Genomic DNA, 57,671 nt, shown 5'->3' with positions numbered 1-57,671 from the left:
CCAATCAAGTGGAATTAGTTGTTAAGTCAAAATCCATGGCTTCAGAAGAAATACATTTAAACCACTATCTTGCAGAACACGGCATAACAGCAGCGGAAACAGACCTGGGGGAATGGATTATTCAATTGGCCGGCCAGCGTCCCTCTCATATGGTCATGCCAGCAATCCACATGACCAGGCAAGAAGTTTCTGAATATTTCTCTAAAGAAACCAACCAAAATTTAAGTGACGACATTCCCCTGCTGGTACAGGTGGCCAGGCAAGAACTGCGTGAAAAGTTCTTAAAGGCCGGTATGGGTATCTCCGGCGCCAACGCAGCTGTGGCTGAAACCGGCACCATTGTAATTGTTACCAATGAAGGTAATGCCCGCTTAACAACCACCCTGCCTCCGGTACACGTGGCACTGGTAGGTATGGAAAAACTGGTGGAAAAATTCACTGATGTAGGTGCCGTACTGGAGTGCCTGCCCCGCAGTGCCACCGGTCAGCATTTAACCAGTTATGTAACAATGATCACCGGTCCCACCCCGTCAAACCTGCCGGACGGTACCATCGGGCCGAAAGAAATGCATATTGTACTGATGGATAACGGCCGTACCAAAATGAAAGAAGATCCGCTGTTTAGTCAGGCGCTGCAGTGTATACGCTGTGCTTCCTGCTTAAACGTGTGCCCCATTTTCGCACTGGTTGGCGGCCACGTGTACGGCAGTGTTTACACCGGTGGCATTGGAACTATTTTAACAGCATTCTTTAATGATTTTGACGATGCCGGAGAACTGCAAAACCTGTGCCTCGGCTGCGAACGCTGTAAAGAAGTCTGCCCCGGTAAAATTGATATTCCAAAACTGATACTGGAACTGCGCAACAGAGTGACAGCTAAAAAGGGCATGCCCGCCAGTCAGAAATTCCTGTTGAACACAGTGCTGCCCAACCGCAAGCTGTTCCACAGTATGCTGAAGATTGGCAGCAAAACCCAAAAGCCCTTTGTCAGTGATAACAAGATCAGGCACCTGCCTTTATTCTTAGCCGGGCTGACCGAAGGCCGCAGTTTACCCGCCCTGGCTGACCAGCCCTTCCGGGATCAACTTTACAGGCTGTCTAAACCCAAGCAGCCTAAGGCTAAAGTTGGCTTCTTCGGTGGGTGCTTAGTTGACTTTGTTTACCCGGAACTGGGCAAGGCGGCAAATAAGGTGCTGAATAACATGAATATGGAAATGGTATACCCGCTGGAGCAGGCATGCTGCGGTGTCCCTGCCGGTCACCTGGGAGCCACGGAAGCCCACAGGCGTATGGCCAAGCAAAACATTGAAGCTTTCGAAAAAGCAGGCGTAGATTATATTGTTACCGTATGCCCAACCTGTACCGCATCACTGAAAAAAGAATTTGTTGAGCTGTTAAAGGATGATCCGGCATGGGCAAAACGGGCTGAAGATTTTGCCGCTAAAGTATACGACTTTATCCACTTTGTGGCCAAGCAAACAGACAATGGTAAACAATTGGGATTAAAACCGCTGGGTAAGGAAAGCGTAACTTACCATGATTCTTGTCATATGCGCCGCAACTTGGGTATATACGAAGAGCCCCGTAAACTTATCTCTGAAGCCGGGCTGGAATTAAAAGAAATGCAGTGGCCGGATCGCTGCTGTGGATTCGGGGGATCATACTCCATCCGCTACCCGGAACTTTCACAGCCGATATTGGAGGCCAAACTGGATGACATCAGCAGCACAGGTGCCGATATTTTATGCACCGCCTGCCCAGGCTGCATGATGCAAATTGGCGGCGGCTTAGACAAGAGAAACTCAAACATTAAAACTAAACATGTTGTTGAACTGCTGGCAGAACGATTACCTGACTAATCAGTAAGTTACCTTGAGTTTTTTGTTAAATTATTATAAAATATTAATGTTGTAATAAAAGAGAGACAGAGGGTGTTTTCATGGATTTTAAACCCATTCGCACCAAAAAAATATACGAAGAAATTGTGGAACAAATAAAAGCTTTAATTGCAGACGGCAAGTTAAAACCCGGAGATAAATTAATGTCCGAGCGTGAACTGGCCGAAAAGATGCAGGTTGGTCGTTCCGCAGTGCGTGAGGCTTTTAGAGCTTTGGAAGCTATGAAAATCATCGAGATCAGGCCCGGTGAGGGCACCTACATCCGGGAAGCCAGTGCTGATTTCATTATTGATGCTTTAACCTTAGTGCTCAATGCCGGTAAGGAAACTGCCCGGGAGTTAATGGAGTTAAGAAAGATTTTAGAGGTGGAATGTGCCGGCTTAGCTGCCAAGCGGCGCACGGAAAAGGATCTTTACTCTATGAAACGGGCACTGCAGCAGATGGAACGGGATATAGAAGAAGGCAATCTCGGTGAACAAGCAGACCTGCTGTTTCACTATTTAGTTGCTAAGGCTTCCGGTAATGCCATGGTATTGAGGTTGATGACTACAATTTCCGATGCCATGAATCATATAATGCGTAAAGCGCGTTCTAAACTTTACCGTGATCCGGCACTGCCCAGCAAACTTTTGGAACAGCACTGGGTAATATATAAAGCCATTAAAGAAAAAGACTTTGCCAAAGCTCAAAAAGCCATGTATGAGCACTTGGACAATATAGAAAAAGGTGCGTTTGGCCCAAATGGTGAAAAAGAACCGGTTATTTAACCGGTTCTTTTTTACTTAATGTTAATGTTTTTTATTTATCACCATTTCAGCCGGTGGTGTAACAACCGGTTCTCGTTCCGCTGTACCCACCGCAATAATTTTATCCACCGGATTGTAACGGCTGGCAGGAAGTTCATCCCGCCTTATCACCCGTCCGTTTTCTATCACCAATCTCTCGGTACGGGCAATATACCCTTTACTGCCCTCTTGTTTTACCACCTCTTGGCCCTTTTTCAAATTTTCATCTTCTTCATAGGTAACCCTTGGCTCTAATTCTTTTTCAATCCAGCTATTAACTACCACTTTCTTTTTCCTGCTTACATCGCCAAATATTTTTACTGTTATCTGCCCGCTGCTCACCTCAGTCTTGAAGTATAAACAGCGCCCGGTGTTGTTTTGAAATTTAAGGTCCACCGCTCCATAAACCACTGTGGCGTCCCGCCCAATGGGTACATAAGAAACCGGTAAGGAGTGGTTCTTCCGTTCCACCACTTCAATATCAGCCAGCAAAACCGCATTGTAAAGGGTAGTGGATACCTGGCAGACACCGCCCCCTAAACCTTTAACCATTTCATTATCAACAATTACCCCCGCTTCTTTATACCCGGCTTCGGAACTGCGGGGCCCCACCACTTCATTGAAAGACACTTCTTCCCCCGGTACCACTAACAGGCCATCCAAAGCATTTGCCGCCACCCGGATATTATAGGCACGGTTAACAAGCGCCGGGTCAAAAGCGGTGGTGTAGCTGGAGAGCAGTCCTGTGATGCCCATTTCCTGAATGTCTTCAGTGGTATATTCCGGTGCAACCTCCCTTATAGTAAGGGGCAGGTTGATCTGCTCTTTCACCAGCAGTTCCTGTTCTAACTTCAACTTTAACTGTTTCATGTCAATGCACTGCCCGTTTTGAGAAGGAGTTATTATTACCCGGTCATTATCATCTATTGCAAAGGCAGCACTTTTAGCCGGTACATTTAAATGACCGGCCAACCGTTCTACCACAGCAGTCAAGGATTTTAAGTCCACCGTCAGCACAGGGGCCAAAACATAACCTTCTTTTCTGATACGATGTCTCAGCCGCATACATTCAATAAATGAGCCCCGGTGACCTATATTCATGGCCCGGCGTAATGTTTCTTCGGTATCTATTTTAAGCCCCACCTCTCTTAGGGGCAGCGGCCAGCATTGATCTTTGTATGTAATGGTCACCGGTATGGTCATCATCTTATTTTGTAGTGCAATTAGTTTTTCCCGGGCCTGCTGTTTATTCATACCTCCTATGCTTACATCCTTAACCCTTATCCCGGCTGCTATATCACCGGGAGCCCAGACATATTTTACTCCGGCCCGGTAACCTGCAGCGGCGATGAGCAGCAGTAAAAGCAGCCACGGGGCAGTTTTTTTAACAGCCATTAACGTAACTCCTTCCCCGCAGGAGTAATTATATTTTATTTATAAGTGAAAATGGCCCCTAATATGTCAGCACTGCAGATTAAAGCCGGTATCTTTTTCTAAACATAAAAAGGGGCGCTTACCAGCGCCCCGATATGAAATCCATTATTTAACGCTATACTGCTAGCTTTCTTCTCCTTCCTTCATCACTAACTCTTCCCAGGCATCAGCCACTTTTTCCCATTCTTCGTCTTCCTCAATATCTACTAAGAGATCATTGCCGTCTTCATCTTTAGCAAATTTTAAAATAATTGCCTCGTCAGTATCTTCTTGGACGGGAAGTAAAATGGCATACTCGGAACCTTCTACTTCCAGCACGTCTACTACGGTAAAATCATGTTCCTGATTTTCTTCATCTACTAATGTAATTACTTCATCATGTTCTGGCAAAACGTATCACCTCATTGTTTAAATTAATTGCATTTTATACCAAATATAACCAATTGTCAAGTAATTTAATCATAATTTGACATTTTTAAACACTATCTAAATATCCCTGCAGTATCAAAACAGCGGCCATTTTATCTATTACTTTTTTTCTCTTACTTCTGCTGACATCTGCTTCTATCAGCATTCTTTCCGCCGCCACAGTGGTTAAACGCTCATCCCAAAACTCCACCGGCAGCTTCAGTACATTCTTGATTTTTTCAGAAAACCGCTGTACCTTTTCTCCCTGGGGGCCTATGGTGCCATTCATATTTTTGGGTAATCCCACCACTATTTTCTCTACCTGGTACTGCTCTACAATCTGCGCCAATCTATTTATATCCTTTTCCTCATTGGAGCGGCGTATAACCTCTAAACCCTGGGCCGTCCAGCCCATTAAATCGCTGACAGCCACTCCTATAGTTTTGTCCCCCACGTCAAGTCCCATTACTCGCAAGTTTATCCCCCTAAATAATCTTTATGCAAAATTCCGGGCACACCGCCCCACAGTACCCGCATACCCGGCAAAGTTTTTTATCAACAACGGCTTTGTTATTAACCACTTTCAGCGCGCCTGCCTGACAGCGTTCAACACAGGCGCCGCATCCCCGGCACCATTCTTCAATGTGTAATTGGCGCGGCTTACGCCTTACCCTGGACTGCAGGGCGGCGGGTATTTCTTCACCATTAAAAACCCGCACGTTGTATTCCACTTCTTCTATTGTCTGCATCCCAACGGCCACTGCAGACAGCTCATCTATGCCCAGTACATACTGTATCGCCCGGTCATAACTGGCCAACAGGTTACCGCCTCCCAGGGCTTTCATGCCGTACAGTCCTTTACCCGCCCTGGCGGCAGATTTAATGGCTTCTAACATGTCCGCAGCCGTTCCATCCTGAATGCCAATACCATCAATATTAATTAACGGGTGAATGACGTCTATTTCCGGTATGCTTGCTGCTGCGGTTACCCCAGCCACACAGTGGGTGGAAATACCTACAGCCCTTACTTTACCGGCCTGCTTGGCCTGCAGCAGGTATTCCATTGCCTCCCAGTGGCCCTTTATTGTTAATATTGACTCCTGTTCATGCAGCAAAAAAATATCTATATAGTCCCGGTTTAGTTCCTGCAGGGCACGGTGCAAACTTTTTTGCATCCCCTCACGGGTGTAAGCATAACTTTTGGTAGTTATGTATACACCGGATGTCCAGCCCTTTAGTGCTTCTTTGATATACGGGTAAGTTTGATAGTATTCCGCGGTGTCAATAAAGTTTACGCCATATTCCAGCGCCCTGCGCAGTACCCGGGCCCCCTGTGCAACGGGCAGGTTAGCCTGCAGCGGCCCGATGGTTAAGGCACCAAAACATAACCGGGAAACTTTAAAGCCTGTGTTACCCAGATGACGATATTGCATAAAAAAATAAACTCCCTTTCGCAAAGGAAGGCATTGCTATGTTATTATTATTATTTATCTAGATAATGACGCAGCAGTTCTTCCAGTAATTCGTCTCTTTCCAAGCGTCTAATCAAGCTACGGGCATTGCCGTGGCTGGTGATATAAGCGGGATCGCCGGATAACAGATACCCCACAAGCTGGTTAATAGGGTTATAACCCTTTTCCTTCAAGGCAGCATATACTGTCATCAGGATGTCCTGAGCCTGATTCTCTTCAGCCTGTACTTTAAACATAACGGTATCTTCAGAATAGTCCCTGGCCATGGCAAAACCTCCCTTTTGTAATATTGCCCATTTTAATTTCTATATTCGCCAATCAATGCTATTTTCCTTTAATATTAAAAACTTTACACCCAAATAACAGCGGAGGCCGGCTCCGGAAAAGAGCCGACCCCCAATCCTTTTATTATTGTTTTAGTTGGTCCTCAATTACGGCGTAGGCTTTTTCCATCGCCTGCTGCAGCTTAGAGGGGTCTTTACCCCCGGCTTGGGCCATATCCGGGCGTCCGCCGCCGCCGCCACCTACAACCTGAGCCACTTCCTTAATTACCTTTCCGGCGTGCAGGCCCTGTTTTACTACATCCTTAGTGGCTGCCGCCACCAGGCTGGCTTTGCCCCCGGTATCGGCACCCAGCACTACCATGCCGGACCCAAGCTTGTCCCGCAGCATATCCACCATACTGCGCAGCCCGTCCATATTCTGAGCATCAACCACTGCTGCCAGCACTTTAATATTATTAATCTCCCTTGCCTGTTCCACAATGCCGGCAGCCTCCTGCTTGGACAGTTTATTTCTTAACGTTTCCAATTCATGTTCCAGTTCTTTTATTCTATTCTGCAGTGACTGTACTTTCTTTACCGCCTCATGGGGTGATGCTTTAACTATCCCCGCAATTTGATTTAACTGCTCTTCTTTAGCTTCCAGGTAGTTTAATACTCCCTGGCCGGTAACCGCTTCAATACGGCGTATTCCTGAACCGATGCTGCTTTCGGATATTATTTTAAACAGCCCTATTTCTGAGGTTGAGGTAACGTGGGTACCTCCACACAGTTCCAAACTAAAATCACCCATTTTTACCACTCTTACAGTCTGGCCGTATTTCTCGCCAAACAGTGCCATTGCACCCATTGATTTTGCTTTTGACAGCGATGTTTCAAAACTTTCCACCGGTAAATTAGCCAGCACCATATCGTTAACTATTTTTTCAATCCGCTGCAGTTCTCCCGCTGTTAAAGCGGCATAATGGGTAAAGTCAAAGCGCAAACGATCCGGTTCCACCAGGGAACCCGCCTGGTTAACGTGGTCACCCAGGACCTCCTTCAGCGCTTGATGTACCAGGTGGGTGGCCGAGTGATTGCGAGCGGTTTTCATACGCCGCCCACCGTCAACTTCCACCTGCACCCTATGGTGACGGCGCAGCACACCGGACTGTACTTTACCCCGGTGTACGATAAAGTTCTCCACCGGTTTATATACCGAGTACACCTCTACTTTACAATCTTTGGCAGTTATATAACCATGGTCGGCAACCTGACCGCCGCTTTCGGCATAACAGGGGGTGACATCTAAAATTATTTCCACCTCTTCACCTGCCTGGGCAGAAAGTTCCTGCAGGTCATCCTTAATAATTGCCAGTACGTTGGCTTCGGCATTAAGTTGGCCGTAACCCACAAAAGTTGTTTCGCCATATTCTTCTTTCAGTGCCTTGTACATTGCCCCCCGTTCAGAAAGGTATTCTGTTTCCCGGCGGGCTTCCCTTGCCCTTTGACGCTGTTCTTCCAGTGCTTTTTTAAACCCGTCTTCGTCAACGGTTAGCCCCTCTTCTCCGGCTATTTCTTTGGTTAACTCCAGCGGGAAGCCGTAAGTGTCATATAGTTTGAAAGCATCTTCACCGGTAATCTCTGTCTTACCGGTGGATTTTGCTTCCTTCATTAACTGGTTTAATATTTCCGTACCCTGGGCCAGTGTTTCCAAAAAGCGCTCCTCTTCAATGCGAATCAGGCGCAAAATATGGTCTTTCTTTTGTTCCAGTTCCGGATAGGCATCGGACATTTTTTTGATTACCGCGCCGGCCACCTGGTATAAGAATGTACCTTCCATACCCAATACCCGGCCGTAGCGCACTGCCCGGCGCAGCAGACGGCGAATTACATAGCCCCGCCCTTCGTTAGACGGCAGTGCACCGTCACTGATGGCAAAGGTAATAGCCCTGGCATGGTCTGCAATTACCTTCAGCGCCAAATCCGTTTCTTTACTTTCACCGTATTTTACCTGCACCAGGGTGGAAGCAAAATCCATAATATCCCGCAGTAAATCTGTATCAAAGTTGGTAGGTACTTTTTGCAGCACAGAAGCCACCCGCTCCAGCCCCATGCCGGTATCAATACCCTTGTTCTTTAATGGCGAATAGCTGCCTTCTTCATCCCGGAAAAACTGTATAAATACCAGATTCCATATTTCTAAATAACGGTCGCAGTCGCATCCCACTTTACAATCAGCCCTGCCGCAGCCCCGTTCTTCGCCCAAATCTATGTATATTTCAGAACAGGGCCCGCAGGGGCCGACACCGATTTCCCAAAAGTTGGTGTCTTTCCCCATCCGAACTATTCTGTCCTCCGGCACGCCCACTTTTTTATGCCATATTTCAAAGGCTTCATCATCATCTTTGTAAATAGTTATCCAAAGTTTGTCCTTCGGCAGCTTGAGAACCTCCGTTACAAACTCCCAGGCCCAGGGAATGGCATCATCCTTAAAGTAGTCGCCAAAGGAAAAGTTACCAAGCATTTCAAAAAAAGTATGGTGACGGGCGGTTTTACCCACTTCTTCAATATCAGGTGTGCGCAGGCATTTTTGACAGGTGGTAACCCGCTTGTTTTCAGGTGTTGCCTGCCCGGTAAAAAATGGCTTAAAGGGCACCATGCCCGCCGCGGTCCATAATATACTGGGGTCATTGTGCGGAATTAATGACGCGCTGGGTTGTATTTGATGGCCGCGCTCTTCAAAAAACTTTAGAAAACTTTCCCTAATTTCACTACCGGTCAAGGTTCTTACCTCCACTCCTTCTTGTATAATAGAAAAACCTTCCCTCCCAAAAACCGTTGCGGGGCGGAAAGGCCTTTTAGCAGGTCATTTGGGCTTATTATATAGAAAATTCCCTTATCCTGTCAAGATTAGCAGCTGTCAAGAAAATATACCATTTTTTTATATCCAAAAATTAATAAAATGCGTAAAATCGCTGCCACCGGCACTGCCAGCAGCATTCCCGCCACTCCGAAAAGTTTTGCCCCTGCTACCAGCACCAGTATAATAATCAGGGGATGCAGGCCAACACTCTCACCCAGTACCTTGGGAGCAATAACATTGCCCTCCAGCTGCTGTACAATCAATATGGCCAGTATAACCTTTAAAGCCAGCCATTTGGACTGCAGTAAGGCCACCGTTACCGCCGGTACCGCTCCTATTATCGGGCCGAAATAGGGTATCAGTTCGGCTATCCCGGCGGCAATTCCCAGCATCACACCATACTCAACCTTTAACAGCATCATCGCTAAACCGGTCATTAAGCCCACCACAAACATTAGAATTAAGTGACCTCTGATAAAATTGATTAATACCTCGTTAATCTGCCTTCCCAGCACCCAAAAATCAGCATACTTTTTTTCCGGTAACCACCTTTTGACCTGTGCTTTAATATGCTCCAGGTCTTTTAGAATATAAAATGCCAGCACAGGGGCCAGCAAGATATTAAAAGCGTATCCCACCAAACTCAGTATGGCCTGCACCGTTTGCTCCAAAATACCCTGCAGCATAAGTTCCACTTCAGCAATCTGCCGGTTTATAGCCTGGCGCATGCCGGCCGGAAGTTCAGTCCGGTAATAACTGCTTTGAACCTCCCGCACCAAATCCTCCACCCGGGCAGTATAGATGGGCAGCATGTCCACAAGGGCGTGCAGCTGACTGACCAACCTGGGCACGCCGTACATAAAAACTGCGGCAGCAACAATCATTAAGGCCAGGTAAGCCATTAATATCGACATTACCCTGGAAGTACCCCTGGCTTCCATTGAACTTACCAGGGGATATAATAAGTACACCAGTACAATGGTTAATAAAAATGTGACAAATAACTCGCGCAGCAGGTAGATAAAAACTGCACCGGCAGTGAATATTAAAATATAAAATATATAGCAGTATGTTTCTTTCCGCCAAGCCCTCATGAACTCACCACCATTAGAAAAAGTGAGGCCTGTTACCTCACTTTTTCCCAATCACCTGTAGTTCATCATTTCTTGAACTGTTTTCGAAACTCCCCTGATCATACGACCAGCTTGTTTACGTCTACGGGGCCCTATCAAACTGCGGCGGCTTTTTTTATTTGGAGTCATATACATACTCATTGTGGCACCAATAATGCTTCCGGTTACAAGTCCACGCCAAAATCCACGCATAACCCCCACTCACCCCCTCTGCTGCAGCTGTACTACATCAACATATCTTGATTCGTGGGATCAAAAGCTACCAGGCTACCATCTTCGTCAACTTCAAAAATTTGTACGCCTTCTTTACTTTTCCGATATTCCAAACAGCAGTCCCAGCAGTAATACTGTTCGACCCCAATTTTCCCAGTGGCTTTACCTCCACATACAGGGCAATTCAATTTAGGGTCCTCCTTTCAAAAACTACTACCAGCGAGTGTTCGAAAAGGAGCACGATAGGATTTTTCGAACATCCTCTACCAGTATTTTTGCCAGGAAAGCTGTAATTAATGCACAGCAGGGCGAAATCATTTATTAAAGCATCAGCTTGGCCCCTTTCTTTCTATTGTTCCGCCGCCCACCAGGTAGTCTCCCCGGTAAAACACCACCGCCTGTCCCGGGGTAACAGCCCTTTGTGGTTGATGGAAAGATACGTGCACTCTCCCATCCGGCATCGGGCTGATGGTGGCGGGGGATGGTTTGGAGTTATATCTTATCTGAGCCTCTACTTCAACCGGTTCTGTCAGTTCGGCAAATAAAATAAAGTTATTATCAGAAGATATTAGTTCTTTGGTAAAAATAGCCTCTTCCGGCCCCAAAATTACCGCATTGCGCCCGGCATCAATATCTACCACATACATTCTTTCACCGGTGGCAATACCTAATCCCCGGCGCTGCCCAATGGTATAATATGGTATGCCCCGGTGCTCACCAAGAACATTTCCTTCTAAATCCAAAAACGGTCCTTTTTTAAAGCCGCCCCCGGTGCGCTCTTCTAAAAAGCGGCGGTAGTTATTGTCCGGCACAAAACATATTTCCTGGCTCTCCGGTTTGGATGCCGTGGCCAACCCCAGTTTTGCCGCCATTTTCCGCACTTCATCTTTAGTGTATTCAGCCAGGGGCATCAGCGTATGGGCAATCTGCTGTTGTGTCATGCCGTATAATACATAGGTTTGATCTTTTCTCTTATCCTCCGCTTTTCTGATTACCCAACGATTATGTTCTTCGGAATAATCCAGCCGGGCATAATGACCGGTGGCCACATATTCCGCCCCCAGGGCGGCGGCTTTATTTAAAAGAGCTTCGAATTTTACATAACGGTTGCAGGCAATGCAGGGGTTGGGAGTACGTCCTCTTAAATATTCAGCGGTAAAATAATCTATCACTGTTTTTTCAAAAATATCCCGGAAGTTGAGAACATAATAGGGAATTCCCAGCTTGTCCGCCACCCGCCTGGCATCATCCACCGCCGTCAGCGAACAGCAGCCAACGAAATCATCATCTACCGCAGTGACCTCCGGATCCCATATCTGCATGGTTACGCCAATACATTCATAACCCTGCTGCTGTAATAAAGCGGCGGTGACAGAACTGTCTACGCCGCCGCTCATGGCTACAACGACCTTTTTTTTGTTACCCAAAATCTTTCACCTACGCACCTTTCTGTTTTTGGCGATAATTCTCTATGGCTGCGTGCAGTGCATCGGCAGCCAGGTTGGAACAGTGCATCTTTTGGGGAGGCAGCCCGTCCAACTCTTCTGCCACCGCTTTATTGGTTATTTTTAATGCTTCATCCAGTGTTTTATTCTTGGCCATTTCTGTAACCATACTGCTGGTGGCAATAGCCGCTCCGCAGCCAAAGGTTTGAAACTTTATATCTTCAATGCGATCATCTTTAATTTTGAGAAAAATCTTCATAATATCTCCACAGCTGGGGTTGCCCACCTGCCCCACTGCATCAGCGTCGGGTATTTCCCCTACGTTGCGAGGATTGGTGAAATGATCCATCACTTTTTCACTATACATATTATTATCCTCTCCTCCCCCAACTTAATTTATAATTTATAGCTTATAATTTTATAATTTATTTTTTACTTTGGTCGCAGCCAGCACAGGCACAGGGCGTACATGCTCCACCACCGGTGAGGGGCGACATTTTTCTGAGCCGTTCAACAATAGGTATTAGGTTGTCTACAAAGTAATCTACTTCTTCTTCTGTGTTATATTTACCTAAAGTCACCCGCAGGCTGCCGTGGGCGATTTCTTTGGGTATGCCCATGGCCAGCAGTACATGGGACGGTTCCAACGAACCGGATGTACAGGCAGAACCGCTGGAAATAGCTATGCCCTGCATATCTAAAGACAACAGCATTGATTCCCCTTCTACAAATTCAAAGCAAAAACTGGCATGACCCGGTAAGCGCTCGGTGGGATGACCGTTCAGCCGCGAATTTGGTATGCTGCTCAGCACCCGGTCCACTAGTTTGTCCCGCAGTTTCGTTAATTTTTCCGCCTCTTCTTCCCTGTTAGCAACGGCCATTTCCACCGCCCTGCCCAGCCCGATAATGGCCGGAGCATTCTCCGTTCCCGGGCGGCGGCGCCGTTCCTGTCCACCACCGTACATTATCGGCTGCCACCATGTACCCCGGCGCAGGTACATGACACCGATCCCCTTGGGCCCGTAAATTTTGTGGCCGGAAAAAGTAAGCATATCCACATTCAGCTGGTCCACATCCACAGGCAGTTTACCAATACTCTGCACCGCATCGGTATGGAAAATAATCCTGCGTTCCTGACTTTTTAACATTTTGCCGATTTCAGCAATGGGCATAATGGTACCCACTTCATTGTTGGCGTGCATAATAGAAACTAAAATAGTTTGATCGGTTAAAGCATTGGCCACATCTTCAACGCTAATTCTGCCGTACTGGTCCACCGGCAGCACCGTAACCTCAAAGCCTTCTTTAGCCAACTGCTCACAGGTGGTTAACACACAGTGGTGTTCCACCGCCGTGGTTATAATATGGTTGCCCTTCTGCCTGTTGGCATAAGCTGCCCCGCGCAGTGCCATATTGGCCGCTTCGGTACCGCCGCTGCAAAAGGCAATTTCCCCCACATGAGCGGCGCCAATAGCTTTTCTAACCTGCTCCCGGGCGTATTCCAATGGTTTTTTTACTTCCCTGCCAAAACTGTGTACGCTGGATGGATTGCCGTAACTTTCAGTCATGTACTTCATTACCAGCTCTGCCACCTCGGGATCCACCGGCGTAGTGGCAGCATGATCAAAGTAAACTCTGCGCATAAATAACAGGCCTCCTCTTTTGCTAACGCTATTTCCGTGATTGTTTTATTTCTTCTGCTTCACGGCACATATCCGCCAGGCTTATGGAATCCAATACCTCTACAATACTGTCCCTTACTTTAGTCCAAACATTGCGGGAAATACAATAATGAAATTGATCACAATCCCCTAAATATTCTTCACTGACACATTCCAGCGGTGCTATCGGTCCTTCCAAAACCCTTATTACGTCGCCCACTGTAATATCCTCCGGGCTCCTAGCTAAAATATAACCGCCTTGAGCCCCGCGTACACTCTTTACCAGCCCCGCCCTGCGCAAAGTGGCAATTAGCTGTTCCAAATAGTTTTCAGACAGCCGCTGGCGTTCAGCTACTGTTTTTAAAGGAATGGGATCATTCCCGTAATGAAGGGCTAAATCATACATAGCCTTTAACCCGTAATGTCCCTTGGTGGACAACTTCAAACAACCACCCCCGGATTTAATCCCTAGTTTTTTACTAGGGATTTTTCCTGACCATATCTTAGCACAGCGCCATAACAGTGTCAATGAAAATTCCTAGTGCAGCGGTTGGTTTTTTCCCTTTAGATAAAATCAGAACATGCTTATATAATTACTATGGTTATATCTTTATAGGTTTCAGCCTTTAGCCTTTTTGCTTTTTAGTAAGTTCAGCTTTTCTTTTAACTTCAGTTCCACACCGTAACCCTTCGGCCGGTAATATTCCGTTCCCACCAGCTTGTCCGGCAGGTACTGCTGATCCACCCAGCCCCCGGGATAGTCATGGGCGTATTTGTAGTTTGTCCCGTGCCCAAATTTTGCCGCCCCTTTATAGTGGGCATCCCGCAGGTGCAGCGGTACAGAACCGCAGTCCTTATTTCTTACATCCCACAGCGCCCGGTCTATGGCCTGGTAGGCTGAGTTGCTTTTGGGACACAGCGCCAGGTATATGACCACTTCCCCCAGTATGATCCGGGCCTCGGGCATCCCCACAAACTGCACCGCCTGGGCCCCGGCGATGGCTATCTGCAGTGCCTGGGGTTGAGCCAGCCCCACATCTTCGGCAGCACTTATTACCAGCCTGCGGGCAATAAATTTGACATCTTCACCTCCCGCCAGCATCCTGGCCAGATAATGCAGCGCCGCATGGGGATCACTGCCCCTAATTGATTTAATCAGTGCCGATGCCACGTCATAATGGCTGTCACCGGCTTTGTCATATTTTAACCTGCTCTGCTGCAAACATTCTTCTGCCACCGCCAGGTCGTATTGTATTACACCGTTTTCATCCGGTTCAGTGGTCAGCACCCCCAGTTCCAGCGCGTTAAGGGCAGAACGGGCATCTCCTCCACTGGCATCCACCAGGTGTTCCAAAGCATCGGCGGTTAAATTTACTTTATAATTACCCAGCCCGCGCTCTTTATCAGCCAAAGCGTTTTTAATTATTTTTTCTATATCTTCCGGCTGCAGCGGTTTAAACTGAAATATGGTGGAACGGGAGCGCAGGGCGTCATTTACTTCAAAGTAAGGATTCTCGGTGGTGGAGCCGATAAGGGTCACCAGACCCTGCTCCACAAAGGGCAGCAGGGCATCCTGCTGGCTTTTATTTAAGTGGTGAATTTCATCCATAAACATTATTACCGGCCCGCTGCGGCGGGCCTTTTCCGCTATTGCCCGCATATCCTTTACACCGCAGGTTACTGCATTTAAGCGCTCAAAGGGGCGCTCTGCGGTGCAGGCAATAATTTCTGCCAGCGCGGTTTTGCCGGTACCCGGCGGGCCGTAAAATATGGCCGAACCCAGCCGTCCGGCTTTAATTGCCCGGTACAGCAGCTTATTTTTAGCTAAAATGTGCTGCTGACCAACAAATTCATCAAGGCTGCGCGGGCGCATTCTCGCTGCCAGCGGTAAATGTTCCGGGTAAAAAAGCACAGTATGTCCCTCCATAAACTAGAATATTTTTACATTTCAGGGCAGACACTCATGCCGCTTTGCAGAACCATCAGAGGATAAAAAAGTGAACGTTACAAAAGCCACCGGCTCAGCAAGATAACGTTTTTCAAGGTAGACGTTAATAAAAAGAGCACGCGCCGGGCACGTGCTCCTTATCTCCTGCATAATAACTTATGTAATAAAAATTATAAGTGCTTCTCAATCATCTTTTTCAGCTCGTCTGCCTTACGGAAACCAATGATGCGCTCAACTTCCCGACCATCTTTAAACAAAACCATGGTGGGAATGCTCATTACCTGGTACTCACCGGGAGTTCCGCGGTTGTCATCAACATTAATTTTAGCAACCTGTACTTTACCTGTCAATTCACCGGCCAACTTCTCCAATTCCGGTGCAATCATTTTACAAGGACCGCACCATTCAGCCCAGAAATCAACCAGTACCGGTACTTCGCTGCCGCTGATCTTTTCCTTGAAATCTGCATCGCTGAGAGTGATAATGTTTTCGCTTGCCAACAGACTCGCCCCTTTCACTGGATATAATTTATTAGCAAACTACGTTCTGCCAAATTCACACTGCTTCTACAGGTTTACATTATAATGCCTATTAAAACCCCTTGTCAAATTTCTAAATATTCCAATTATAAAGTCAAATCCCTGACCACTATACTGGCTAAAATCAGCCCCGCCGCTGCCGGCACAAAGGAAATGCTGCCCGGCGGCAGTTTAGCAGTATGTTCTTCCGCCAACCTGGGCTTTACAGGTGGTTCGGTGGAATAAACCACTTTCACCCCCCGGCAGATGCCTGCTTTTTTAAGCCCTTTCCTTACCACCTTGGCCAGCGGGCAGACAGAGGTTTCCGATATATCCGCCACCTGAAATGCTGTGGGATCCAGTTTATTCCCTGCTCCCATACTTGAAGCCACCGGTATTCCTTTTTCCACACATCGTTTAATTAAATCAAGCTTACCGGTGACATTGTCTATGGCATCAACCACGTAATGAAGATCACCGGCCAGCAGTTGTTCACCGTTTTCCGGGGTGTAGAATTCTTTCACCGCCTGCACTTTAATTTCCGGGTTAATCAACTTAACCCTGCCGGCCATCAGTTCCACTTTCGCCCGGCCAACGGTGTTATCCAAAGCATGAAGCTGGCGGTTAATATTGGTAATGTCCACATCGTCAAAATCAACCAGCACCAGGTGCCCCACGCCCGCCCTGGCCAGTGCCTCCACCGTGTAAGAACCCACCCCGCCGACACCAAACACAGCCACTTTACTGTTTTTTAACTTTTCCAGCCCGCCGGGGCCAATTAACATTTCCGTACGGGAAAATCTATGCACAGCCACTGCAAACAACTCCTAAACAACCGGAAATTTATACCCACTGCCCGCGGCACCACAAAGCAGGCTGACCTTTTGTACAGGTAAGCGTTTATGGATGAGAGGGCAGAATCATAAATAAAAAGCTTGGCCTCTGCCAAGCGCTATTTATCACAACACATAGATACACCCCACCAATGCCGTACCCATCCGGAGTTTATTGAACCTGCGCTCAACAGGTGGGTGCCCTCCTGGCTGCTTTCATGCTTCCTTACTAATTTAAGGCCTGCAATCATCACAACCAAAGTCAGGCTCCCTTTATTATAGTGTTGGCTCAAAACATCAGGATGAATACGCGCACAGCAGGGTTGCTAATTTTTGTTAATTTTGTAAACTTATTGCTTATATATAATATGTTAGCACAATATCGAATCGTTGGCAAGAACCAAAAAATAGATATTTTTATACTGTATTTTATAAAAAACCGTCGATTATTATACACCGGCAGCCGTTTTTAGCTGTTTTATTCCCCCGGTTTTTCCTTTTCTTTATTTACAACGGTACTCTTAATGTGCAGTTCTTTTAACTGCTTCTTATCAACTGTATCCGGTGCACCGGTCATCATACAGGTGGCACTGGCAGTTTTGGGGAAGGCAATGACATCTCTAATACTGTTTTTACCCGCCAGCAGCATTACCAGGCGGTCAAAGCCGAAGGCAATACCGCCATGGGGCGGAGCACCGTATTCAAAGGCTTCCAGCATAAAGCCAAATTTTTCACCGGCTTCCTCTTCAGTTAATCCAATGGCTTTAAACATTTTCTCCTGAATATCCCGGCGATATATTCTTATACTGCCCCCACCGATTTCCACGCCGTTTAATACCATGTCATAGGCTTTAGCCCGCACCTTTTCCGGCTGCTCTTCCAGCAGTTCCACATCTTCATCCAACGGGGCGGTAAAGGGGTGATGCATGGCCACGTAACGTCCTTCTTCTTCATCATACTCCAACAGCGGGAAGTCAACCACCCACAAGAAGTTGTAAGTATTCTCGGGAATAAGGTTTAAACGATGGGCCAGGTTAAGCCGCAGTGCACCCAGGGATGCCGCCACCACGGAGGGTTTGTCAGCAACAAATAACAGTAAATCCCCCGGTTCTGCCTCTAATTTATCTAAAATGGCATTAATTTCTTCCGGTTTAAAGAACTTGGCAATGGGAGACTTCACCCCATCTTCGGTAACTATAAAGTAAGCCAACCCTTTCGCCTGGTAGATAGATACAAAGGCGGTCAGATCATCAATTTCCTTACGGCTGAAACTGCCGCACCCCTTGGCATTAATTCCTCTAACCTGCCCCCCGCTGTTCACCGCAGAATTAAAAACCTTAAACCCGCATTGAGCGGCCACCGGTGAGATGTCTTTAATTTCCATGCCGAAGCGCAGGTCCGGTTTATCTGTTCCAAACCGGTCCACAGCCTCGCGATAAGACATTCTGGGGAAGGGCACCGGCACATCTATACCAATGGTTTCTTTACACAGGTGCGCTATCATTTCTTCCATCAGCGTCATAACATCCTCTTTATCTACAAAGGACATTTCCACATCTATTTGTGTAAATTCCGGCTGCCGGTCGGCCCGTAAATCTTCATCCCGGAAACAGCGCACAATTTGGAAGTACCGTTCCATCCCGGATAACATTAATATCTGCTTAAATATCTGCGGTGACTGAGGCAGGGCATAAAATTTCCCCGGGTTTACCCGGCTGGGTACCAGGTAATCCCTGGCTCCCTCAGGGGTGCTTTTAGTCAGCATCGGGGTTTCAATTTCTAAAAAATGATGACGATCCAGGAAATCCCGTACCGCTTTGCCGGCCCGGTGACGCAGAATCATGGCCTGCTGCATTTCCGGCCGGCGCAAATCCAGGTAACGGTATTTCAAGCGGATGTTTTCATCTACATCTACCCCGTCTTCGATATAAAAGGGCGGTGTCTGCGCTTTATTTAACACCACCAGGGTATCGGCATAAACTTCCACGGTGCCGGTGGCCATCTTGGGATTTTCAGTACCCTCCGGCCTTTTATGCACCTTACCCTTAACTGCCAGTACCCACTCGCTGCGTACCGTTTCTGCCTTATGAAAGGCTTCTTCATTCACCTCGGAGTTAAATACCACCTGGACTATTCCAAAACGATCCCGCAAATCAACGAAAATCAAGCCGCCGTGGTCACGCCGACGCTGTACCCAGCCCATTAATGTTACTTCTTGGCCGATGTCATCATTTCCAACCTTACCGCAGTAGTGAGTGCGTTTTAAACCCTGCATAAACTCCATTTTATTTACCTCCCAATTATTTCGGGTATTTTTTCCCGGGTAATTTCCCGTTGTTCCCCGGTAATCATATCTTTAACCACCGCTGTACCGTTTTCCAACTCATTTTCACCGATAATAACCGTATAACGGGCATTAAGCTTACCGGCGTACTTCATTTGTGCTTTCAAACTGCGCCCGTTGTAGTCCTTATCTGCCCTGTAGCCTAAATTTCGTAATTCTGCCAGCAGTTTAAAAGCGGCATACTCCGCCTGGGGGCTGGCAGTAACAACAAAAACATCCGGACGCCACGGCGGGGGAAACTCCACCCCCTGCTGTTCCATGGCCAGCAGTATCCGCTCTAAACCCAGGGCATAACCGATACCGGGGGTATCCTTACCACCGCAGGCTTCCACCAGGCCGTTGTACCGTCCGCCGCCGCCCACAGAGCTCTGGGCCCCAATGCCTTTAGCCATCACTTCAAAGGCGGTGTGGGTATAGTAATCCAACCCCCGCACCAGGTTTTTGTCCACAATATAATCAATGCCCAGCTCCTCCAGGTGCCGTTTAACTTCCTCAAAAAACGCCGCGCACCGGTCACACAGGCAGTCCAGTATGGCGGGAGCCCCCGCGGCCAGCTGCCTGCATTTCTTGTTTTTACAGTCCAGTATGCGCAGCGGGTTGCGCTCAAAACGGTCCTGGCAGGTGGGACAAAATTCCTCCAGCCGGGGCCGGAAAAATTCCTGTAAACTGCTTCTAAACTTGGGCCGGCATTCCGGGCATCCCAAACTGTTGATATGAAGCTCCAGGTCCTTCAATCCCAAGCGCCGGTATACTTCCATGGCCATGGCCATTACTTCTGCATCAATACCGGCACTGTGCGCCCCCAGCACTTCCACACCGAACTGGTGGAACTGGCGATACCGGCCGGCCTGGGGCCGGTCATAGCGAAACATGGGGCCGATGTAATAAAGTTTTACCGGCTGCGGACCGGCGTGCAGGTTGTTTTCTAAATATGCCCGCACCACAGAAGCGGTTCCTTCGGGACGCAGGGTAATACTGCGATCTCCACGGTCCTTAAAGGTGTACATTTCCTTTTCCACTATATCAGTGGTTTCACCCACCCCGCGTTTAAACAACTCGGTATGTTCAAATACCGGGGTGCGGATTTCCCTGTAGCCATAAATACGGCAAACGTCCCTGATAACATCTTCTATATACTGCCATTTCTCCACTTCACCGGGGATGATATCGTTAGTACCCCGGGGTTTGGTAGTAAGCATTTTGACACCCCCTATAAAATTTACAGTACAAGCCGACTATTAAAAAACCGTCCCCGGCTATGCCAAAGCATACCCAGGGACGGGATAGTTCCCGTGGTGCCACCCTGCTTGAACGCAAGCGTTCCACTTTAAGGCCGTAACGGGGCCTACCGGGCCAGTCTACTGGATGCCGTGCATCGTTCGGTGGCCACTCCCAGGTGTCTTTCAACGTCCTTACCTGCAGACGGGCTTCCAGTCACGGCCCATCCTCCCTGGCCAGGTGTGTACGCCTACTTTTCCCGGTCATAGAATTGACGTATATAAACACACTATGGAAATTGTAATAAAACAGCGTTTATTTGTCAATATTCAGCAGTACATCAATGCGGTATGGGGTCTGTCCTAAAAATGTTACAAATCCTAATGCTGCAGCTCTGCAACTGCCCTGGCAAAACCGGCGCCGGGATAAATCAACTTCCCGTTAAAAAAGACCGCATTGTTTTCCAGGTCATAATTTAAAATACAGCTAGTGCCGTCGGTAAGCTGAATGTTAATTACATGAGTTATGATGTGTTCCCCCGCTTCGTTTTCCGCGGCGGGCACTGCTTCACTAATACCTTCAAGCATCATGCTGATTAGTTCCCGGCGGTTATCCTGTAATGTATAACTGCGCTCATTATTATCCTTTATCTCAATCTGCCGCACTTTATCAGGGGTAATTTCAGCCAGGCTTATAACCGCCGCTCTTCTCACCGCTGCTCTCAACCCTTTGGTCTTTATTTCCCCGGCGTATTCCTGTTCCTTCCCCCCCGCCGGTGGGGGCGCCATTGGAGCCGCCTGCTCTAAAAACTTCTCTGCTTCCGGCGGCCGCGGCGCACTTTTTATTTCATCATTTACCATATTACTGCCAGCCGCCTCTTTTGTTTTCTGCCGGGGCACGTCCGGGGGGTTCACAGCTAACTTTTCCAGGGCATCTTCTTTCACCACCGCTTTTTTCCCGTCTAAAAACGTTGTCATCCCCGCTTCACCCCACAACCCCACAGCCAATACCAGCGTCAGTGCCGCCGCTGCCAGGTATGGCAGTATTCTTTTTAACGGCGGTTTTATCTCTGACCGCAGAGCTTTTTCCAACCGTTTCTCCATCAGGGCCGGCACTTCAATACCATCTGACCAGTTCCGCAGGCCGGTGGTAACCTGTTTTAACAACTGGTATTCCCGCCGGCAGCGCTCACAATGCTCTAGGTGATTTTCAACCATTTCTCGCCGGTCCGGGGGCAGCTCACCCAGCACCAAATCCATTATTAACCCGGAAAAATCAGCACAAGTCAACCGGCTCACCCCCCAACCCGCTGTCTTTAGTCAGTAACAGCTTCAATTTTTTCAGTGCCCGGTACAACCTGGACTTTACCGTACCCACCGGGCAGTTGAGAACCAGCGCAATATCATCAATCTTCATATCTTGAAAAAAACGCAGCACCACCACCGCCCGGTGCTGTTCATCCAATTCCGCCACCGCCTGGGAAATATCCACCCTGCTTTCGATGTTGTTTTCCACCGGGTCAGATAACCAAACCCGCTCCACCGGTGTGGTACGCCGGCGCTGGCGTAAAATGTCAATACAGCGGTTAATTAAGATGCGATAAAGCCAACTTCTAAACTGCCTGGGATCGCGCAGTTTACCAATGTCCCGGTAGGCCTTTAAAAAGGCATCCTGCACCGCGTCGGCAGCATCATGTTCGTTACCCAGCATACCCATGGCAGTGCGGTACAAAGGCTGTTGGTACTGCTTGCTCAGTTTCAGAAATGCTGCTGCATCCCCGTTTACTGCTTTTTTCACTAATAATTCATCGATCATAAAATCAACTCTCTTTAAGTAACATGAAAATACTCCCTGATAACAGGCGTAATAAGCAGCCAAAAAGTTCCCTTTCAGGATCATTTCTTTAAATGTTTTTATCTTTTGGGTATAATGGGTGATGAGGTGATTATTGATGACGATAACAAAAGAATTAATCGATAAAATTAACGCCCTGGCCCGCAAGCAGCGCAGTGAGGGATTAACTGAAGAAGAAAAAAAAGAACAACAAAAACTGCGTAAAATTTACCTGCAGGGTATCCGCAAGCAGGTAATAGACCAGCTGGAAAAAGTAAGGTTTGTGGATAACGGGCACGGAAGCGGTTGTTCCTGTGGGTGCAGCCATCATCACCGGCGCAAGTAAATACTTAAGCCGGCGGCCTTTCGCAATAGGGGCCGGAATTCTTTCATCAACCAGCCCCAGCGCTTCAGCCCGCCGGCTTAAGCACCTTTTCCCGGCATGTTCACCTGCCGGGATTTTCAGTTTCTTACTGAATAAAGGGGTTATGCCTTTTTTCCTGCTCTATTAATGTATCCGGCCCGTGCCCGGGATAAACCCTGGTTTCACCGGGTAAGACAAGCAGCTTTTCTTTAATTCCTTTAATCAACTGCCGGTGATCTCCCCCGGGGAAATCAGACCTGCCCACGGAACCGGCAAACAGGGTGTCCCCGGTAAATACCGCGTTTTCTACTTTAATACAAATACCACCCTCGGTGTGCCCGGGAACACTTATCACTTCCAGCTCCAAGCTGCCCAGCTTAATTATCTCCCCCCCGCACAGCAGTTGATCCGCCGGCTGCAGGGTAACATTTTGGCCCAAAAAAACAGATAAGTTTTTTTGCGGGTTACCGAACATTTCGGCATCGGCACTGTGAACCAGCACTTTCGCCCCCGTTGCTGCTTTTACCCGGTCCACCGCGGCAATATGGTCCGCATGGCCGTGGGTGCAGATGATGTATTTAGGTTTTACCGCCAACAGGTTCAGCAGATTCAAAATGTCTTCCGCATCCCCACCCGGGTCGATAACAGCCGCTTCTTTGGTTTCCTCACAGGCCAGGATGTAGCAGTTGGCATCCAACTGTCCCACAGGTAATACTTCAACAATCAACGGTATTCCTCCAGACAATTTTTTAGTTATTATCTTCTAATCTCCAGTTAAATCTTTCTAAAATTCTTTTTTACTGTCCAGCAGCAGGGTCACCGGACCGTCGTTTACTATATTCACCACCATGTGGGTTTGAAAGCGGCCGGTGGCCACTTTCAGGCCCAGCTGCTGCAGCTTATGCACAAACTGCTGATAAAGTTCGTTGGCTGCTTCAGGCGCTGCCGCACCGGAAAAACTGGGACGGCGCCCCCGGCGGCAGTCCCCGTAAAGTGTAAACTGGGAAACCGCCAGCACTTCCCCGCCAACATCCAGCACAGATAAATTTAACTTGCCGTTCTCATCTTCAAATATTCTCAACCGGGCTATTTTTTCTGCCAGGTAATCCACATCTGCATCGGTATCATTTTTACCCACTCCCAGCAGTACCACCAGCCCTTTTTTTACGGCCCCCACTTCCCGGTTTTCAACGGTGACAGAGCCGCTGGTAACCCTTTGTACCACTGCACGCAAAATTCAATACCCCCAATGTCAGTGTACCACAGTTTGACCTCCTGCAATCCTGCGCACACCGTAAACATCTTTAACTCTTTTTATTTTGTTTATCACATACTCCAGCTGTTCCAAGCTCCTTAAGTGAAGAGCCAGCTCAATTGTGGCCATTCTATCCTTTCTGGTACGGGCGGTAACCCAGTTGGTATTAATTTTCATCTCCACCAGTACATTGAGCACATCACTTAACAAGCCGGCCCGGTCGATACCGGAAACTTCTAATTTAACGTGAAAGGTGGAGCTGAAGTCTTTGTCCCATGCCACTTCCACCATCCGGTCAGGTTCATTCCGCTGCAGTTCCAACAGGTTTCTGCAATCCGCCCGGTGAATTGATACACCCCGACCCCGGGTAATATAGCCTACAATTTCATCCCCCGGCACGGGGTTGCAGCAGTGGGCCAATCTGATTAACAGGTTATCAATCCCCTTTACCCTGATACCCTGGGTGGGCTTGCCCCATTCCCCTTTAGTGCTCTGTTTGGATAAAACATCCTCTGTGGTAATAATCTTTTTGGTATCAATATCCAGTTCTTCTTTCAACCGCCCCAAAATATTCAAGGCTGTAATTTGACCGCTGCCCACAGCGGCAAAAATATCATCCAAGCTCAACAGGCCGAACTTCTGTCCCACCTCCAGCAGTTTTTCATTTCTTAAAATCGATAATTCCAGGTCCTGCTTTCTAATCTCCCGTTCTATCAGTTCCCTACCTTTGACAATATTTTCTTCCTTTTCTTCCCGCTTAAACCACTGGCGGATACGGGCTTTAGCCTGGGATGTTTTTACAATATTCAGCCAGTCCCGGCTGGGTCCACTGTTTTTGTTGGTAACAATTTCTACAATATTGCCGTTTTTAAGTTTATAATCCAGGGGTACAATGCGCCCGTTTACTTTAGCACCAATGCAGCGGTGACCGATATCGGTGTGAATGCGGTAGGCAAAATCTATGGGCACCGATCCTGCCGGCAGTTCCACCACATCCCCCTTGGGTGTAAATACAAACACCGCGTTAGAAAATATATCTATTTTCAGGCCTTCCATAAACTCCCGGGCATCCCGTAAATCCTTCTGCCATTCCATCAGCTGGCGCAGCCAAGCCAGTTTTTGGTCAGCTTCATCAATTTTGGCCGCCGGTTTACCTTCCTTGTACCGCCAGTGAGCAGCAATACCATACTCCGCGGTACGGTGCATGTCAAAGGTACGAATTTGTATTTCAAAGGGTTCTCCCTTGGGACCAATCACTGTGGTGTGCAGCGATTGGTACATGTTGGTTTTGGGCATGGCAATATAATCTTTAAACCGCCCGGGAATGGGTTTCCACATGGTATGGGCAATTCCCAGGGCCGCGTAGCAGTCCTTCACCGTGTCCACTAAAATACGCACTGCCAGAACATCAAAAATTTCGGTAAAATCCTTTTTCTGGTCTTTCATTTTTTTATAAATGGAGTAAAAATTCTTCGGACGACCGGTTATTTCCGCTTTAATGCCCATTTCCCGCAAACGCTGGTTTAAATCATTAATAACCTGCTGGATATAATCCTCCCGTTTTTTTCTGGTAGCCGCCACCAGTTCCTTCAGCTTGTAGTATTCATCCGGGTGACGGTATCTAAAGGAAATATCCTCCAGTTCCCACTTGATGCGGTATATTCCCAGGCGGTGAGCCAACGGGGCAAAAATATCCAGTGTTTCTTCCGCTTTTTCCCGCTGTTTAACTTCTGACTGGTATTTCAATGTACGCATGTTGTGCAGCCGGTCAGCCAATTTGATCAGTACCACCCTGATATCTTTGGCCATGGCCAGAAACATTTTGCGCAAATTTTCCGCCTGCCGCTCTTCCTTGGTTTTAAACTCCAGTTTTTTTAGTTTTGTTACCCCGTCAACCAATAAAGCAACATCTTCTCCAAATTCTGCCTTTATATCTTCCAGTGTTACACCGGTATCTTCAACCACATCATGCAGCAGCCCGCCCACCAGTGTTCTGGTATCCAAATGCAGGTCAGCTAAAATTTTAGCTACTTCAACGGGATGAATAAAAAAATCTTCACCGGAGTTTCGCTTTTGACCGAAATGTGCCCATTCAGCATAACGGTACGCTTTGCGGAGGAAGGCGATGTCCGCTGTGGGATTATAACTTTTAACTTTGTCAACAATTTCCGTTAAGGACACCGTTATCCCTCCCGTTTACCTAAGATGATAAATAACAGTTCCTTAATTTCTAAATGTCATATTTAATAAGGGATATTATATCATAACTGCCCAATTTGTCTCTACCGTTTAAGTCAGTCAACTCCACTATAAAGGCCGCCCCTACAACTATGCCGCCCAGCTGTCTTACCAGGTTTTCCGCCGCTGCCACCGTTCCCCCGGTGGCCAGCAGATCATCAACCAGCAAAACCCTCTGCTCTTCATTTATCGAATCTTTGTGTACTTCTAATGCATCTTCTCCATATTCCAGGGCATATCTGCTCTGCAGCACTTCACCGGGCAGCTTCCCGGGCTTGCGTATTAACACCACACCGGTACCCAGTTCATAGGCCAGCGCTGCTCCTAGAGCAAAACCCCGGGCTTCGGGGCAGGCCACCAGGTCCGCATTTAAATGACGGCACTTTTCGGCCAGCTGCTTTATCGTCCACCTAAAGGCTTCCTGGTTTTTAAATAAAGTAGTAATGTCCTTAAAACTAATGCCCGGCTTGGGAAAATCAGGTATCACTCTTATTACAGATTTTAAATCCAACGTAATAACTCCTTCCCTATCGTTTATAAGTATGGCAGTTTAGTAATAGATTTTAAATTTCCACTAACTATTATAGTTACAAACTGCAGTCCTTCCAATGCTATGTTGTTAGTCCAGCGGAAGGTTTTTGATATCTCCAAATCCAGTTTATGACTGGGCCGGGGCAGCATTTTAACCTGGTAAATACCGTTCTTATAAGCAAACTTAAGCAGTCCCAGTTCGGCAAAAATCCTCATGGATAAAGCCAGGGTATAGTCCTCAACCATGGCACCGCCATCTTCCGTCAGCGGCTCCATTAATTCATTTACCGGCAATTCAACCACTTTACTCATGCCCACGCGCCGAATTAAATACCGGTAAAGGGCCACCAGGCAGTCCCTTTCCGGGGCTAAAGTTGACAGCGCCTTGGTGGCAGCAGCAATATCCGCCGTGCCAAACATAAAGTATAAATCACCGTTAAGTCCTGTTACCTGGGCTGCAGTTTGCAGATCTTTAGCACTAAAAGGCGGGTAATAAAGAATTACCCTGCCCATATCTTTAATGTTTAAATTCTTAATTAATCTCGGGGTGGTTACCAGCACCAAGCCGGACTCCGGGGTGGCCAAGCTGCGGATACATTTGGCCGCTTCTTCAGGCATTCCCCGGCAGAAATAGCCTATGCGATGAGCCAGTTCCGGGTTCCTCAAAGCAATGGTATGGGCCAGCTCAATCACCTGGTAACCGCTGTTTACCAGTATCACCACCGATCGGTGGCCGATAATGTTCACTAAAGTCCCCAGGCGATCGGGGCATTCCCGGTGGTCGTGCAGCGTAATTTGATGCCAAAATTCTGTGGACATTTCTTTAACCGGCTCATCCACCGGACCATTTTGTTTATAAAATTCCAATTTTTCCAATAAATAATCCGGGCTGGAAAGCCGTAATCTTTTATTCTGCAGCAGCCCCTGGGCGCAGCGGGCCAAATCCTCAGAAAAATACCGGCAGCTTATCCCCTCGCTGCGAACGGCTGCCCGCCGGCAGATATCTTTAACCTTTAACTGCACTGAACGGCGGCCGTTCCACTCGTTAATTTCCGGCACAAAAGCCAAATCAACCGTTTCACAGGCAGCCAGCATCTCCCCGTAGGCAGCCAAATTAAAGCCTATCCCGTCCAGCACCGCCCGGTCATCACGCACTTTTATCTTTAAGTGATTTTGATTCTCTCCCACTAAACGCCAGTTAAGCATTTGAACTTCCCGGCTTCCCAACACCGGTCCCGGGTTGCAGTGCCCAAAGGGAGCCAGCAGTGCCATCTCCTGCACAACATCTTCGGTTAACTCATCCAGGGATATCACTTTATCCACCGTGATGCTGGGTAAAAGGGATTCTTCATCCAATACCCGGTCTGCATATTCATTAATTTTCTGCCGCAGGCAGTCCACATTTTCAGCCGGAATAGAAAAACCGGCCGCCTTTTCGTGACCACCAAAGTTAGTTAGAAGATCTTTACAATATTCCAGCGCATTGTACAGGTGAAGGCCATCTATACTGCGGGCAGAACCTTTACCTTCCTCCCCTGCCAGTGAAATTAACAATACCGGGCGGTGATAACGCTCCAGCAGCCGGGAGGCCACAATGCCTATTACGCCGGGGTGCCAGTTTTCCGCAGCCAGCACCAGCACCTTATGGTCTAAAAATTCCGGCCGCTGCTCTATCATTGCCAGGGCTTCCTCTAATACCTGCATTTCAATGTTCTGCCGTTCTTTATTACTTTTATCCAAATTTCGGGCAATTTCCCTGGCCCGTTCCGGTTCCGGGCATAAAAGCAGTTCCACCCCCAACCGGGGGTCGGCCACCCGCCCCGCGGCATTCAGCCGGGGGGCCAGGGCAAAACCAACGTCCGCGGTATTAATGTGCCTGTTGCCCACACCGCTTACTTCTTTTAAAGCGGCCAGGCCCAGGTTGGGACTAATTCTTAACTGCTCCAAACCGTGCTTTACAATAATACGATTTTCCCCCAACAGGGGCACAATATCGGCCACCGTACCCAGGCAGGCCACATCCAACAGGTCATACCAGGCGTGGTTAGGCAGCTCCACCTCGTTATAAACAGCCTGTACCAGTTTCATGGCCACTCCCACACCGGCCAGTTCCTGAAAAGGGTAACGGCAGTCAGGCCTTTTGGGGTTTACCACCGCCTCCGCCCGGGGTAACTGTTCACCCGGTTCATGGTGATCGGTAATTACCAGGGTTAACCCCAACTCCCCGGCCAGTTCCGCCTCTTCCAGGGCGGTTATTCCACAGTCGACGGTGATTACCAAACGGTAACCTTCCTCCGCTGCCCAGCGCAGTGTATCACCGTGCAGCCCGTATCCCTGCTCACGCTGGGGAATGTAATAATCCACCACGCCGCCCAAACGATGCAGGGCATTTACCAGCAGAGCGGTGGCAGAAATACCGTCCACATCATAATCCCCATGTACTAAAATGGGCTGGCCATCTCTCAGGCATTTCATCACCGCCGCCAGGGCTTTATCCATATCCTTCATCAGCATGGGATCGTGCAGATAATTCAGCCCGCTGTTTAAAAAAGCCCGGGCTTCTTCCACTGTATGAATCCCCCGGTTAATCAGCATCTGGGCCAATATTTCCGATATATTTAACTGGTTAGCAAGTATAATTCTAAGGGGCGAACTGGTTGATTTAACTTTCCATATTTTCTTACCATTGGTTTTATTAACTGCAGGTAATTTTTTCATAGACAACTCCCACTAATTTATTCTATATTTAATTATAAACCAGCATAATCGGGTATTTCAATGCAGGTTGTTCATGTCCGGGAGGTTTTTGTGAAATTAGTAACTATAATATGCTATAATACAATCATGGGAGGTAGAAAATTGCGTTATTTATACGTGGGAATGGGCGGGGTGCTGGGAGCCATTTCCCGTTATCTTGTCAGCCTGATGATCACCCCGGCCAACAGCAGCACAATCCCCTGGCAGACATTAACGGTTAATTTTTTGGGCTGTTATATACTGGGCTTAATTGCATTTTTAAACCTGTGGCCGATAAATAAAAATTTACGCTTGGCCCTTTCCACGGGGTTTGTTGGCTCTTTGACCACCTTTTCCACTTTTTCCGTTGAAGTTATGTACCTGGTAAATCAGGGCTGTTATATACCGGCGCTGGCATATATAATCATCAGCCTGCTGGGAGGAATAATGCTGGCCACCCTGGGCATGCTGACAGCAAATGCTGTTAATCACAGGAAAAAAGCACTGGAGGCAGAGTAATGTCATCGATATTTTGGGTTGGAATGGGAGGTTTTATCGGCGCCACCGGCCGCTATGCAGTTAGCCGCCTTCAATTCACCAAAAAAAATAATTTTCCCTGGGCTACTTTTATTGTTAATGCACTGGGTTCTCTCATTTTAGGGTTTTTGTACGGTTTAAACCATAATTTTAACCTCATTGATAATAACGTAATGTATTTTTTGGGCGGCGGTATAATGGGATCTTTCACCACCTTCTCTACTTTTTCACTGGAGTCTTTACAGCTGTACAAAAGCGGCAGAATGATGTTATTTACGCTGTACGTACTGTCCTCTGTGGTATTATGTTTGTTCTGCGCCACCACCGGTTTTCTGCTGGCCCCATTTTTTGCTTCAACGGGTAACTAACGAATAGAACCGCACTGCCGGGGAAATAATATGGCTAGCAAAATAACTAATATGCCAAAGGAGTGATTATTTCCCCATGACAGAAATACCAATCACCGAATATTTTCAAAGTGTAAAGACCAGGTTACCCGATGAGGCCTACAATGTTTTAAGGGCGCTGATGGACGACGGAAAAATGAATAAAGAAGAACTGTCGCTAACTGCCAGAGTAAAACGGGCGGTGCTTGATCATATAATTATGCAGTTATATGCATTGGGCTTGGTTGATGTTACTTCCGAGGGAAAGAGCAAAATTTGTTCTTTAACCAAGCTGGGGGAAGAGTACCTGCAGCTGTTTAAATCCGCAAGCTGACACGGCGTGACCCCCATACCCCATCAGAGGATGAAAAAGCAGGTGATCTTTTGTACTGCAGAACAAAATAAAAGGCGCGTGTAAGCATTATCATGCTGCACGCGCCTTTTATTTTCCATTTTTCATCTTTTTTATCATTCCTATAAAATTTTACTTAAAAACAGCTGGGTTCTGGGATTTTGGGCGTTGTTAAATATCTGTTCCGGTGTACCTTCTTCCACCATCCGCCCTTCGTCCATGAAAATCACCCGGTCACCCACTTCCCGGGCAAAGCCCATCTCGTGGGTCACCACCACCATGGTCATTCCCTCCCGGGCCAGCTGTTTCATTACCGCCAGTACCTCCCCAACCATTTCCGGGTCCAGCGCGCTGGTGGGTTCATCAAACAGCATAATCTTGGGACGCATGGCCAAAGCCCTGGCAATGGCCACCCTCTGCTGCTGGCCGCCGGACAGCTGACTGGGATAGGCTTCAGCTTTGTCCGACAAGCCTACCTTCTGCAGCAGTTCCCTGGCGGTTTTCTCAGCCTCTTCCTGGGAAACATTGCGCACTTTAACAGGTGCTAACGTAATGTTTTCCAGCACCGTTTTATGCGGGAAGAGGTTAAAACGCTGGAAAACCATCCCCACTTCCTGTCTTACATAATTAATATCAGTTCGGGGGTCGGTAATATCATAACCGTCAATAATTATGGTACCGGAAGTAGGTTCTTCCAATTTGTTGATGCAGCGCAAAAAGGTACTCTTACCCGACCCCGAAGGTCCAATAACCACCACCACTTCCTTCTCTTTAATGGAGCAGTTAATACCCTTTAAAACTTCGAGATCGCCAAAATTTTTATATAAATCTTTAATCTTAATGATCACCGGTCTTCAACCTCTTTTCCGTCCAGTTAACCCACTGGGAAATTATCAGCACCATTATCCAGTACATTATACCAACCAAAGCCCAAATTTCAAAAGAAGCAAAGGTTGTGGCAATTTTAATTAGTCCCTTTCTGGTCAGTTCTTCCACCGTTATAACTGACAGCAGCGATGAATCCTTCAGGGTAATAATAAACTGGTTTCCTAACGGGGGTACAATTCTTTTAAAGGCCTGGGGCCAAATAACATACCGCATGGCCTGGAAGTGGTTCATCCCCAATGATCTTGCCGCTTCCATCTGCCCCTTTTCTATGGATTGTATTCCGGCCCGCACAATCTCTGCTATATAGGCACCGGCATTCACCCCCAGGGTACCGGTGGCAGCAAAAAAAGGATCAATGCTGATACCGATGGCTTTGGGTAAGCCAAAGTAAACAAAGAAAATCTGCACCAGCAGCGGGGTGCCGCGGATCAGTGAAATATACAGCCTGGCAATGGAATTAATTATTCTACTGCGGGATAAACGCATTAAGCCAAAAACCAATCCGATGGCAAAACCAAGCAGCACTGCCAAAAACGTAATCTTTACCGTTACAACAGCACCTACCGCTAAAAACGGTAATATCTGCGTTATCAAAGTTGATATATCCACACCATCATTCCCTTCTCACGCCCAGTTAAAGAGCGTAACACTGTGTGTTACGCTCTCTTATAATTTTTAACATCTTTAACTTCTGTTAGTCACGAAATTTACTGGCCGGAACCAAACCACTTCTCAAAAATTTGATCATAGGTACCGTTTTCTTTCAGGGTGGCCAGAGCATCGTTCAGCTCTTTCAGCAGTTTTTCATTACCCTTGGGTACGGCAATACCAAACTTCTCACCGGTTAATAATTCACCCACCGTTTTAATTTTGCCTTTGCCCTTGGTGGCAATGTACCTGTCAACAACCGGCTTATCCACTATTACCGCGTCAACATTGCCGCTTTCCAAATCCAGGTAAGACTCAGGATTGTTGTCATACAGCTTAATTTCCTTCAGCTTACCGTCCTGCTTCAGTTCCTCTGCCATTTTTGCACCGGTGGTGCCGATCTTAGCTCCCAAAACCTTACCCTTCAGGTCATCAACACTTTTAATTTCTTCTTCATCAGCCCGCACAGCAATAATTTGCCCGGCATCGATATAAGGCTCGGTAAAGTTCACCTGTTCTTTACGCTCATCTGTAATGGTAATACCGGCAATACCAACATCCACGTTGCCGGCCTGCAGAGCAGGAATTAACCCGCTAAACTGCATGGGCTGCAAATCCACTTTATAACCGGCTTCTTCAGCAATGGCGTGAATTAAATCAATATCAAAGCCGGTGTATTTACCGTTTTCTTCAAACTCAAAGGGCGGAAAAGCAACATCAGTACCAACCTTTAATACATTTGCTTCATTGGCGCTGTCGCTCTTCGCCTTGTCAGTACCGCTTCCACAGCCCGCTAGGGCTATTAAAGCCAATACTAACAATGTAACTAAACCAAAACGCACAATTTTTTTCATTACTTCCTTCTGCCTCCTTTTTTGACCTTATCTGTTACACTAAACCAAATAAGATTATATTATAAATCGGTTAACCCGTCAATAAATTAAACAATCGCTTATAAAAATTGTTCAAAATTTGTATTTATTAATCACATAACAACAGCGTTTTATCAATCCGTCTTCAGCCTTTCCTCTAACCTGTCCACCAGGCGGGAAAAGGTAAAGGTCATAATCAAGTAAATAAAGGCCGCAGTCAGCCACAGCTCAAAGGTGGCATATGTACGGGCTACCTCCAATTGGGTTTTTCTGGCCAGTTCTTCAAAACCAATTACAGATAACAGCGAAGTTTCTTTTAACAGCATGATAAATTCATTGCCCATGGGCGGAATAACCCGTTTAAATGCCTGGGGCAGAATAACATAGCGCATGGCCTGGAAATGGTTCATTCCCAAAGACCGTGCCGCTTCTATTTGTCCCTTTTCGATGGATTGTACCCCGGCACGAAAAATTTCCGCAATATAAGCACCGCTGTTTAAACTGATGGATAATATGGCTGCAAACCAAATATTTAATGAAAAATTGGTCATAAAGGGCTCTCCGCCGGTGGAAACCCAGTACTCATGCAGCGATTTCAGCAGCCCCGGTATACCGAAATAAATGAGCATAATCTGCACAAACAACGGGCTGCCGCGAAAGAAATCCACATATGCGGTTCCCCCCAGCCTCACCAATTTATTCCTGGATAACCTGGCCAAACCGGCAGCTAAACCGATAATACTACCTAAAATTATTCCTACGGCTGTAATAATTAAGGATATTCCTGCCCCTTCCAGCATCAGCGGCAGTGCATGTAGTATATTTTCCATAATCCACCTCTTCAATCTGTACATGAAATATGCGTAACACACCGCGTGCTACGCATATTTTTTACCGCAATCTAATTTTTTAATAAATTAAAATTAAGAACGTTCGCCCGGGAGATAGTCCGGAGCAGAAGTATGGAACCATTTTTCATACAGCTGGTTAAACTTGCCGTTTTCCTTCAGCTTTTTCAATCCTTCGTTAATGCTTTCCAAAAGCTCGGTGTTTTCTTTGGCCACCGCAATACCGTAATAATCACCAACCAGGGTATCACCAACTATTTTCACTTTCCCCTGGCCTTTTTTCTCAATAAATTCTTCAGTTACCGGCTCATCATTGATAACCGCATCCACCCCGCCGTTTATCAGCTCGTTAAACACCAGGTCAACGGTGTTATAGGTTTTAACTTCCGCACCGTATTTTTCCTTAAACTCGTTGGCTTTATCCGCCCCGGTGGTACCGATCTGAACGGCAATCCTCTTGCCGGCCAAATCCTCAGGCTTGGTAATTTCATTGTTATCCTCACGCACAGCTATAACTAAAGGTGCTTCGTAGTAAGGAATGGAAAAATTAACCTGTTCTTCCCGTTTCGGCTTAATACTCATGCCGGAAACAATCACATCAATTTGACCGGTCTGCAGGGCCGGAATAAGCCCGTCAAAGCTTAAACTCTTTAATTCCACTTCAAAACCCTGTTCTTCAGCAATGGCTTTAATCAGGTCAATGTCAAAACCTACAAATTCACCGTTTTCATCGGTGGATTCAAAAGGCGCAAAGGTTGGTTCAAAGGCTGCAACAAGCTTTTGCTTGGCTTCTTCCCCACCTTCGCCCTGTTTGTCAGCCGCTTTTTCACCGCCGCAGCCCACTGCTGCAACCATTAAGGCCAATACAGCAAGGGCAACGGCACCCAGCTTAAATAATTTTCGCACTTCAAAACTCCCCCTCTGAATAAAATTTCTATTTATTAATAATTATACATCCCTAAATATTCGCCCCCATTCGAAAAAATCCTGCTGGTAAATTAAATACTTTTTTGATATCCTAATTTCATTAGCCGGTTGGTAATTTTTACTGCCGGCTCCGCAAAGGGGGATTGATAACAGCAGTGGATAAAATACGCACCAGGCAGGTAAAGGCAAACCTGGCGTTACTGGCCGTGGCCTTCGTATGGGGGGCAACCTTTGTAGTAGTTCAGGATGCATTGGCTGACATTACCCCCCACTATTTTAACGCCATTAGATTTACTTTAGCCTTTGCTTTTTTAGCGGCAGTATACCGGTCTAAATTTAAGAATATCCGCCGGCCTACCATAAGGGCTGGGATTTTAATCGGCTTAATCTTATTTTCCGGTTATGCCTTTCAAACAGTGGGACTAAAATATACCACCGCCTCCAATTCCGGTTTCATTACCGGTTTGGCAGTGGTTTTGGTCCCACTTATAACCGCTCTAACGCTGCGGCGCCTGCCAACCATCCCTGTTATTTTGGGTGTCACCAGCGCCACCATCGGTTTAGGACTGCTTTCTTTAAGCCAGGGAATAGACCGGCTGAACACCGGCGATGTACTGACCTTTTTTTGCGCCCTCTCCTTCGGCCTGCACATAGTGATGGTGGGTAAATACGCCCCCCGCCACGATCCGGTGCTGCTGGCTTTGATCCAAATTGCCACGGTGGCGGCAGCCAGTTTGGTACTGGGCGCCTTTACCGAAGCGGTACCACAGCCGCAGTCATTCAGCAGACCGGTTTGGCTGGCCCTTATAATCACAGCCATTCCGGCAACGGCACTGGCTTTTTTAATTCAAAACACAGTGCAAAAATTTACCACTCCCACCCACACCGCCATTATTTTCACCACAGAGCCGGTGTTTGCCGCTTTAACCGCCTTTGCAGCGTCAGGAGAAGTTTTAAGCACCAGGCAGCTGGCCGGCTGCGTTTTAATTCTGGCCGGAATGCTGGTGACAGAGTTAAAGGGATCGGCTTCCCAATCTAAAACAAAAGAGGGGCCGGGAGCAGGCTGATTGATAATAAGCAATACTTCCGCAACCCCTCGGCCCGGCAGACATGCCGGGCAAACCATGTAAAACCCCGTCACCGTGACGGGGTTTTAACCGGAATCTGTTTCAGCCCTGCCCGCTGCATCAGATCAACGGCCGCTTCAGTATGTCCCGGGCGTTCCAGTACACCACTTTTTACCCGTGCTGGCTGTATAAGTTTTCTAAAACATTACATGCTTGAACAATTTCTTCATATTTTATATCATTTACAAAAATACATTTTCCAATAGCCGGAGGTAAGGGAACTCTTTGCAAACCATCTCGATGATGCGTTCGTTCTATTAGGCTTTCCCATAGCAGTTCAGGTTTAAGGGACTGATGATAATAAGGAAGACCCAGTTTTCTTATTAAATCCAAAACGCGTTCTTGCTCTGAACGGGATAAGAGCGAATGTATATTAGCCAGTACAACGGAAAATGCTACATCTATTGCTACGGCTTCTCCATGCAGCAGATTGTTAACATCCTGCATTTCCAGGATCGGACTAAATGTATGACCAAAATCAACAGAACGTTCTAAGCTGCTCTCATACAAATTTGGCTGTAATTCTTCTAACATCCCTGCAATAGAAAGATCCAAGATTTCTTGACCGCTTTGATTTTGAAATTTTGACTCAATGCATTCCGCTCCATCCTGCTCAAGATATTCAAAAAGAGTGAGATCCTTAATTACTGCAAGCTTTACAATTTCACCTAAGCCATTTAAAATATGGCGAGTTGGTAAAGTTTTCAGGAACAATTTATTTAAAATAACCGCTTTTGGTGGCTCAAAACTACCCATCCGGTTTTTGTGTTCGTTAAAATTCACCCCCGTTTTAATTCCCACTGCTGCATCCACATAACCCATCAGAGTGGTAGGAATTTTAACATGGGGGACCCCCCTTCTATAACAGCTTGCTACAAAACCAACAATATCAGTAACAACACCGCCACCAATTGCAATAACCGGTTCCCCGCGGCGATCAATGGGAAATTCATCTAATTCTTTAAATAGTCTGATAAAATTTTCCACTGTTTTGTTTTTTTCCCCGCTTTGAAATGAAACGATTTTGCTTTTTACATGATTTTCATCAAAATAACTTTTAAGTTTTTCATAATTTAGTTGATAAATAAACTCATCAACAACAACAAAACGACGACTGTTTTTCTTTCTACCTCCTATCAGCATTATTTTATTTTGGGGGTCGAAGATATTCTCATCTACAATAATGTCGTAATTTATTTCTTTTTGATGCTTAACACTCCACCTAACTTTACTTAAATCAAGATTAATCATCATATGTCATCCTCCGTATGACGCAAAATAAAAGGCAGGTTAGAACAAAAATTCACAAAGACGGCGTGTTCCGGACCAATGGGCTGCAGCAGTTCAATTCGACAATTGATGGCAGGTATCTCAATTGCCGCTCAGCAAACTTCAAGCCATTTATGTTTATCTTTTAATAACTGTTTAGCTATTTGCTTTGCGCCTTCAAGATCATGATAAGATGCTTGTCCACATTCCTTGTCGCTGCTAAGTGGTACTTCATCGGCAAGTAAGATATCTTCTAATACCTTCTCAAAACAAGCAATTATTTTTTGGGCGCTGCATTCATTCAACAAAATTAAATAAAAGCCTGTTTGGCAGCCCATGGGAGCCATGCTAACGAAACCATCCATGTATCGTTTAAAACCTGTGAGCAGAAAATGTTCTAACGAGTGTAAAACTTCTGCTTTGATATAACTTGTGTTTGGCTGCGTAAAGCGCAAATCATACAGAAAAACATAGTCTCCCTGTTTTCCCTTTTTATATTCTGTCAGCCGAATATACGGTGCTTTCACAATACGATGATCAATTTCACCAAGCGCTTGAGGATTCCATCCTTCTTTTGTAAGATCTATTAATTCTTCCCCATTATGCTCCATACACTTCAACAAATATTCTCGACTTGCTGAAAGAACGCTTTCCCAAACGTCGGAATGATTATACAATTCAACGGTTACATAACCATTGTAGTTATTATCTTTTAAAGCCCGAAGAGTGGCATTAAAATCAATTTCTCCCTTCCCCGGAAATTCGTGATAATGTACTTTCCCTTTTATAGTATTGCAAATGGGTTTGGTGATTATCGGCTCATTATTTGCTTCCTGTTTATTTCTGAGAAACTTCAATATCGGTTCAGACTTCCTTATCACCTCAAAATCTATACCGGCAACGGAATCTAAAAAAGCATTGACTTCTAGGTCAATTTCCTTATCGCTTGTAATTCCATGAACATTTTCTAGATTTACAAACTTAACACCAGCACTTCCATTGAGGGCATGAGCAAAGCTTCTTATATTTTCCCTTTCACCATGGTTAAGCTCATTTGAATAAAAACATATGCATTTCTCTTTGTCTATGAAAAGAAAATCATTCCCACTGGAAATATAAATTAAATAACCAGCAAAATCTAAATCGATTTTCGATGGCTCTAATGAATATGATGGCAGGCATATTAGCTTTAAATTATATCCTTCTTTTATATCTGCAAGATGCATATATTCGGTATAGGGGATGGCTTCAACAATAGATTTTATGTAATCATCCTCGGTGCAGTAAACATGGCCAATATCCACATGCAGCCTAAAGTTTGGTGAGTTTACCTCATCCATGAGAGAAATTGCATCATTAAGAGTTTCAATGTACATGCCGGGCTCCGGTTCAATGACCAATATTACATCACCAATGTCAGCTAAGCAGTCTTTTATGCCTTCTACCAGCAATTTCCTGGGATTAATTGATGGATTATCAATATGTTCTTTTCTTAAATAACCACTCTGAAAACTAACAATGGGAATATCTACTTTTTGGGCAATTTCAATACCTTTTTGGATCAATTCTATGCGCTGTCTTCTTTTGTCAGCATCAAGAGAAATTAATGATGGTTCATGAGGAATATCGGAAAGCAAACGCGGCGTTGCTGTAGATATACAAATTGGTTTTACTTTGCGATTTTTAAAAAAATTCTTTATTTTTAACAAATGTTCATCCGTCATTGTAAAAGGATCAAATTGTCCATATTGAAACGATAATTCAACACCTTCAAAACCAGCTTTTTCAACTTCAGAAATAGCCCTGAAAAAATCCAGTTTTGTTAAGCCGTTGGTACTGTAACTTAATTTAAACATGGAACCTCTCCCTCCTGAATAAATTAGTTTCCTCACCTATGCACATGATTCTATCTTTGAAGCCTTTTTTACTTTAGCAGCTTAAATTGTATTCAACTAAAACTACCTTTTCAATGCCTTGGATTTATTCTCCCGGTTTATGGGTTTAAACTGCCAAATACAGGATGAGATAAGGTACAAATCTTGTTCAGCAAATGGCTAACATAATCTTTCTAACCCTTCATTGTTCTGTGTATAGTGATTATGTCTTTAAACTGCTGATTTGGAAATAAACATAAGTAAGTGTTCTCCAGCTGGCATTTTGCGTCCCTAAACCGGCAGTTTAAGCCCCACCGGGAGGATTTTTCACTGCTAAAAATGTAATTTTAATAAAAAATGCAGTTTTAAACAGCTTCTAAATATAAGATTGAAGGGCGTTTGTTGTTAAAATAATAACATTTCCTGGTCTGTAATATTTCTGTACTCTATTCCGAAGTGTTTTTTGATTGTACACCTCGGCTTGTACGTGGTAAATTATTAAAATTTCCCCTCCTGGGGTTGATAATTTGTGGTTTTCTTATGGACAAAGTTAAAATTTATGTTTTTGCACGTTGCTGGTGACCGCTGCCGCTTTAAACGCGAATCCCTTTAGTATTTGCTTATATTATGAGCCGGAATATCTGCGGGCTTAAAAAAGTAACATCAAGGGCGTTTATTGTGCCCCGTATTTTTACCGGAGGGATCTATATGCTGGAAAAGATTGATGCAGTAATTGTGGATGATAACCCGTACTCTGCCAAAGTTTTCAGTAACATGTTGATCAAAAGCGGGCGAATAAATGTGGCCGGCATCTTCGACAGTGGAGAGAAACTTATGGTCAGTTTCCAATCCGGGCTAAACTGCCATATTGTATTTTGGGACACAGCCCTGCCGGGTATTGCCGGTTCAAAATTAGAGGAATATCTTAGAAAAGAAAGATCCGATATACAGGTGGTATTTGTAACGGCAAATATAGAATTTACCCCCGAAGCATTTGACCTGGAAGCCACCGATTACCTGGTTAAACCGTTTGATGAAGAAAGGTTAAACCGCTGCATAACCAGGATATTGAATAAAATTGAAAGTTCAAACCGGAAAGCAGAAACCTATACCATAGAAAATAAAAGTGATACCATCATTTTGAATATAGATCATATCATTTTTATAGAAAAATATAAAAAAAACAGTATTTTTCATACAACCGAGGGTATTTATAAAAGCTATGAATCCCTGAATACAGTTGAAAAAAAATTAAACTGCCAAGACTTTTTCAGAAGTCACAGGTCTTTTATAGTAAATAAAAACTATATTCAAAGGGTTAAACGATGGGGTGATAGGGCTTATGAGATAATATTTACGCAAACGGATAAAACGGCCTCGTTGAGCCGGAGCAGAATAGGAATGCTGAAATCCTTAATAAAAAGAGAAGGGTAAAGCCGACAGAACGCCGGTTCTGCCGGCCCGATTTCAACTTTCCCCTGCTATTTTATTGATTTTATCAATATACATATCGGTTAATTCCCGGGCTATTTCCATGCTGCTGCCTTCACTGTAAATTCTGCACAGCGGCTCTTCCGGATCCGGCAGCACCAAGGCCCATCCCTGCGGATGATAAACTTTAACCCCATCCAGCAGTTCCAATTTTCCCGGCTTTTCTTCTATCAGCTTTCTTATAACCCGTCCTTTGGCTTCCCAGGATACCGGCACCTGCTTTTTAGCCACAAAAAATGCCGGTATCTCTTCTACCAGAGCTGATAACCCTATTTTTTTCCGGGCGCAAAATTCCAGCACTTTAATAAAGGCCGCCACGGCATCAAAGTTTAATAAAAATTGCGATAACTTTTCTTTTTGCCGGTTATCATGGACGATAATCTGTTCTAACAAATCCCGCACGGCAGTTTTTGTTCTCACCACCGTACCGTTATATTTCACGGCCATATCTTCAATAGCCCTGGGAGCTGTAACCGGCACAACAACAGGACCGCCGCGTTCCTTCAGCACCACCAGTGCCAGCAGCGCCGTAAGCATATCATCCTGGACTACCCGCCCCTTTTCGTCCACCAGTATCATACTGTCTCCATTGGGGTCTATAACGGCACCGGCATCAGCACCTTTATCCACCACCGCCCTGCCCAATTCCGGCAGCATGGCTTTATAACTGCGCCAGCTGAGGGGCAGTGCACTGCCGCCAGCACCGGCGGTCTCCACCGCAACCCCGGCCTTTAATGTTATGGGCGCAATAAACTTATCCAGGTTGCGGTTATCATAAGCCAGTACCACCTTATAACCGGCACGGGCAATTGTTTTCATATCCACGTTCCGTTCCAAATCTTCCAGGTATGCCTCTGCTGTACCGGGCACCGGTTCCACGGGAATTATTTTACCGGCATCAGCCCGGCGGTAATCTCCCCCGGCCAGTTTGTTTTCAATTTTTCTTTCTTCTCCCCGGCTGATATTGCCCCCCCGGCTGTTGGTAAACACCATGTTAATTTTATCCGGGCGCAGGGAAGAAATTTTAATATGTACCCCGGCTTTACATTCCAATTTTCGCACTGCGTAACGATGCACCGGCGTCACAACGGCACCGGCATCCAGCACCCGCACCCCCATGGACTGCAGACCGGCAGTAAATGCTTCTTTAATCATTTTACAAACCGGGTAGCTGTCACTGGTGAGCATCACCCGCTCACCAAAACTCAATGTTGAACCGTAAGCAGCACCCACCCGGCTGGCAAACTCCGGTGTAATTTCTACATTGGCTAAACCGGTGATCCCCTCCAGACCATAAATGTTTTTAGATGCACCGGCACCCCAAATAATGTTTCGCTGCACCGTGGCACCGGTTTCCACCAGTTTATTGGGCCAGAGCTTAACATCCGGTTTAACCAGCACCCGTTCTTTGATGGTGGAGTGATCGCCCACCACAACCCCTTCATATATCGAAGCGTTGGAATAAACTTTAACTCCACTGCCCAGCACCGCCCCCCGCAGGGACGATCCGGCACCCAAGTACACACCGCTGCACAGCACGCTCTTTTTAATAGATGCCCGTTCTTCAACCCGGCAGCCCTCACCCAGTACGGTATAGGGTTCTATTTTCGCATTCGGTCCAATGTCACAGCCGTCACCTATTAAAACGGGGCCGTTGACAGCGGCGGAAGGATGTATGGAAACCCCTTCTCCCACCCACACCCGGGGTCTTATCTCCCGGCCGGGAATAGAAACTTCTACCTTTCCGGCCAGCACATCCCGGTGGGCCCGCAGGTAATGCCATAAATCGCCAATATCGCACCAGTATCCTTCCAACACCACACCGTACATCGGTTTACCATCTTTTAACAGCCGGGGAAACAGGTCTTTACTAAAATCAAACTTCTGCCCCGGTTGAAAATAGTCCAATACCTCCGGTTCCAATATGTAAATACCGGTGTTCACCGTATCACTAAAAACCTCACTCCAGCCGGGTTTTTCTAAAAAGCGGGTAATTCTGCCGTCCCGTTCAGTAATCACCACCCCGTATTCCAGCGGTGTCTTCACCCTGGTTAACACCAGGGTGGCCACAGCCCCCTTCTGTTTGTGAAAATTAACTGCTTTGGTCAAATCAAAATCTGTTAAAGCATCGCCACTGATAACCATAAAAGTTTCATCCAAAAAACCGGCCGTGTTTTTCACACTGCCGGCGGTGCCCAGCGGTACTTCCTCAATAAAGTAGCGCATGCTGACACCAAATTCCACACCGCTGCCGAAATAATCTTTAATGGCTTCAGGAAGGTACTGCAGTGTAACACCAATATTTTTCAAGTTATGTTTTTTCAGCAGGTTGACGATGTGCTCCATAATGGGTCTGTTCATCACCGGCATCATGGGCTTGGGCCGGCTGCAGGTCAGCGGCCTTAACCGTGAACCCTGGCCGCCGGCCATAATAATGGCTTTCAACGGCTATGACCTCCTTATTTATAATGGTATTGTTGAATTCCGGAAATGCGGGCTGCTAAAATTTCTTCATACAACCGTACCGTTTCCCCGGCAATTTTCTGCCAGTTATACTTTTCAACCACTTCTTTATATGCCCGCTCTTTCATCCGCCCTGCGGAATCGGGATTGAGCAGCATATGCAGTACATTGTCCGCCACAGAATTTGGATTGCCCGTATATGCTTTCAAGCCGTTTACCCCGTGATCTATTATTTCCGCCAGTCCCCCGGTATCGGAAACCACCAGCGGGGTTCGGGCCGCCATAGCTTCCAAGGCCACAATACCAAAGGGCTCATACAAACTGGGAAACACAGCAACGTCAGCAAACTTGTAAAGACTGTTTCTGGTACTGTCGTCCACATAGCCGGTAAAATATACCCGTGACTCTATCCCCATCCGGCGGGCCTGCCTTTTAAGGGGAATAGTGTACGGACCCTTCCCGGCAATAATAAATTTCGTACCGGGACAATAATGCAGGATTTTGGGGGCCGCCTCCAGCAGTACCTGCACTCCCTTTTCCCGTACCAGTCGTCCCACATAAAACACAATTTTTTCATCCGGGGCAGCATAATCGTTTCTCTGCACCCGGTTATTTTTAACTGCAAAGTACTGCGGGTTAACACCGTTGGGAATAATCCTTAACTTGTCCTCCGGCACTTGAAAAACATTCCTTACTTCACCATGCATATAGCGGCTGCATACAATAACCCGCCAGGCTTCATAACAAAGCCACCACTCTATATCGCTGATATGGCGCTGCAGATCATTGTGCAAACCGTTGTTTCGCCCGTGTTCGGTGGCATGAATGGTAGCAATAAGCGGTATCTGCAAAGAATGTTTCAAAGCCCGGGCCGCGTAGGCCACCAGCCAGTCATGGGCATGGATAACGTCAAAAACCCCCTCCATGTCCCTGACCAGGGATAAACACCTCTCTAACATGGCCACGTTTAACTGCATAACCCAGGTTACAAAGTCAGGAGATGATACCTGGTAGGGAATCACTCTGTAAACCTTTACACCCCGCACATTTTCATATTCCGGCACATCCGGTGATCCCACCGTAATGATATGAACTTCATGCTGCTGTTTTGACATCGAATTGTAGAGATCGTAAACATGCTGGGCCAGCCCCCCCACGCTTTTGGGCGGGTACTCCCAGGACAAAACCAAAACGCGCATAACCAACCTCCCACCGAATAATCTTTCATATTATTTTCTATAATTATGAAAATTAAACAAAAAAAGGGGCATGATTATTCATGCCCCGCACAAGAAAATTTATAATTTAACCGTCGTGAATTTCAAAACTCCAGTTTACCCCGTTATTATTATCCCAGTTATGAGCGCTGTCGTGAAAGCAGAAATTAAACCGGCCGCTTATCTCCGGCATGCGCAAAGTTTTTACAAAGCCAAAACCGGTTTTGGCCATGCGCAAATCCTGCACCCCATGCCAACGGGTGGAATCGCCAAAACCGTAGTGTAAATAAACGCTGTCAGCACCGCTGTCAGCCAATAATCCATTATAAAAAACCACTATTTCTTCCCCTGCCGTTATGGGAACGGGATCAACCACCACACCGCCGGGGTATTCTGCATCCCGCATATTCCTCAATCTATAAGCAGCGGTATTGCCGCTGCCAAAATTGCTGCCGCTGGCCAGAGTAAACACCTCCTTAAAATTTATTGCAAATTTAGTATTGGAAACACGATACCTTTTTATCACAGGAAATTAAAGAACAAATGAACAAGTTATAACAATAAACGAAAGCTCGTAACATTATTGCCAACCAAACCATATAATGTAAGAGCAATATATCCTTAAGGAGGGAACTTTCGTGAAACAGGGCTATGAAGATATTGAGTTCAATGAACTGAGTGCCGATATGCAAAAAGAAATAGAAATACTGAAGAAAATAATGCGCTATCTCTATGCAATTTTAGATAACAATCATCACTGCGGGCTGCCTAAGATAAATCAATGTCTCCATGATGTAGATAATAAACTTAATTACATGCTGGATAAAAGATCTAAATACGGCCTCTACGAAATTAAAAAAGAGATCAGGCAAATTGAAGATTTACTGGCCAGGGAACTGGGTAAATTGGAAAAAATCAAGCATCTGCTCACCAACCGGGAATTCGGATTAAAAGAAATTAAAAAGGAAGTAAAAGAAATCGAATGCATCATAAAAAACCCGGACTATGGATTAAAAGAAATCAAAAAAGAAATTCAAGATATTGAAGATATGATAAACAGTCCATCCTTCGGCCTCTCGGAAATAAAACAAGAAGTGGGGGGCATTGAAGATATTATTCTCAGCCCCACCGTTGGATTAAGCGAAATTAAGTCAGAAATTTCCGCCATTCATGATGCCATATTCAGCCCCACCTTTGGCTTATCAGAAATAAAAAGAGAAGTTAAAGATATTGAAGATAAAATCTGTGATAAAAAATTCGGCTTAAAAGAAATTAAATGCGAAATTTTTGATATTGAATGCAAACTTGACAGCCCGGAATTTGGATTAAAGGAAATTAAAAAGGAAATAAAAGAAATTGAATGCAAACTGGACTGGATTATTAGACACATGAAAGGTTACAAAGAACCCAGGCACCACAAGGACTGCGGGTGTTAACGGATAAAATTATTAGCTTCAATAAAACACCAAAACACCGCTTTCAGGTTGAAAGGTTTGAAAGCGGTGTTTGTCTTCAACCTGCAATTCCCAGAGGGAATTATTTTTGTTTAGACGAATGAGGATTTCTAAACTCTAAAGTCTGACCATACGAAAAAGTTTCAATTCCCAGAGGGAATTATTTTTGTTTAGACTAACCACATATATAGAGTGATCAGAAACAGTGATACGGTTTCAATTCCCAGAGGGAATTATTTTTGTTTAGACATGTTTGGTATAAAACCATCATTTCTATTTAAAATAAAGTTTCAATTCCCAGAGGGAATTATTTTTGTTTAGACGGTTTAAGTGATTTCAGTATACCGGTACCGGTTTCTCGTTTCAATTCCCAGAGGGAATTATTTTTGTTTAGACATCGACTGGACGCCACTGGACAGGGCCGGGATGCCAATCGTTTCAATTCCCAGAGGGAATTATTTTTGTTTAGACTCTTAAGGCTGTCAACGATTCCCTCAGCTACAGTACCGTAGTTTCAATTCCCAGAGGGAATTATTTTTGTTTAGACTAAACGGCAGCCCGAGTGAAACAGTGAGAATAGGGGTGTTTCAATTCCCAGAGGGAATTATTTTTGTTTAGACAGTTTTTAAGAAACTCTTTGAACTCTTCATCGTCAGCTTGTTTCAATTCCCAGAGGGAATTATTTTTGTTTAGACTTCCTTCTAAGGCAATGGTTTCACCATCTATGGTAAAGGCGTTTCAATTCCCAGAGGGAATTATTTTTGTTTAGACGCCGATGAGATAACTCATCACAAACCCTATGCATAGCAGTTTCAATTCCCAGAGGGAATTATTTTTGTTTAGACATACTATGGAAATCGCCTTGATGCAACGCTTTGTCAGGGGTTTCAATTCCCAGAGGGAATTATTTTTGTTTAGACAGGATTTCTAAACTCAAGAGCCTGACCATACGAAAAAGTTTCAATTCCCAGAGGGAATTATTTTTGTTTAGACAAAATAGACCGTATGGGCAAAAAAATAGCTGCATACGAAAGTTTCAATTCCCAGAGGGAATTATTTTTGTTTAGACAAACAAGAGCTTTAACACTTTGTAAAGAACTTTTGTTTTTTATGTTTCAATTCCCAGAGGGAATTATTTTTGTTTAGACTGAAGTAATGAGGGTAACTGTTGCTGAGAGGGGATTAATGTTTCAATTCCCAGAGGGAATTATTTTTGTTTAGAGAGTTTGACCATACGAAAAAGGTACTCTTTCAATGGGGTTTCAATTCCCAGAGGGAATTATTTTTGTTTAGACGTATCGTCAGGCTCGTAGTTTGCTTTGGGGGAAAGGTGGGTTTCAATTCCCAGAGGGAATTATTTTTGTTTAGACCAACAAGTACTCGGCGCGGCTTCCGCCATTGAAGAGGTGTTTCAATTCCCAGAGGGAATTATTTTTGTTTAGACAGGCCCGGTGATGCTTTAGCAGAAATGGCCTATCGCTGGTGTTTCAATTCCCAGAGGGAATTATTTTTGTTTAGACAACGAACCCGAGGCGCCCAACAGTTCACAGCAACCGGGTTTCAATTCCCAGAGGGAATTATTTTTGTTTAGACTTGCTGAGAGGGGATTAATCGAGATGCTTCGAGACGAGTTTCAATTCCCAGAGGGAATTATTTTTGTTTAGACGTGGGAACCCAAAAAAAATTGAAAAATTTTTTTTGGGTGCCCTGTTTCAATTCCCAGAGGGAATTATTTTTGTTTAGACGGTACTCGGTCATGGCCATAGTCTTCCCACGGCCAGGAGTTTCAATTCCCAGAGGGAATTATTTTTGTTTAGACGGGCGTAAGCACAGGAGTGCTCACGCCCCCCTGAGCCCAGCAGTTTCAATTCCCAGAGGGAATTATTTTTGTTTAGACACGCCACTTCAGAAGGAACAGAAAACGCAGGAATAGCATGCAGTTTCAATTCCCAGAGGGAATTATTTTTGTTTAGACCCCATAAGTCGCCTCATACCAAGCCTGCTGCAACCAATGTTTCAATTCCCAGAGGGAATTATTTTTGTTTAGACTGCACTATTCAGTTGGATGATGGCCTTGAGTTTATTACGTTTCAATTCCCAGAGGGAATTATTTTTGTTTAGACGCCCAATGGCAAATGGGCTGCATGGGATGATGCTGAACTGTTTCAATTCCCAGAGGGAATTATTTTTGTTTAGACAGAAAACTTTCAGGAGTTTGGACATGCCTGGGGTTTGGTTTCAATTCCCAGAGGGAATTATTTTTGTTTAGACCTTTTGGTCCTCGGGCCTTGTAACTCAAGGGCTATAATGGCTTTTTGCGAGCACCTATCAGCAAGAGCATATATCTTTCCATATCTTAGCTAAAGCAAAATAACATCAAGGCGATATGAATCTTTTTCCACCTCCTTAGTTCGCCACCAGCGCAGGTTTTCCTGCTTGCTCGCCCAAAAAAGTTTTTTGCGAGCAACCCCGGGGTTTTTTGCACAGCCCAGGGTGCTCGATAAGAACTATTCTTATTTAGGCTTGATTAACCGTTATTACTTTTCCTTTTCTTAAATATCGCCTGCATCATCCTCATTGGCTAAATCTCCACCAGTTATTATATATAATCCATCTCCAAATGGGTCGAAAGACATCCCCAAGCGGTCTACCCTACCGCTGCAGCGGGGACACTGGCGGTAAAAGATGATGCTGTCTTCGTTTTTTTTAATCAAACTGTCCAGTTTATATCTTAAACTCAACACATCTTCTTTGCGCAGCCGGCATTCAAATACACTGTACTGTACGGGTACTCCATAGTCTTTCAATGTTTTACGCACTTTTTCCCTGCGCCGGTCGTCCCGGATATCATAGGTAATAACAATATTTTCCATACTATCATTTCCATATTATCGTAATTATCGTACTTTTAACGTTATCTAATAACAAACGGTATATATTCGTCAAGTTCCCCCATAATCACCTTGGCCAAAAAACGAGCTTGCATTTCAAACACCCGCATATAGGGCAGCTGGTATTTAAACAGCGGATGGGTGATTTTTTGCCGGCGCCGCTCTTCATAGGCACGATAGAACTTTTCCCGTCCCAAGCGGTTAAGAAAGCATCCGCCCATATTATACTCAAAATTTCCTTCTTCCATCATGCCGCGATTTAATAGGCCTAAAACCACTGAATCGACTACCACAGGACGGAATTCCTCCATAATGTCCAGTGCCAAAGCAGGTCTGCCGTACAAAGGACGGTGAAAAAAACCAATATAAGGATCGAAACCGGCCACGTAAGCGGCAGTCAGACAGTCTTTAACCAACAAAGTATATCCAAAACTAAGCATGGCGTTTACCGGATCCTGGGGCGGGCGGCGGCTGCGCTTGGTAAAGTCAAAGGTAATATCATGCTTAATCAACCTGCCCAGCACTTTAAAGTATTCACGGGAGCCGGCACCTTCAAGCCCCAGCAGACGTTCCTTATCCCGGACACTTTTAACATCCTTAATGATAACCGCTATTCGCCGGACGGCATTTTCTATTGCCGGATCTTTTAAATCCCGGTTGTAGCGCAGCAGCATAGTTCGCATGTTACCCAGTTTCCCTCTGACAAAGGCTCGGGATAATGCAATGCTTTTGGCTTCTTCAAAATATAATCGGTACTGGGCAAGCCGCAGGATTGAATTTCTGGTCAACCCAGGAACCAGCGCCCCCTGAAACTTGCCCCTGGTAGAGATAAATGATACGCCTGTGCCATGTTCAAGCAGTTTCCTGGCCGCAGGAGTAGAAAGGTTAACCCCGCCCACCAGCACTACTTGATCAACATTACACAGCGGCATATCACAAATAGTTTCGTCCTGCCGGGAAACCACTAAGCGATTTCCCTTTTTGCGTACGTAAGCTCCTGGGTCGTCCACGTACAGCACCCGGCCCAGATTGGCTCCGGGCACCGGGCGCTTAGGGCGCAAACCCGTACCTTTTAAATACCTGGTTTCATCAGGCAGACACCTTTCTTCCAGAGCGCATCCCCGGCAGCGGTTATCACCCAGCGGTGGCGGTATTTCACCTGTTTCTATCATCCCCCGGGCTCTGTCAATTGTTTGAACAACGAGTTCCCTCAAGTCACTGCTGAGATAAACTTCTCGACGAGCATGGGAGCCGGCATAATACACAAATCCCCGTTCAATTCCCGCACCAAGTTTTTCTTCCAGCAGCATAGCCTGGGCACAAAGCTGAACATCATCATTAATGTTGTCACCCATTTTCCCTTTTTTATATTCTACAGGATATAATACGCCCGTTTTTCTTTCCTCAACAGCATCCACCACACCTATTAATCCCAGTTTTTCCGAAGCAAGCATAATCGATCGTACCTGCAGGGAGTTTTCTCTAATTACCCGCTCCCGGCTGCTGCGGCGTTCTTCTTGCAGTCGTCCTTCCAACACGTGGGCGTTGGAATCTTCAGCAGCTTCCATCACTCTATAATAAAAATTGCGCGGGCAATAAAGTATTTCTGCCAGTGCCGATACAGGCAAGTAATGTTTTTGTTCACCGGCTTCGATTAATTGCACGATAAAAACGACCCCACTTTAATTACATAATCTTACCAATAATCCTTGCCCATATTTTGGCCTGTTATACCATTAACCCAAGTTCATTGTCATACGGAGCAGCAACCACCCATATCCCGTGTTTTTTTTCTATAAGGCCTTTATGACGCAGACTGTGAAATCTTTTTAGTCCTATCGGTACTTCAAAGCCCATAGCTTGAAAAAATCTGCCCTGCTGCAGCAGGTCAATATATTGCTCTGCAAACTCACACGGCACCACCTCCACGCGGTCAAAGAGCTTATAAAACTGTTCAGCTTTTTCTCTTTCCTCAATAAAGGGTACAATCTCTTTTTGTAAATTACTAAAATGCTTGGCAACCATTGTGAAGATTTGCCGGTCATCTGCCGTATACCCGCCCTGATAAACCTCATCCACCATTTCCTGTACTTTAGACTCCGATACCAATAGTCCGTCTTTCAATAGACCCACAGTCTTTTTCACCAGATCAGAATTATAAATGTAATGATCGTACTTACCACCGTTTGCAAAGATGAATACCGGTGCCACACCCTTTGAACCGTAACGGTTCACTCGCCCAAATCGCTGCACCAGAGCATCAATGGGAGCAGGTTCGGTGTATAAAATATCAAAGTCTATATCCAGGGATACTTCCACCACCTGAGTAGCCACTAACAGTTCCACACCGGCCAATGCCTTTTCTACACGCTCTCGATGCTGTAGAGTCATGCGCGAATGCAGCAAAGCAGCATTACGAGCAGCCCCGCTTAATGTGCAATAAGCATCTTGCGCTGCAGATACGGTATTACAAATCACCAATACCTTTTTGCCAGTACGGATATCTTGTGTTATTACATCTAAATTATCCCGCCAGCTTCCCGGCAATACCTCGACCCGGTGGCGAATAATACGATCCAGTTCCTCCTTGTGCACCACAAGTTCTGTTTCTATAAAAAGTTCGTTTTTAAACATATCTTTAATAAATGCGGGCAAAGTAGCTGACATGATCAGCACTCTGGCACCAAATTCTCTCTTCAACCTGGCGGCCATTGTCAGTACCAATGCAGTGGTACGGGCGTCGTAAGCATGAATTTCGTCAAAAATAAACAGGGCACCGGCCATTTCGGCCATATGCTGTTCAAAGCCCTTAACTCCAAAAAAAGCTCTTAACATCTGAAAAGGTGTTAAAACTTTATACGGCTGGTATATTTTACGGGAAAGAGATGCCATTTTTCGGGCACGCTGTACAGCAGCGCTTTCATCGTCTTTTTCCGCCAGTTCCCGGTACAGGTAATACGCAGCACGACCATGCAGCATAGCAACATGATCCTCACCGGCAGAAGCTGTTATACGGGACAAACGCCGGTACATAGCGTTTATACTGGCATTATATGGAAGAATGTAAAAAACCCGCTCCCCGATATCGCTTTTTTGATTGCCCTCGGCCCATAACAATGCCGCCTCGGTTTTGCCAAATCCCGTAGGGGCCACCATAAAAGCACTACCTCTTGTTTTTGCAGCACACCACTGCAGCTTTTTTAGTTTTTTAAAGGGAAAATAACGTTGTATCTCCTCAACACTCGGAATCAATGACGTACGCCCGCCGGAAGCCAGGTGGTCACAAGCTGTAAGTAATCCCTTGAGCCACAGCCCGTATACGCCGTGTACCAATCCCATTTCTTCTTCCCGGTATTGATTAAGATAAGGCACCACATGGTAGCGATAAGCATCTTTCAATTCTGTCACTGAACCGGGAACCCGATGCCGTCCTGGTTCATATCCTAAGTACCGACGGGCTAAAGCGGGTATATTGTCCCACATCATTTGCAGATAGCCCCAGTTTTTTGTCAGCTGAGTCAACCGGTCATAGTAGTCTTGCTCTCCCGGTCCGCCAACGGGCAAGGTGGCATGACGGCTTCGCAGGTAATAAAGATCCCGATGATGACTTATCACCGCCAGGGCAATAGCCTGAATAGCTTCTTTATCATAAAGCAAAAGCCCCGCATGAGCAGCAGAAAGCACTTCGTGACGGTAACCCCAAGAGCGCCCCTCAGCCAGGAACTGCTGCCAGCCAGCAGCCGCCTTGCCCAGATCATGTATAAAGATGGCATAAAAAAGGTGTTCAAAAAAATCAGGCACCCCGCAAAGCCGGGGCATTACTGCAAAAACATCCATTATCCCGGGTAATATGGCCAGGCACTTCTCCGTATGTTCCAGCAGTGTTTCACCGTCAGACTTGGCCTTCACTGTCAACAAAGTGCAGGTACACCCCCCGACCTGCTTGCGTATCCATCCACAGATCCTCTCGTTCCAATTCCAGACGCTCCGTCACTAGGCAAAACAGTCGGGTGCCCAAGGCACGCCTAGGCAAGTCTTCCGAAAAATGGGTGGGCAGTGCCTGTACAATACCTCGCAGGCCGTCGCCGGGAAACGGCATGATAGTGCCTTCCACAATCACCGAACCCTTGGCTGGTGCCAACTTAACAGCTTCTACAGAACGTACTGAAGCCAGATCCCCGGACCTGCCAAGCAGCAACGGGTGTGCCGGTCGGCGAAAATTTTCGGCCAATCCCGTATCTGTTATATACAAAACCAACTCCGGTTCAAACAGGATTTCCCGGCGGCAAATATTTTGCTTTGCCTTTAAATTAGAACCTATTTCATAAATTGTTTCAATATCTGTACCCTTGCCCTTGCAGCGGAAATAATAGCCCACCGCCGTATCCCCCGGTCCCATGGGTCTGCCGGCGGCCGCTGATATAATACCGTAAATCGTAGATAGGGGCGGTACCGGCAAACTGGGCTGATAACCCACAATGAATATGGGATATCGAAAAGATGCAGTCCAGGCAGTAATAACTATTCTGAGAACTTCCACTGCTACACACCCCACTAGGAACCATGTGTTCCGTAATATTCAGCTACGCAGCCGACAAAAGCCTCAACCATTTCATTGATAGAGCCATAACGCACCTCTACCCCATCTAAACTCTGCTGCGTAAATTCACGTAAACTTTCATCGATTTCGTCCATGAACCCCTTACGCCGTCCGATAAAAACCGGAGACAATACATCCCTGGAATAGTCCACCAGCACTTCTTTCAATGCTTCAAGGTTGATATGAACCTGTCCTTCCCTTTCATTAACCACGTTCATCAGTATATGATTGCCGCCGTCCAGTATTAAGAGGATCAGAAATTTCGGCGTAACGTCAGTTAGATGACCGGTTTGTTTGGCTCCACCGGCCATATACGGCAGCACCTTTATTACATCCGCAGCTCTTTCGGCCCTAGTCTTTACGGGCATTTTCACCTCGTCTTTATCAACCACAGCCCCGCTGTCCCGCCACTCTTGTTTTATCTGGTCAATATTTTTATAGCCCGTTTTATTAATAGCAGTAAATCGCCCCACCATATCTAAGTCCAGGGAAAAAATCCCTTTAAGTACGGTGGAATAAAACTGGTGTTCATAAGGCACCGGGTCGCCTTCCTGCCTAGCCATAACGCCAAAATCCTGTACCGGTACCTGGGGCGTTACGGATACCAGCGGGGAGCATTTCAGCGGTGAAAGACGCGTTAAAGTAGTGCGCTTTTCAGCTCTCATATAGCCAAAAACATCGTCATCGGGATATTTGAACGGGTCAGCAGCAGTATAGGCAATTTTTTTGTTTATTTCCACCGGCGACATGTGCCAGCCACGTTTTTGCATCAGGGCATTGCGCCACCAGTAACGCCAAGCCTGGGGTGAGACATACGGATAGACACTGCGCCCGCGGCGTAATACTTTTACAGCTACAGCGTTTTCCGTACCTAACCCTGAATCCAAGCCGGCATTGTTTAAAGCGGAATGAGGAGCATCTATTAAAACTAAACCGTTAACCACACCGGACATAATTGATTCCTCCTTAAATTAATCATATTTTCTCAGCGGTTTCAGGTTCATTTTCCGCCAATATGTCTTTCTTATCCTGCAGCCAATCGTGCAGATTTTCATATATTCTAAACAAAATCAAATCCAGGGTTTCTCGCCAGTTCATACCGTTTTCAGGAAACAATTCTTCCATATACTCATCCAATGTAAAAAGCGGCTGAGCAGCACCCAAAGCCAGGTGGTCTTTAACTAACAGCTTTAAAACACTGCGCAATCCCGTATAGCTGGAAACCCGCTCAAGCTGTCCCAATCGTTTGAGCCGGTCGGTTTGGCGAATAGTCAAAGCTATCTGATCAGCCACCCGCTTAATGGTATCTACACGTTTTTTATTCATTCTTCTCACCTCCCGCAGGTAAAGACTGAATAACACCCAACTGCTGCGAGCCAGTCTTTCTTTCCGGTTGATAAAAAAGGCCACAATGGACTGATCAGCAAGCAACCGCTGGTAAATAAGATTACGTACTTTTTTGCTGGCTGCTTCCTCATCCTTTTCTTTGGCGGAGAACTGAAATGCACTGCGCACCAGCTGCCGCCACTGCCCCGCATCGGAATGTTGGTTTACCAGCACCAGGAAGCGAAAAACTCCCGAGGGCAGGTCGTAATAGGCCAGTTCCGGTCCCTGATTATAGTTAGTGAAATGATAAAGCCGGATGACTGGATTTTCTTCCAACCAGTTTTCTTCATAAGTAAGCACCAGGTTTTCGACAATATTAAACAGTGCATTGACAGGGTTGGTAAACCTTTCATTATACACGCCGGTGAAACTGCCTGTGGCCACCTGATTGTCCAGATTTTTTAAGCACTGCCTGGCCCATGAGCGCATTACCGCGCGAGAGCCGGTATGCAGCAGCAGCAATTTGCCGCAGGCATAGTAAACCAGGGGGCTGAACTGTACCGCCAACGCACAGGCCGAGCAATAATCAGTACCCGGACGCGCCAAGGGGAAGAAATTGAGCAGCTCACCCGAGCCGGTGAGGGGTATGTAGTCCCGGTAGAAACGCATATCTTCATCCATATCCCGCCGACCGCAAGCTATACAATTGCCTGTATCGCTTCCCGGCGTTATGCGACCGGCCAGCTGCTGCAGGCCCTCAAGCACCACCTCTTTCTTTTTGGCCGACCGGGGATGGGTAATGCCGGGGCGGTTAGGAAACACCGAGTATAGTGACCTGGCCCAACCGTCGGTAGAGTATACTTTTGCAAGCAGAGGCAATTTTTCTTTTATATCCGCTACGGTTAGTTCTTCGGGATTCTTTCTGCCGGCCAGGATAGTCATAGCGTAAATGCCCGCATCCACAAAAGGATTACCGGTAGGATGATAAATTGACCGGTATTTGCCTGCGCTCATATTTTCACCTCCCTCTAAGGGCATAATTAATGCATATCACTTAATTACTGGTTTTGTGCATCCCAGCCCCATGGTTACCTTGTAACCCACAGATGCAAAACCAGCAAACCGGGTCAGGGCATGAACCTGTAAAGCCATGTACTCAGCGTATTTTGCCGGCAAAATATAGGTACACCGACCCATAAAACCAGCTATCATATATTTTTCAAAATGTACCATTGAGGTGTGTAAGGCATACTTTTTAACCCGTACAGCAGAGAAATCAACGCCATCAAACAACTGCAGAGGGCTAAAAGCATTCCACCGGTGCAGTAGGCTGCCGAAAACACGCTCAGGCAGAGGAAAAAGAATTTGAGTACCTTTTTGCCTGAACGAGGTGGGAGTATAAAACTCCAGCGTAAAATCACGAGATAACGCAGGCTTGTCCAGAATATTCCGGTAAGATACACCACCGGGGTGTTCTTCTACAGCTTTAGTACCGGTAAATACGCCCGTACCCAGCCGTACCGTGCGGCCTGACCATGCCTGCGCCAGTCTCCCGACCAACTCTACCATTTCTTCGTTTAGGCAGGAAATGGAGAAACTATACTGTTCTCCTGCCCTACAGAGAGAAAAAGCCCCCTGCCTATCCCACTGCCCCTGCGGTGGCTCTAACGCAAAAGGTTTGTCCACCCCTTCATGCAGCCGCACAGCCGCTCCGGCATCCAGCTTCTTGAGCATACCAAACAGCATTCCATGCAGTTCGGCACCTCCAAGTCCCCGCACCGCACCAGGCTCTGTGCAAACAAATGTAAATTTATATTTTTGCAGCAAGGTATCACCAATCTTCATAAGTAGTTTTTCAATGGATTTCTCATGCAGTATTCCCGTATATCTATGGAAATACAGTTAATATTTTTATTAATTATATACAAATTCCACACCATAAAAAGAAAATCCTACCATTTTCCGTATTATATTACAGCTTTTACATCTAAATTTGGTGAACCAATGCAAAACAATATTTCATGGAAAAAATGGACAGATTTCGGCAGGATAGTTAAAAGTGGGTTTATTCTCATTTTCAGTGCTTAAAAAGTAACAATACCCATCTTTTGTCATATTATGTAAGAGCAAATTTATCAAGGAGGGATCTTACATGCGCTACAACGGGAGCGGGCCGCCCTTTGATACAGAGGGCTCAGATTACCAAAGAGACCTGCAGGTGCTCAAAAAAATGGCCCTGTGCTTAGATAATATACTTAACGACAGGCACAAGTACGGCCTGCCGGAAATCAGAAGAGAGCTGGAAAAAATTGACCATAAACTAAATTACATGCTCTGCAAAAAATCGGAATACGGCCTTTACCATATTAAACATGAAATTATTAACTGCGCCCGGAAAATTAAACGCCTGCTGTCTAAACTGGATAAGATTGAAGACCTGACAACCAATTCCGCACTTAAATTAAAAGATATTAAAGAAGAAGTGCATAAAATCGAAGATATAGTGACCAGTAAAAGTTTTGGTCTTAAAGAAATCAAGTGTGAAGTAAGGCAGATTGAAAAAAAACTGGATAACCCGGTGTTCGGCCTGGAAGAAATCAAATCCGAAGTGGCCTCTATCGAAAATAAACTGGACGGCATAACTTTCCCGCTGGATATTTTATCCGAAATTAAAAACGAAGTCTCCATGATTGAAGGCAAACTGGACAGCCAAACCTTCGGCCTGGAAGAAATCAAGTCCGAAGTTTCTGCCATCCAAGGCGCTGTCTTCAATCCTGCCTTCGGACTGGAAGAAATTAAATCCGAAGTGGCCTCCATCGAAAATAAACTGGACGGCATAACTTTCCCGCTGGATATTTTATCCGAAATTAAAAACGAAGTCTCCATGATCGAAGGCAAACTGGACAGCCAAACCTTCGGCTTAGAAGAAATCAAATCTGAAGTTTCCGCCATCCAAGGCGCTGTCTTCAATCCTTCCTTCGGTCTGGAAGAAATTAAATCCGAAGTGGCCTCTATCGAAAATAAACTGGACGGCATAACTTTCCCGCTGGATATTTTATCCGAAATTAAAAACGAAGTCTCCATGATCGAAGGCAAACTGGACAGCCA

General features: G+C 46.0%; 51 protein-coding genes, 1 other RNA gene, 1 pseudogene, 1 CRISPR repeat array and 1 other annotated feature (1 of these 55 running past the window's edge). Of the genes and pseudogenes, 11 read left to right on the top strand and 42 right to left on the bottom strand.

What is annotated here, in order from left to right:
• Both ldhH and JOC37_RS06935 read left to right on the top strand, forming a co-directional pair.
• Nucleotides 1-1,859, top strand: partial view of an L-lactate dehydrogenase (quinone) large subunit LdhH gene (gene ldhH / locus JOC37_RS06940; protein WP_204617429.1) — the 3' portion only. It extends 295 nt beyond the left edge of the window; 1,859 of the gene's 2,154 nt are visible here — the last part of the coding sequence; the start codon falls outside the window, past its left edge; the stop codon is at nt 1,857-1,859.
• 80 nt (nt 1,860-1,939) lie between these two features.
• Nucleotides 1,940-2,665, top strand: a complete 726-nt coding sequence (locus JOC37_RS06935; protein ID WP_204617427.1) for a FadR/GntR family transcriptional regulator — start codon at nt 1,940-1,942, stop codon at nt 2,663-2,665.
• Nucleotides 2,666-2,686: 21 nt separating this feature from the next.
• On the opposite strand, the gene JOC37_RS06930 is transcribed toward JOC37_RS06935, so the two are convergent.
• From JOC37_RS06930 to JOC37_RS06840, 19 genes are all read right to left on the bottom strand, one after another.
• Nucleotides 2,687-4,078 carry a VanW family protein gene (locus JOC37_RS06930; protein WP_204617425.1) on the bottom strand — a complete coding sequence of 464 codons (1,392 nt, stop codon included), beginning with the start codon at nt 4,076-4,078 and terminating at the stop codon, nt 2,687-2,689.
• Nucleotides 4,079-4,240: 162 nt separating this feature from the next.
• Nucleotides 4,241-4,507 carry a DUF1292 domain-containing protein gene (locus JOC37_RS06925; RefSeq protein WP_204617423.1) on the bottom strand — a complete coding sequence of 89 codons (267 nt, stop codon included), beginning with the start codon at nt 4,505-4,507 and terminating at the stop codon, nt 4,241-4,243.
• Between the two features lie 85 nt (nt 4,508-4,592).
• A complete protein-coding gene (gene ruvX, locus JOC37_RS06920) occupies nt 4,593-5,000 on the bottom strand; it encodes a Holliday junction resolvase RuvX (protein WP_238480804.1) in 408 nt (135 codons plus the stop codon).
• Between the two features lie 10 nt (nt 5,001-5,010).
• Complete coding sequence (locus JOC37_RS06915) at nt 5,011-5,958, bottom strand: aldo/keto reductase (protein WP_204617421.1); 948 nt, start codon at nt 5,956-5,958, stop codon at nt 5,011-5,013.
• A 50-nt stretch (nt 5,959-6,008) separates the two neighbouring features.
• Nucleotides 6,009-6,263, bottom strand: a complete 255-nt coding sequence (locus JOC37_RS06910; RefSeq protein WP_204617420.1) for an IreB family regulatory phosphoprotein — start codon at nt 6,261-6,263, stop codon at nt 6,009-6,011.
• 142 nt (nt 6,264-6,405) lie between these two features.
• Complete coding sequence (gene alaS / locus JOC37_RS06905) at nt 6,406-9,042, bottom strand: alanine--tRNA ligase (protein ID WP_204617419.1); 2,637 nt, start codon at nt 9,040-9,042, stop codon at nt 6,406-6,408.
• A gap of 128 nt (nt 9,043-9,170) precedes the next feature.
• Complete coding sequence (locus JOC37_RS06900) at nt 9,171-10,217, bottom strand: AI-2E family transporter (protein ID WP_204617418.1); 1,047 nt, start codon at nt 10,215-10,217, stop codon at nt 9,171-9,173.
• A 581-nt stretch (nt 10,218-10,798) separates the two neighbouring features.
• The gene (gene mnmA / locus JOC37_RS06895) at nt 10,799-11,896 is read right to left on the bottom strand and encodes a tRNA 2-thiouridine(34) synthase MnmA (protein ID WP_204617417.1); all 1,098 of its coding nucleotides are present in this window, start codon (nt 11,894-11,896) and stop codon (nt 10,799-10,801) included.
• A gap of 10 nt (nt 11,897-11,906) precedes the next feature.
• Entirely contained in the window at nt 11,907-12,281 is a 375-nt protein-coding gene (gene nifU / locus JOC37_RS06890; protein ID WP_204617416.1) for a Fe-S cluster assembly scaffold protein NifU, read from the bottom strand.
• A 58-nt stretch (nt 12,282-12,339) separates the two neighbouring features.
• Nucleotides 12,340-13,557 (bottom strand): cysteine desulfurase NifS, encoded by a 1,218-nt coding sequence (gene nifS / locus JOC37_RS06885; protein WP_204617415.1) that lies wholly within the window; start codon nt 13,555-13,557, stop codon nt 12,340-12,342.
• A 28-nt stretch (nt 13,558-13,585) separates the two neighbouring features.
• Nucleotides 13,586-14,020, bottom strand: a complete 435-nt coding sequence (locus tag JOC37_RS06880; RefSeq protein ID WP_204617414.1) for an RrF2 family transcriptional regulator — start codon at nt 14,018-14,020, stop codon at nt 13,586-13,588.
• 174 nt (nt 14,021-14,194) lie between these two features.
• Nucleotides 14,195-15,487 carry an AAA family ATPase gene (locus tag JOC37_RS06875; RefSeq protein ID WP_338017355.1) on the bottom strand — a complete coding sequence of 431 codons (1,293 nt, stop codon included), beginning with the start codon at nt 15,485-15,487 and terminating at the stop codon, nt 14,195-14,197.
• 206 nt (nt 15,488-15,693) lie between these two features.
• On the bottom strand, nt 15,694-16,023 hold the full coding sequence (gene trxA, locus JOC37_RS06870; protein ID WP_204617412.1) for a thioredoxin: 330 nt from the start codon (nt 16,021-16,023) through the stop codon (nt 15,694-15,696).
• Nucleotides 16,024-16,148: 125 nt separating this feature from the next.
• Nucleotides 16,149-16,826 (bottom strand): tRNA threonylcarbamoyladenosine dehydratase, encoded by a 678-nt coding sequence (locus tag JOC37_RS06865; protein WP_204617450.1) that lies wholly within the window; start codon nt 16,824-16,826, stop codon nt 16,149-16,151.
• A 187-nt stretch (nt 16,827-17,013) separates the two neighbouring features.
• Nucleotides 17,014-17,201: non-coding RNA, 6S RNA (gene ssrS / locus JOC37_RS06860), on the bottom strand.
• Nucleotides 17,202-17,352: 151 nt separating this feature from the next.
• Nucleotides 17,353-19,158 carry an aspartate--tRNA ligase gene (gene aspS / locus JOC37_RS06855; RefSeq protein WP_204617411.1) on the bottom strand — a complete coding sequence of 602 codons (1,806 nt, stop codon included), beginning with the start codon at nt 19,156-19,158 and terminating at the stop codon, nt 17,353-17,355.
• A 5-nt stretch (nt 19,159-19,163) separates the two neighbouring features.
• Nucleotides 19,164-20,417, bottom strand: coding sequence for a histidine--tRNA ligase (gene hisS, locus JOC37_RS06850; protein ID WP_204617410.1), 1,254 nt, complete (start codon nt 20,415-20,417; stop codon nt 19,164-19,166).
• Nucleotides 20,418-20,489: 72 nt separating this feature from the next.
• Nucleotides 20,490-20,712, bottom strand: a binding site (T-box leader).
• Between the two features lie 104 nt (nt 20,713-20,816).
• Nucleotides 20,817-21,725, bottom strand: a complete 909-nt coding sequence (locus JOC37_RS06845; RefSeq protein ID WP_204617409.1) for an anti-sigma factor family protein — start codon at nt 21,723-21,725, stop codon at nt 20,817-20,819.
• A complete protein-coding gene (locus tag JOC37_RS06840; RefSeq protein ID WP_204617407.1) occupies nt 21,712-22,251 on the bottom strand; it encodes an RNA polymerase sigma factor in 540 nt (179 codons plus the stop codon). Before JOC37_RS06840 ends, JOC37_RS06845 begins: the two co-directional genes overlap by 14 nt.
• Nucleotides 22,252-22,387: 136 nt before the next feature.
• Between JOC37_RS06840 and JOC37_RS06835 the strand changes: the two genes are divergently transcribed.
• Complete coding sequence (locus JOC37_RS06835) at nt 22,388-22,615, top strand: DUF896 domain-containing protein (RefSeq protein ID WP_204617405.1); 228 nt, start codon at nt 22,388-22,390, stop codon at nt 22,613-22,615.
• Between the two features lie 124 nt (nt 22,616-22,739).
• On the opposite strand, the gene JOC37_RS06830 is transcribed toward JOC37_RS06835, so the two are convergent.
• From JOC37_RS06830 to recJ, 5 genes are read right to left on the bottom strand one after another with little or no spacing between them, the layout of a single operon-like run.
• On the bottom strand, nt 22,740-23,360 hold the full coding sequence (locus JOC37_RS06830) for an MBL fold metallo-hydrolase (RefSeq protein ID WP_204617403.1): 621 nt from the start codon (nt 23,358-23,360) through the stop codon (nt 22,740-22,742).
• A gap of 57 nt (nt 23,361-23,417) precedes the next feature.
• Nucleotides 23,418-23,867 carry a D-aminoacyl-tRNA deacylase gene (gene dtd, locus JOC37_RS06825; protein ID WP_204617401.1) on the bottom strand — a complete coding sequence of 150 codons (450 nt, stop codon included), beginning with the start codon at nt 23,865-23,867 and terminating at the stop codon, nt 23,418-23,420.
• An 18-nt stretch (nt 23,868-23,885) separates the two neighbouring features.
• Complete coding sequence (locus tag JOC37_RS06820; RefSeq protein ID WP_204617400.1) at nt 23,886-26,069, bottom strand: RelA/SpoT family protein; 2,184 nt, start codon at nt 26,067-26,069, stop codon at nt 23,886-23,888.
• A gap of 49 nt (nt 26,070-26,118) precedes the next feature.
• Nucleotides 26,119-26,637, bottom strand: a complete 519-nt coding sequence (locus JOC37_RS06815; RefSeq protein ID WP_204617398.1) for an adenine phosphoribosyltransferase — start codon at nt 26,635-26,637, stop codon at nt 26,119-26,121.
• Between the two features lie 23 nt (nt 26,638-26,660).
• A complete protein-coding gene (gene recJ, locus JOC37_RS06810) occupies nt 26,661-29,375 on the bottom strand; it encodes a single-stranded-DNA-specific exonuclease RecJ (RefSeq protein ID WP_204617396.1) in 2,715 nt (904 codons plus the stop codon).
• A 141-nt stretch (nt 29,376-29,516) separates the two neighbouring features.
• Here recJ and crcB (JOC37_RS06805) point away from each other — a divergent pair, with 141 nt between their 5' ends.
• The 3 genes from crcB (JOC37_RS06805) (at nt 29,517) to JOC37_RS06795 (ending at nt 30,650) form a co-directional block, all read left to right on the top strand.
• Nucleotides 29,517-29,912, top strand: a complete 396-nt coding sequence (crcB, locus tag JOC37_RS06805) for a fluoride efflux transporter CrcB (protein ID WP_204617394.1) — start codon at nt 29,517-29,519, stop codon at nt 29,910-29,912.
• Entirely contained in the window at nt 29,912-30,298 is a 387-nt protein-coding gene (gene crcB, locus JOC37_RS06800; RefSeq protein WP_204617392.1) for a fluoride efflux transporter CrcB, read from the top strand. Before crcB (JOC37_RS06805) ends, crcB (JOC37_RS06800) begins: the two co-directional genes overlap by 1 nt.
• A 76-nt stretch (nt 30,299-30,374) precedes the next feature.
• On the top strand, nt 30,375-30,650 hold the full coding sequence (locus JOC37_RS06795; RefSeq protein WP_204617390.1) for a transcriptional regulator: 276 nt from the start codon (nt 30,375-30,377) through the stop codon (nt 30,648-30,650).
• A 140-nt stretch (nt 30,651-30,790) separates the two neighbouring features.
• Here the strand turns inward: JOC37_RS06795 and JOC37_RS06790 are convergent, their stop codons facing one another.
• The 5 genes from JOC37_RS06790 to JOC37_RS06770 form a co-directional block, all read right to left on the bottom strand.
• On the bottom strand, nt 30,791-31,513 hold the full coding sequence (locus tag JOC37_RS06790; RefSeq protein WP_204617448.1) for an ATP-binding cassette domain-containing protein: 723 nt from the start codon (nt 31,511-31,513) through the stop codon (nt 30,791-30,793).
• Nucleotides 31,506-32,165: an amino acid ABC transporter permease gene (locus JOC37_RS06785; RefSeq protein ID WP_338017354.1), complete on the bottom strand. Its 660-nt coding sequence runs from the start codon at nt 32,163-32,165 to the stop codon at nt 31,506-31,508. Before JOC37_RS06785 ends, JOC37_RS06790 begins: the two co-directional genes overlap by 8 nt.
• Nucleotides 32,166-32,263: 98 nt before the next feature.
• Entirely contained in the window at nt 32,264-33,058 is a 795-nt protein-coding gene (locus JOC37_RS06780) for a basic amino acid ABC transporter substrate-binding protein (RefSeq protein WP_204617388.1), read from the bottom strand.
• A 152-nt stretch (nt 33,059-33,210) separates the two neighbouring features.
• Nucleotides 33,211-33,906 (bottom strand): amino acid ABC transporter permease, encoded by a 696-nt coding sequence (locus tag JOC37_RS06775; protein WP_204617386.1) that lies wholly within the window; start codon nt 33,904-33,906, stop codon nt 33,211-33,213.
• 93 nt (nt 33,907-33,999) lie between these two features.
• Nucleotides 34,000-34,830 carry a transporter substrate-binding domain-containing protein gene (locus JOC37_RS06770; protein ID WP_204617385.1) on the bottom strand — a complete coding sequence of 277 codons (831 nt, stop codon included), beginning with the start codon at nt 34,828-34,830 and terminating at the stop codon, nt 34,000-34,002.
• Between the two features lie 164 nt (nt 34,831-34,994).
• Here JOC37_RS06770 and JOC37_RS06765 point away from each other — a divergent pair, with 164 nt between their 5' ends.
• On the top strand, nt 34,995-35,918 hold the full coding sequence (locus JOC37_RS06765; protein ID WP_207754940.1) for a DMT family transporter: 924 nt from the start codon (nt 34,995-34,997) through the stop codon (nt 35,916-35,918).
• Nucleotides 35,919-35,988: 70 nt separating this feature from the next.
• On the opposite strand, the gene JOC37_RS13685 is transcribed toward JOC37_RS06765, so the two are convergent.
• The 3 genes from JOC37_RS13685 to JOC37_RS06750 form a co-directional block, all read right to left on the bottom strand.
• A complete protein-coding gene (locus JOC37_RS13685; RefSeq protein ID WP_207754941.1) occupies nt 35,989-36,078 on the bottom strand; it encodes a 3,4-dihydroxy-2-butanone-4-phosphate synthase in 90 nt (29 codons plus the stop codon).
• A gap of 11 nt (nt 36,079-36,089) precedes the next feature.
• Nucleotides 36,090-37,229: a sedoheptulose 7-phosphate cyclase gene (locus JOC37_RS06755; RefSeq protein WP_204617383.1), complete on the bottom strand. Its 1,140-nt coding sequence runs from the start codon at nt 37,227-37,229 to the stop codon at nt 36,090-36,092.
• A 131-nt stretch (nt 37,230-37,360) separates the two neighbouring features.
• On the bottom strand, nt 37,361-39,103 hold the full coding sequence (locus JOC37_RS06750) for an S-ribosylhomocysteine lyase (protein ID WP_204617381.1): 1,743 nt from the start codon (nt 39,101-39,103) through the stop codon (nt 37,361-37,363).
• Between the two features lie 590 nt (nt 39,104-39,693).
• Between JOC37_RS06750 and JOC37_RS13680 the strand changes: the two genes are divergently transcribed.
• Both JOC37_RS13680 and JOC37_RS06740 read left to right on the top strand, forming a co-directional pair.
• On the top strand, nt 39,694-39,774 hold the full coding sequence (locus tag JOC37_RS13680; protein ID WP_204617440.1) for a hypothetical protein: 81 nt from the start codon (nt 39,694-39,696) through the stop codon (nt 39,772-39,774).
• A 55-nt stretch (nt 39,775-39,829) separates the two neighbouring features.
• Nucleotides 39,830-40,555, top strand: coding sequence for a LytR/AlgR family response regulator transcription factor (locus JOC37_RS06740; protein ID WP_204617379.1), 726 nt, complete (start codon nt 39,830-39,832; stop codon nt 40,553-40,555).
• A 33-nt stretch (nt 40,556-40,588) separates the two neighbouring features.
• Here the strand turns inward: JOC37_RS06740 and JOC37_RS06735 are convergent, their stop codons facing one another.
• The 3 genes from JOC37_RS06735 to JOC37_RS06725 all read right to left on the bottom strand — a co-directional run bounded on the left by JOC37_RS06735 (nt 40,589) and on the right by JOC37_RS06725 (nt 44,755).
• Nucleotides 40,589-43,057 carry a mannose-1-phosphate guanyltransferase gene (locus JOC37_RS06735; RefSeq protein WP_204617377.1) on the bottom strand — a complete coding sequence of 823 codons (2,469 nt, stop codon included), beginning with the start codon at nt 43,055-43,057 and terminating at the stop codon, nt 40,589-40,591.
• 14 nt (nt 43,058-43,071) lie between these two features.
• On the bottom strand, nt 43,072-44,274 hold the full coding sequence (locus tag JOC37_RS06730) for a glycosyltransferase family 4 protein (protein WP_204617375.1): 1,203 nt from the start codon (nt 44,272-44,274) through the stop codon (nt 43,072-43,074).
• A 106-nt stretch (nt 44,275-44,380) separates the two neighbouring features.
• Nucleotides 44,381-44,755: a carbohydrate-binding protein gene (locus JOC37_RS06725; RefSeq protein ID WP_204617438.1), complete on the bottom strand. Its 375-nt coding sequence runs from the start codon at nt 44,753-44,755 to the stop codon at nt 44,381-44,383.
• A 175-nt stretch (nt 44,756-44,930) separates the two neighbouring features.
• Here JOC37_RS06725 and JOC37_RS06720 point away from each other — a divergent pair, with 175 nt between their 5' ends.
• Nucleotides 44,931-45,728, top strand: coding sequence for a hypothetical protein (locus JOC37_RS06720; protein ID WP_204617373.1), 798 nt, complete (start codon nt 44,931-44,933; stop codon nt 45,726-45,728).
• An 80-nt stretch (nt 45,729-45,808) separates the two neighbouring features.
• A CRISPR array of direct repeats spans nt 45,809-48,017; the repeat unit is 36 nt; unit sequence GTTTCAATTCCCAGAGGGAATTATTTTTGTTTAGAC.
• 281 nt (nt 48,018-48,298) lie between these two features.
• Here JOC37_RS06720 and cas2 read toward each other — a convergent pair.
• From cas2 to cas6, 7 genes are all read right to left on the bottom strand, one after another.
• Nucleotides 48,299-48,619, bottom strand: a complete 321-nt coding sequence (gene cas2, locus JOC37_RS06715; RefSeq protein ID WP_204617371.1) for a CRISPR-associated endonuclease Cas2 — start codon at nt 48,617-48,619, stop codon at nt 48,299-48,301.
• A 41-nt stretch (nt 48,620-48,660) separates the two neighbouring features.
• Nucleotides 48,661-50,301, bottom strand: a complete 1,641-nt coding sequence (gene cas4g/cas1g / locus JOC37_RS06710) for a CRISPR-associated endonuclease Cas4g/Cas1g (protein WP_338017353.1) — start codon at nt 50,299-50,301, stop codon at nt 48,661-48,663.
• Between the two features lie 64 nt (nt 50,302-50,365).
• A complete protein-coding gene (gene cas3, locus JOC37_RS06705) occupies nt 50,366-52,546 on the bottom strand; it encodes a CRISPR-associated helicase Cas3' (RefSeq protein WP_338017357.1) in 2,181 nt (726 codons plus the stop codon).
• Nucleotides 52,530-53,177, bottom strand: a complete 648-nt coding sequence (gene cas5b / locus JOC37_RS06700) for a type I-B CRISPR-associated protein Cas5b (RefSeq protein WP_204617368.1) — start codon at nt 53,175-53,177, stop codon at nt 52,530-52,532. The genes cas3 and cas5b overlap by 17 nt, the downstream gene beginning before the upstream one ends.
• Before the next feature lie 14 nt (nt 53,178-53,191).
• The gene (gene cas7i, locus JOC37_RS06695) at nt 53,192-54,190 is read right to left on the bottom strand and encodes a type I-B CRISPR-associated protein Cas7/Cst2/DevR (RefSeq protein WP_204617366.1); all 999 of its coding nucleotides are present in this window, start codon (nt 54,188-54,190) and stop codon (nt 53,192-53,194) included.
• Between the two features lie 22 nt (nt 54,191-54,212).
• Nucleotides 54,213-55,577 carry a type I-B CRISPR-associated protein Cas8b1/Cst1 gene (cas8a1, locus tag JOC37_RS06690; protein ID WP_204617364.1) on the bottom strand — a complete coding sequence of 455 codons (1,365 nt, stop codon included), beginning with the start codon at nt 55,575-55,577 and terminating at the stop codon, nt 54,213-54,215.
• A 36-nt stretch (nt 55,578-55,613) separates the two neighbouring features.
• Entirely contained in the window at nt 55,614-56,342 is a 729-nt protein-coding gene (gene cas6 / locus JOC37_RS06685; RefSeq protein ID WP_204617362.1) for a CRISPR system precrRNA processing endoribonuclease RAMP protein Cas6, read from the bottom strand.
• Nucleotides 56,343-56,715: 373 nt separating this feature from the next.
• On the opposite strand from cas6, the pseudogene JOC37_RS06680 reads away from it, so the two are divergent.
• Nucleotides 56,716-57,671 (top strand): annotated as a pseudogene (locus JOC37_RS06680) (hypothetical protein); the annotation flags it as partial.

The sequence above is a fragment of the Desulforadius tongensis genome (assembly GCF_016907915.1).
GTDB lineage: Bacteria > Bacillota > Desulfotomaculia > Desulfotomaculales > Desulfohalotomaculaceae > Desulforadius > Desulforadius tongensis.
Note: the sequence above shows the minus strand (reverse complement) of the source record. Positions and strands in the feature narration are given on the sequence as shown.

Bases quoted from the DNA above. Each gene is read 5' to 3' on its own strand.
- crcB (WP_204617392.1), top strand. From the start codon at position 29,912: ATGTCATCGATATTTTGGGTTGGAATGGGAGGTTTTATCGGCGCCACC.
- cas8a1 (WP_204617364.1), bottom strand. From the start codon at position 55,577: ATGAGCGCAGGCAAATACCGGTCAATTTATCATCCTACCGGTAATCCT.
- JOC37_RS06835 (WP_204617405.1), top strand. From the start codon at position 22,388: ATGACGATAACAAAAGAATTAATCGATAAAATTAACGCCCTGGCCCGC.
- recJ (WP_204617396.1), bottom strand. From the start codon at position 29,375: ATGAAAAAATTACCTGCAGTTAATAAAACCAATGGTAAGAAAATATGG.
- JOC37_RS06915 (WP_204617421.1), bottom strand. From the start codon at position 5,958: ATGCAATATCGTCATCTGGGTAACACAGGCTTTAAAGTTTCCCGGTTA.
- nifS (WP_204617415.1), bottom strand. From the start codon at position 13,557: ATGCGCAGAGTTTACTTTGATCATGCTGCCACTACGCCGGTGGATCCC.
- cas2 (WP_204617371.1), bottom strand. From the start codon at position 48,619: ATGGAAAATATTGTTATTACCTATGATATCCGGGACGACCGGCGCAGG.
- JOC37_RS06750 (WP_204617381.1), bottom strand. From the start codon at position 39,103: ATGTTTAAATTAAGTTACAGTACCAACGGCTTAACAAAACTGGATTTT.
- JOC37_RS06775 (WP_204617386.1), bottom strand. From the start codon at position 33,906: ATGGAAAATATACTACATGCACTGCCGCTGATGCTGGAAGGGGCAGGA.
- JOC37_RS06900 (WP_204617418.1), bottom strand. From the start codon at position 10,217: ATGAGGGCTTGGCGGAAAGAAACATACTGCTATATATTTTATATTTTA.
- aspS (WP_204617411.1), bottom strand. From the start codon at position 19,158: ATGGAGTTTATGCAGGGTTTAAAACGCACTCACTACTGCGGTAAGGTT.
- JOC37_RS06740 (WP_204617379.1), top strand. From the start codon at position 39,830: ATGCTGGAAAAGATTGATGCAGTAATTGTGGATGATAACCCGTACTCT.
- JOC37_RS06795 (WP_204617390.1), top strand. From the start codon at position 30,375: ATGACAGAAATACCAATCACCGAATATTTTCAAAGTGTAAAGACCAGG.
- nifU (WP_204617416.1), bottom strand. From the start codon at position 12,281: ATGTATAGTGAAAAAGTGATGGATCATTTCACCAATCCTCGCAACGTA.
- JOC37_RS06780 (WP_204617388.1), bottom strand. From the start codon at position 33,058: ATGAAAAAAATTGTGCGTTTTGGTTTAGTTACATTGTTAGTATTGGCT.
- cas7i (WP_204617366.1), bottom strand. From the start codon at position 54,190: ATGTCCGGTGTGGTTAACGGTTTAGTTTTAATAGATGCTCCTCATTCC.
- JOC37_RS06865 (WP_204617450.1), bottom strand. From the start codon at position 16,826: ATGTTAATTGGCCCCGGCGGGCTGGAAAAGTTAAAAAACAGTAAAGTG.
- JOC37_RS06910 (WP_204617420.1), bottom strand. From the start codon at position 6,263: ATGGCCAGGGACTATTCTGAAGATACCGTTATGTTTAAAGTACAGGCT.
- hisS (WP_204617410.1), bottom strand. From the start codon at position 20,417: ATGCTTACTACCAAACCCCGGGGTACTAACGATATCATCCCCGGTGAA.
- JOC37_RS06840 (WP_204617407.1), bottom strand. From the start codon at position 22,251: ATGATCGATGAATTATTAGTGAAAAAAGCAGTAAACGGGGATGCAGCA.
- JOC37_RS06755 (WP_204617383.1), bottom strand. From the start codon at position 37,229: ATGATTAATCTTGATTTAAGTAAAGTTAGGTGGAGTGTTAAGCATCAA.
- JOC37_RS06730 (WP_204617375.1), bottom strand. From the start codon at position 44,274: ATGCGCGTTTTGGTTTTGTCCTGGGAGTACCCGCCCAAAAGCGTGGGG.
- JOC37_RS06935 (WP_204617427.1), top strand. From the start codon at position 1,940: ATGGATTTTAAACCCATTCGCACCAAAAAAATATACGAAGAAATTGTG.
- JOC37_RS06930 (WP_204617425.1), bottom strand. From the start codon at position 4,078: ATGGCTGTTAAAAAAACTGCCCCGTGGCTGCTTTTACTGCTGCTCATC.